This is a genomic window from Bradyrhizobium sp. WSM2793, assembly GCF_000379585.1.
GTDB lineage: Bacteria > Pseudomonadota > Alphaproteobacteria > Rhizobiales > Xanthobacteraceae > Bradyrhizobium.
Genome location: NZ_KB902781.1, coordinates 112,758 through 167,902, shown reverse-complemented (window position 1 = coordinate 167,902; position 55,145 = coordinate 112,758). Strand labels below are relative to the sequence as shown.

The following is a 55,145-nucleotide window of genomic DNA, read 5'->3' as shown; positions in this document are numbered from 1 at the left end:
GAGCGACTGCAGCAGTACCGCGCGAAACAGCACAAGCACCGGATAGCCTGGACGACCGGGGCTCCCTTCATCCCGCAAATGACCGATCAGCTTCTCGAACCGGTACCACTTGACCAGGCCAGCCAACCGATCCAGCGCCGCATTGGCGCCGGCGCCCTTCGGCATCAGCGCTTCCACAAAGCTCGGCTGTCCTGTCCGCTTCACCGCCATCGATACCTCCAAGGCTTTGCCCTAGGGAATCACAACTGGCGAATTACGCAACAGGCCCACAAGGGGAGAAGGGAAGAGGGGCTCACTGCAAAATCAGATCGCGCTCTCGCCTTCATGCTGGAAGCCGAGATAGCTCGCCGCGACACGCTCGTTCGCGGCGATGTCGCTGGCCTTGCCCGAGAGCACGAACTCGCCGAGCTCCATCACATAGGCCTGGTCCGCGATCTTCAGCGCGGCCTGGGCGTTCTGCTCGACCAGCAGCACAGAGACGCCGCTGGCGCGGAGTTCGGTGACGATGCGGAAGATGTCGGCGACGATGATCGGCGCGAGGCCGAGGCTCGGCTCGTCCAGCATGAGGAGCTTCGGCTCGCCCATCAGCGCGCGGCCCATCGCGAGCATCTGCTGCTCGCCGCCGGAGAGCGTGCCGGCGAACTGCTTGCGCCGCTCCTTCAGCCGCGGAAACAGCGTGTAGACGCGCTCCATCGAGGCCTTCGCCTTGCTCCTCTCGATGCGGAAGGCGCCTAGCTCGAGATTGTCCTCGACATTCATGGTCACGAACAATTCGCGGTGCTCCGGCACGAGGCCAAGCCCCATCGCGACGCGGTCCTCGATGTCGAGCCGGGCGAGATCCTGGCCGGCAAAGGTGACGCGGCCTTTCAGCGGCAGGATGCCCATGATGGCGGACAGCAGCGTGGTCTTGCCGGCGCCGTTGGCGCCGACGATGGTGACGATCTCATTCGCGCCGACCTCGAGCGAGACCGAGCGCACCGCCTCGACCTTGCCATAGGCGACATGGGCGTCGGTGACGGACAACAGCGCGCTCATGCCGCCACTCCGAGATAGGCCTTGATCACTTCGGGATTGGTCTTGATCGTGGCGGGGGTGCCCTCGGCGATCTTGGTGCCGAAATCGAGCACCACGATGCGGTCGGCGAGGTTCATGACGAAGCCCATGTCGTGCTCGACCAGGAGGACGCTCATGCCGCCATCGCGCAAGTCACGCAGCAGCTTGGCGAGCTGCTGCTTCTCCATGTGGCGCAGGCCGGCGGCCGGTTCGTCGAGCAGCAGCAGCATCGGGTCGACGCAGAGCGCGCGGGCGATCTCGACGATGCGCTGCTGGCCGAGCGAAAGGCTGCCTGCGAGCTGATGCATCTGGTCGGCAAGGCCGACACGCTCGATCTGGCGGGCGGCCTCGGCGAGCAATTTGGCCTCGTCGGCGCGGTCGAGCCGCAGCATCGAGGCGATCGGGCCGGAATGGCCGCGCAGATGCGCGCCGATCGCGACGTTCTCCAGCACGGTCATGTCAGGGACCAGCTTCACATGCTGGAAGGTCCTGCTGATGCCGAGCTTGACGATCTCCTGCGGCGGCGCCTTGTCGACTTTCTTGCCGAGCACCGAGACCGAGCCTGACGTGGCCGACAGCACGCCGGTGATCAGGTTGAAGGTCGTGCTCTTGCCGGCGCCGTTCGGGCCGATCAGCGCGACGATCTCACGGGCCTGCACGTCGAAGGAGACGTTGTTGACCGCGACCACGCCGCCGAACTGTTTTCGCGCCTTGTCGACCTGGAGCAGGATGCTGGAGTGGCCGGGCGCGCGGGGACGCTGCTCGAGCTTCAAGGAAGTGTCGGGCTTCTTGCCACCGGTGCGCTCGGGCAGGAAGGACATCAGCCAGGGCCAGAGGCCGCCGGGCGCGAGCTGCAACAGCGCCACCAGCATGATGCCGAACACGATGGTCTCGACCTGTCCGGAGCCGGGCAGGATCAGCGGCAGATAGCTCTGCAGCACCTCTTTCAGCACCACGACGATCGCCGCGCCGAGCACGCCGCCCCAGACGTAGCCGGCGCCGCCGACCACCGCGATGAAGAGATATTCGATGCCGGCCTGTGCGCCGAACGGCGTCGGGTTCACCGCGCGCTGGAGATGGGCGTAGAGCCACCCCGAGAGGCCCGCGAGCACGGCGGCATGGATGAACACCAGCAGCTTGGCGCGCGGCGTGTGCACGCCGAACGCCTCGGCGGCAACATGGCCGCGCCGGAGCGCACGGATGGCGCGGCCGGTGCGGGAATCCAGCAGGTTCATGGTGAGCAGGGCCGAGAGGATCACGGCGACCCAGATCGCGTAATAGATCGAGCCGGGCGAGAGCATCTTGAACGTGCCGATCGACAGCGGCGGGATCGCCGAGATGCCGTCGTTACGGCCGAGGAACTCCAGCTTGCTGAAGAGATAGAACAGCCCCAGCCCCCAGGCGAGCGTGCCGAGCGGCAGATAATGGCCGGACAGGCGGACGGTGATCAGCCCGAGCAGCACTGCCAGCGATCCGCTGACCAATAGCGACAGCGGCAGCGTCAGCCAGGGCGACAGGCCGTAGGCCGTCGACAGCACTGCGGTGGTATAGGCGCCGAAGCCGACGAAGGCTGCCTGTCCGAACGAGGTCAGGCCGCCGACGCCGGTCAGCAGCACGAGGCCCATCGCGACGAGGGCGGCGAGGCCGATATTGTCGAGCAGCACGATCCAGAACGGAGGCATGCCGGGGACGAACGGGATCACGGCCATGACGGCTGCGAAGACGATGATGGGAAGGCGGCTCTGCATCTTAGCCTCAGTCCTTCTCTTCTTCGACAGCGGGCGCGGCGAGCGAGCGCAGCAGCAGCACGGGGATCAGCAGCATGAAAACGATCACCTCCTTGTAGTTGGAGGCATAGAAGGACGAGAACGCCTCGACGAGGCCGACGACCAGCGCCGCGGCGGCGGTGAGGGGATAGCTGACGAGGCCGCCGATGATCGCGGCGACGAAGCCCTTCAGGCCGATCAGGAAGCCGCTGTCATAGTAGAGCGTCGTGATCGGCACGATCATGATGCCCGACAGCGCGCCGATGACGGATGCCAGCAGAAAGGCGATCTGCCCCGACAGCGTGGTGCGGATGCCGACGAGTCGCGCCCCTAGCCGGTTCACGGCGGTCGCGCGCAGCGCCTTGCCGTAGAGGGTCAGGCCGAAGAACAGCCAGAGGGCGACGATGAAGGCGATGGTGATGCCGTAGACGGTGAGGCTCTGGCCGGTGAAGCGCAGCGAGCCCGCGGTGAACGCGCCGGACAGCACGGCAGGTCCGCGCTGGCCTTCGGCGCCGAAGAACAGCAGGCCGAGGCCCTGCAGTGCCAGATGGACGCCCACGGATGCGATCAGCAGCACCAGCACGGAGGTGTGTGCCAGCGGCTGGAATGCGACGCGGTAGAGATAGAGGCCGATCATCGCCACGATCACCAGCGACAGCGCGATTGAAACTGCGACCGGCGGCTTCTGCGCGGCGAAGTACACCGTCAGCGCCAGCACGATGGCCGGCAGCACGATATTGGTGAGGGCGCTGCGCACGATCAGGCGGCCGTGCAGCGCCTTGCGCGCGACGAACAGGTCGAAGGCGAAGGCGCCAATGCCGAGCGCCAGCGCGAGCTTGGCCGTGCCCGGCATCTGGCCCGCGGCCAGCGAGGCATAGGTCAACGCGCCGTAGGTGACGAATTCGCCCTGGGGAATGAGAATGACGCGGGTGACGGCGAACACCAGCACCAGCGCCAGGCCGAGCAGCGCATAGATCGCGCCATTGGTGATGCCGTCCTGCACCAGGAACAGCATGATGGTGGTATTCAAGACCGGACGCTCCCCCTTAAGATTACGGACCGGTCCCCTCGATCGCGGTGGACGGTCCGCTCACAGCCATTGAAAAACGCATGCGATATTTGATATGGTCCATAACAATTATCAAATATAACATCAAGGGCGGGAACGATCCCTCCCGAATTTAGCGGGATTACGAGCACGAGGCGATGACCGTTTCCAAAGCCGCTGAAAAGTCCGCTGAAAAGCCTGCCGACACGGCCAAGGGCCGCAAGGACGCGGCCGAGGTGCAAGGTCAGGGGGCTAGCGAAGCGCTCCAGCTCGGCGAGCTCTCGGAACAGCTCGGCTATGTGCTGAAGCGGGCGCAGCTCAAGGTGTTCGAGAACTTCCTGCGCTGCATGGCCTCGCTCCAGCTCACGCCGGCGCAGTTTTCCGTGCTGCTGCTGGTCGAGAAGAATCCGGGCCGTAACCAGACCGAGATCGCCTCCACCCTCGGCATCCTCAGGCCGAACTTCGTGGCCATGCTCGACAATCTCGAGAGCCGCGACCTTTGCGCGCGGATTCGCTCCACCAACGACCGCCGCTCGCACATCCTGGTGCTGACCGACAAGGGCAAGGCGGTGCTGGCCCGCGCCAAGAAGCTGGTCGCCACCAAGCACGAGGCCCGGCTGAACGAGCTGCTCGGGCAGGCCAATCGCGAAGCCCTGATCGCGATGCTCGCGAAGGTCGCGAGCGAGTTCTGAACTCGGCTGTCATCGCCCGGCTTGACCGGGCGATCCAGTATTCCAGAGACGGCACGGCTGGAATCGAGAAGCCGCGGCGTACTGGATTCCCCGCTTTCGCGGGGAATGACACCGTTGCTGGGGCAGGCGCCTCAATCCACCAAAATCACCCTGATGTCGTTCACGTTGGTCAGCGTCGGGCCCGGCAGCAGCAGGTCGCCGGTCGCCTCGAAGAACGTCGTGGCGTCGTTGTTGTCCAGGTACGCTTGCGGCTGAAGCCCCTGCGCCTTCATCTTTGCGAACGTCGTCGCGTCGATCAGCGCGCCGGCGGGGTCGGTGGGGTTGCCGGCGCCGCCGTCGGCGCCGTCGGTGTCGCCGGCCAGCGCCGAGATGTCAGGCGCGTCCTTGAGCAGGGCGGCAAGCGCCAGCGCGTATTCCTGGTTCGGCCCGCCGCGCCCATTGCCGCGCACGGTCACCGTGAGCTCGCCGCCGGAGAGAATCGCGAGGCGCTTGCCTTGCGCGCGCGCTTGCAGCGCCAGCCTGGCGTGAGCGGCCGCGACCTCGCGTGCCTCGCCTTCGAGATCGGCGCCGAGGTCGATGGTCTCGTAACCGGATTCGCGCGCGAGCTTCACCGCGGCGTCGAGCGACTGCTTGGGCCGCGCGATCAATTCGAAATGCGCGCGCGCGAAGGCGGCATCGCCGGGCTTGCAGCTTTCGTTGGCGGGATCGTCGAGCGCGCGGCGCACGGCATCGTCGATGTCGAGCTTGTATTTCGCGACGATGGCGCGCGCATCGGCCAGCGTGGTCGGATCAGGCACGGTCGGACCGGAGGCGATCGCGGAAGGATCGTCATGCGGCACGTCCGAGATCGCGAGCGTCACGATCTTGGCGGCATTCTTGCCGGCGCGTGCGAGACGGCCGCCCTTGATCCGCGACAGGTGTTTGCGCACGACGTTCATCTCGCCGATCGGCGCGCCCGAGCGCAGCAGCGCCTTGTTGACCGCCTGCTTCTGCGCAAAGCTGATACCGTCGCTGGGCGCGATCCAGTTCGCCGAGCCGCCGCCGGTGAGCAGCACCAGGAGCAGATCGTCCGGCCCGGCCTCGCCTGCGAGCGCGAGCGTGTCGGCCGCGCCCTTGAGGCCAGCCTCATCCGGCACGGGATGCCCGGCCTCGACCACGCGGATGCGGCGCGTCGGCACGCCGTAGCCGTGGCGCGTGGTGGCGATGCCGACGAGCCGCTCCGGCGCCAGCTTGAGCGTATCGAGATAATGCCGTTCGGCCGCTGCGGCCATGGCGCCGGCGCCCTTGCCGGCGGCGAGGCAGATCACGCGTCCTTTCGGCGCGGGCCCCAGGTGCGGCGCCAGCACCACATTGGGATGGGCGGCGGCAACGGCGGCGTCGTACAGCGCGCGGAGCAGGGGACGGCGGTCGGTCATGACGATGGCCTTCGGCAGACGGAACAAACTGGCGGCACACGCCGCCGTTCCCCCTGCCTAGCGCATCGGCGGCCAAAGCGTAAGCCGGCTGTGTCATCATTCGAATATGCAATCGCGTGATCATAATCGCCGCGTAGCAAAAAGCCCTCCGCGATGATTTCGCGGAGGGCCCTTTTGAACATTGCGATCCGGCTAGAGGCTAGCCGCCGGCGTCAGCGCTGATGACGTCGCCGAACAGATCCCACTTCTCGCCCTTGAACTTCATGAGCTGAAGCGAGCTGATCGGTGCGAAGTCGTTCGCGCCGGTGTTGATCTTGATGCCGGGCAGCAGCACCTCGGTGCGGAAGTCCTTCAGGCTCGCCGCCTGCTTCATGACGTTCTCGCGCGTGAGATTGTCGCCGCACTTCTTCAGCACTTCCACCAGCGTCTGCGCCACGCCGTAACCGACGATGGTGCCGCCGTCGAGCTTGTCACCTTCAGGGAAGTATTTCGTCATGAACTCCAGGAAAGCCTTCATGCCGGCGTCGTCCTTCCACTGAGGATCCGACACGTCCTTCAGGTAGGCGGCCGAAATGATGTCCTGCGAGTTCTCGAAGCCGGCGGGCTTGATCACGCTGCCGACCGAGGCCGAGACGTTGTTGAGGAAGTGGGTCGGCTTCCAGCCGATTTCGGAGATCTTCTTGATCGCCTGTGCCGCGAACTTCGGTGTGGTGATGTTGATGAAGACGTCGGCGCCGGTCGCCTTCATCTTCACGATGTGATTGTCGATCGTCGGCTCGGAGGTCTCGTAGCTTTCCTCCAGCACGATCATGGTCGCGGCCTTGGCGCCGAGCCCGTCTTTCAGGCCCTTCAGGTAGTCCTTGCCGTAATCGTCGTTCTGGTAGAGCACGCCGATCTTGGCATTCGGCATCTCCTTCAGGATGTATTTCGCGTAGATCTGCGTCTCGCTCTGGTAATTTGGCTGCCAGCCCATGGTCCAGGGGAAGTTCTGCGGATCGTTCCATTTGGTGGCGCCGGTTGCGACGAACAGCTGCGGCACCTTCTTTGAGTTCATGTATTTCTGAATGGCCGAGTTCGGCGGCGTGCCGAGTGAATTGAAGATCAGCAGAACCTCGTCGCTCTCGACCAGCTTGCGTGCCTGCTCCACCGTCTTCGGCGGCGAATAGGCGTCGTCGTAGGAGACGAAATTGATCTTGCGGCCGTTGATGCCGCCCTCTTCGTTGATCTTCTTGAAATAGGCGGCTTCGGTCCGCCCGATGATGCCGTAGGCGGAGGCCGGTCCGCTGTAGGGCATGATGTTGCCGATCTTGATCTCGGTGTCGGTCGCGCCGGTATCGTATTTCTTCTGGGCCGATGCAGTGGAGGCCGAGGCCGCAATGAGCGCAAGCGCCAGTGATGCGGCTGCAAGCTTGCCGGTGACAGCGGGCATTCCTATCTCCCTATTTTCTTGATGTGTGTGCGCCCCTTTTCTTGTCTCGATTTTTTTGGCGACGCTGCCGCAATTCAATACGATTTGGCTCGTGCCTTCAACAGAAAGCCCCCGGGACGGCGTCGCAGGGGCTGCGTCTTTAGTAGTCAGGGCCCGCCGGCCCTCGTGTGCGACTGCGAGAAGGTCCGGCTGTCTTGGGTTGTTTAACCAATCCGTGAACGATTTTGGGTTGCGCCGCTTCAGTGGCCCATCTCGCTGGAGATGATGTCGCCGAACAGCTCCCATTTCCGGCCCTTGAAGCGCATCATCTGCAGCTGCTCGATCGGCGCGAAATTGTCCGGCGCGGTGTTGATCCTGATGCCGGGCAGCAGCGTGTCGGGCTCGAAATCCTTCAAGGAGGCTGCCTGCCTCATGACGTTCTCGCGGGTGAGGTCGTCGCCGCACATCTGCAGCACTTTGACCATGGTCTGCGCGGCGGCATAGCCGAATACGACGCCGGCATCGAGCTTGTTGGCCTTGGGATCATATTGCGCGAGGAAGTTATAGAATTTCTTCATGCCATCGTCGGCACTCCACTGCGGGTCCGAGCCGTCCTTGGTGTAGCTCGCCGACAGCAGGCCTTGCGAGATCTCCAGGCCCGCCGGCTCGATCACGCCGCCGACGGAGGCCGAGACATTGGAGACGATGTGGACCGGATGCCAGTTGATCTCCGCCGCCTTCTTGATCGCCTGCGCGGCGAATTTCGGCGTGGTGATGCTGATGAAAACGTCGGCGCCCGAAGCCTTCAGCTTCACGACGTGCTCGTCGATGGCGGGCTCCGACGTGTCGTAGGCCTCTTCCAGCACGATCATCGAGGCCTTGGGCCCGAGGCCATCTTTTAGCCCCTTCAGATAGTCCTTGCCGAAATCGTCGTTCTGGTAGAGCACGCCGATCTTTCCGTCCGGCTTCTCTTTCATGATGTATTTGGCGTAGATGCGCGCCTCGCTCGCGTAGCTCGGCTGCCAGCCCATGGTCCAGGGATATTGCCTGGGATCGTTCCACTTCGAGGCGCCGCTCGCCACGAACAATTGCGGCACCTTCTTCTCGTTCATGTATTTGCGGATGGCGCCGTTGGTGGACGTGCCGAGCGATCCGAAGATCAGCAGCACCCCGTCGCTCTCGACCAGCTTGCGCGCCTGCTCCACCGTCTTCGGCGGTGAATAGGCGTCATCATAGGAGATGAACTTGATCTTGCGCCCGTTGATGCCGCCCTCGGCATTGACCTTGCGGAAATAGGCTTCTTCGGCCTTGCCGATCGCGGCGTAGGCCGAGGCCGGGCCGCTATAGGGCATGATGTTGCCTATTCTGATCTCGGTATCGGATGCGCCGCTGTCGTGCTTCTTCTGCGCCAGTGCCGGGCTGCTCATCGCAGTGCACAAAGCGAGCGCGGTCCAGAGGGCCGCAACCTGAAAACGAACGGCGGACATTGTTCTCCTGCCCCGAGTTGGATCGGCGCCGCATTGAACAAGATTGGCGCCTGCCGTCAACAAAAAGCCCCCGCGATCGCTCGCGGGGGCTTCTCGAGGGTCGGACTATTGCGTCAGCGTGTCACTCGGAGGCGACGTCGCCGCTGATGATCTCGCCGAACAGTTCCCACTTCTCACCCTTGAAGCGCTGCATCTGCAGCTGCGCAATGGGGGCGAAGTCGGTAGCGCCGGTGTTGATCTTGACGCCGGGCAGGAGCGTATCCGGCGCAAAATCCTTCAGCGAAGCCGCCTGCTTCATGAGATTGGCGCGGGTGAGATCGTCACCGCACATCTCCAGGACCTTGGCCAGGGTCGAGGCCGCGCCGTAGCCATAGACCATGCTGGTGTCGGACTTGTCGGCCCCCGGCATGTACTTGTCGACGAACTCGTTCCACTTTTTCATGCCGGGGTCGTTGGCCCACTGCGGATCGGTGGAGTCCTTTGCATAGGCCGCCGACAGCACGCCCTGTGCATTCTCGAAGCCGGCGGGCTTCATCACGCTACCGACCGAGATCGAGACGTTGGTGAGGATCTGGAGCGGCTTCCAGCTGAGCTCGGCCGTCTTCTTGATGGTCTGGGCCGCGAATTTGGGCGTCGCATAGATCAGCAGCACGTCGGGATTGGCGGCCTTGATCTTGACGATATGGCCGTCGATCGACGGCTCGGACACCTCATAGCTCTCTTCCATGATGATCATGGACGCGCCCTTGGCGCCGAGACCGTCCTTGGTGCCCTTGAGGTAGTCTTTGCCGAAATCGTCGTTCTGATAGAGGATCGCGACCTTGGCGTCGGGCTTCTCCTTCATCAGCCATTTCGCGTAGATCTGGGCTTCGCTCTGGTAGGACGGCTGCCAGCCGATGGTCCAGGGGAAGTTCTTCGGATCGTTCCACTTGGTGGCGCCGGTGGCGACGAACAGCTGCGGGATCTTTTTGGCGTTGAGGTACTTCTGGATCGCGCTGTTCGAGGGCGTGCCGAGCGGATTGAACACGGCCAGCACCTCGTCGCTCTCGACCAGCTTGCGGACCTGCTCGACTGCCTTCGGCGGTGAATAGCCGTCGTCATAGGTGACGAAGTTGATCTTGCGGCCGTTGATGCCGCCCTTGTCGTTGATCATCTTGAAATAGGCTTCTTCGGTCTTGCCGATGATGCCATAGGCCGACGCCGGACCGCTGTACGGCATGATGTTGCCGATCTTGATCTCGGTATCGGACGCGCCGGTGTCGTATTTCTTTTGGGCCAGTGCAGCGCCGGAGGTGAGGGCAATGGCCGCCGTTGCCGTGACCAGCGCGGCGGCTCGCAGTGTTCTTCCAAAATACAATTCGATCTCCTTCTTTAGTCCAACAGTCTTCAGTTTTTCTTGAGTTTGCCGGCGAATTGCTGGCCCAGGATCGCGATCTGCCTGGCGCCGTGCGGCACGAGGTAGATGACGAGGAACAGGAGCACGCCGAACACGGCGCCGGAGAGGCCTTTTGAGATGCTCTCCGCCATGTTCGGCACGAAGATGATGAAGGCCGCGCCGACGAACGAGCCGGGCAGCCAGCCGACGCCGCCGACGACCATGCCGAGGAACAGCGAGATCGCGAGCGTGATGGTGTAGCTGTCGGGCGCGACGAACTGCACGGCGATGGCGCCAAGCGAGCCGGCAACGCCGGTGATGCCGGCCGACACCCCGAACGCCAGCGTCTTGTACAGCGCGACGTTGACGCCCATCGAGGAGGCCGCGATCTCGTTGTCGCGGATCGCCATGAAGGCGCGGCCGGAGCGGGAGCGCAACAGGTTCACCGAGAAGATGTAGATCGCGATCGTGACGATGAGCGTGAAGTAGTACAGCCACGTGTCCTGCGACATCGGCAGGCCGAACGGCGCGTCCGGCTTGGTGACGACGAGGCCCTGCACACCGCCGGTCCAGTGTTCCAGGAAGTTCAGCTTCAGCAGCTGTGGCATCGCGGTCGCGAGTGCGAAGGTCGCGAGCGCGAGATAGACGCCCGAGAGCCGCAGCGCCGGTTTGCCGAACAAGTACCCGAAGCCGAAGCAGACCACGGCGGAGATCGGAATGGTCAGCGCGTAGTTGATGTTGGCGTGCTCCATCAGCACCGCCGACGTATAGGCGCCGACGGCGTAGAAGGCGCTCTGGCCGAGCGAGAACTGGCCGGAGCCGCCGGTCAGGATGTTCAGCGCCAGCACGGCGAGCCCGTAGATCAGGAGCATCGTCATCTGGAAGATGACGAAGTTCTTGACGAACATCGGCACGATCAAAAGCGCCGCGAGCACCACCAGCGAGGTGCCGGTGCCCAAGGTCATGGCCCGCTTCGGAACCGCCTCGACCGCCTGGTGGCCTTCTGCAACGACTTCTTCTGCAGCGCTCATGATCAAACTCGCTTGACGATGTGCCGGCCGAACAGGCCAGCGGGTTTGACGACCAGGACGGAGATGATCAGCGCAAGCGCGATCGGGAGTTTCAGCTCGTTGCCGACGCCGGGGATGTAGGTGCCGGCGAGGTTCTCGAAGACGCCGACCAGGAAGCCGCCGACCACGGCGCCGAACGGGCTGGAGAGGCCGCCGAGCACCGCCGCGGCAAAGCCGTAGATCAGCACGCCGCCCATCATGTTCGGCTCGAGGAACACGACCGGTGCGATCAGCATGCCGGCGATCGAGCCGATCGCGGTCGCCATGCCCCAGCCGAGCGCAATCATCCAACTGGTGTTGATGCCGACGAGGCGGGCCGATTCAGGCACGGAGGCGGCCGCGCGCATGGCAAGACCGATCCGCGTGTACTGGAAGAAGAAATAGAGGCCGAGCAGCAGCAGCACGGTGACGCCGATCATGCCGGCCTGGTGGGTCGAGATCAGCTGGCTGCCGAGGAACGGCGCGGAGCCGAACGGGGTCGGGTATTGCTTGATGGTGAAGTCCCAGATCAGGCCGGCCGAGGAGTTGATGATCGCGAACAGCGCGATGAAGCCGGCGACGTTGGTCAGAACCGGCGCCTTTGTCAGCGGCTTGAACAGGATCCGCTCGATCGCGATGCCGGCGACGAAGGAGAAGGCCAGCGTGATCACGAAGGCGGCCCAATAAGGCACGCCCCACTGCATCAGCTGCCACGAGATGAAGGTCGAGAACATCGCCATCTCGCCCTGCGCGAAGTTGAGATGGTCGATGGCCTGGTAGATCATGACCACGGCGAGCGCCATGCAGGCGTAAATCGCGCCCGTGGCAATGCCGGCCAGGACCTGGTTGGTGAACAGCTCCATTGTCCCGGCTCCCTCAGTAACCCAGATAGGATTTGCGGATTTCTTCGTTGTTCGCGATGTCCTTGGCGTTGCCCGACATCACGATGCGGCCGGTCTCGATCACATAGGCTTGGTCGGCGAGCTCCAGCGCGAGCTGGGCGTTCTGCTCGACCACCAGGATCGACACCTTGTCCTCGCGGTTGATCTTGCCAAGGATGCCGAACAGGTCGCGCACCACCAGCGGCGCGAGGCCGAAGGAGGGCTCGTCCAGCAGCATCAGCCGCGGCCGCAGCATCAGGGCGCGGGCGACCGCGAGCATCTGCTGCTCGCCGCCGGAGAGCGTGCCGGCCTGCTGGGTGTGGCGCTGTTTCAGCACCGGGAAATGCGCATACATGCGCTCGATGTCGGAGACGATGCCGGCGCTGTCCTTGCGGGTGATGGCCCCGAGCTGGAGATTCTCCTCCACCGTCATGGTGGTGAAGGTGCCGCGGCCCTGCGGCACATGGGCGATGCCGAACCGCACGATGCTCTCGGTGGAGCGGTTGTTCAACGGCTTGCCGTCGAACTCGATGCCGCCGGTGGAGCGCACCATGTTGCAGATGGCGCGCAGCGTGGTGGTCTTGCCGGCGCCGTTGGCCCCGAGCAGCGTCACCAGCGAGCCCTCGTTGAGCGAGAAGGACAGGCCATGGAGCGCCTGGACCTGGCCGTAATAGGCGCGCAGGTCCTTGACGTTGAGCAATGTCGTCATTGGTCCTTGCTCCCGAGATAGGCCTTGATGACGTCGGGGTCCGCCTGCACCTGGGCCGGCGTGCCCTCCGCGAGCTTCTTGCCGAAATTCAGCGCGACGACGTGGTCGGCGATCGACATCACGAGTCCCATGTGATGCTCGACCAGCAGCACGGTCATGTGGCGCTCGTCGCGGATCTTGCGGATGAGATCGCCGAGCACGTAGACCTCTTCGTGGTTGAGGCCACCGGCGGGCTCGTCGAGCAGCAGGATCTTGGGATCGGCAGCCAGTGCCCGGGCCAGCTCGACGCGCTTCTGCGTGCCGAAGGGCAGGCCGGAGACCACGGTGTGGGCGACGTCCTCGAGGTCGAGATAGGCGAGGATCTCGTGCACCTTCTTGTTGACGCTGGTTTCGCTGCGGCGAACCCATGCAAGCTTCAGGGAGTCGCTGATGATGTCGCTGGAGGTCCTCGAATGCGCGCCGACGCGGACGTTGTCCATCACCGAGAGGTTCGGAAACAGCGCCACGTTCTGGAAGGTGCGGCCGATGCCGATCTCGGCGATCCGGTGCGGCGGCCGCGTCAGGATGCTCGCACCCTCCATCAGGATGTCGCCGGATGACGGCTGGTAGAGCCGGGACAGGCAGTTGAAGAGCGTGGTCTTGCCGGCGCCGTTGGGGCCGATCAAGCCGAGGATCTGGCCCTTGTGCATGTCGAAGGACACGCCGTTGAGCGCGATGATGCCGCCGAACACGACGCTGACGTCGCGAACCGCGAGCAGGGGCGATGTCCCCTGCGCGAGCTGTGCCTGCGTCATCTCGTCTCGCTCACGGCATTCAGTGAGCGAAGGAGCGATGTGAACCGCTCCCGATGATGACAAAGGCTATCTGAATCCCTCGGCCACACGCGCAACTTTTCCTCCTGATTTCAGCTTTTTGCTGACGTCTTTTTTGGAATGCGGCATTAGACCCCCGAGCGCCGCTTCGATGTTCCTTACCATCGCTAAGAGACGCGGTCCAATGTCGTTGATCAAACGCTCTTCCGTGAAGCGGAATGCGGGCGCGCCGCAATTGAATGCGTAGGGACCGGTTCCGTCGTTGAGCCTGAGTGCGACGCCGGCGGCGCCGATGTCGTCGTGCCAGTCGCCCACGGAGATCGCAAAACCATATTTCGCGACGGTTTCGCCGGAACGTTCCAGCCCGTCGCGCATCTTGGGCCAGCGGCTGCCGTAATGTTCGCGCAAGAGGCGGGACAGGTCTGCGCGGTCCGCGTCGTCGAGCGCCCAGAAATAGGCGCGGCCCATCGCGCTGGTTGCAATCGGCACGCGAGAGCCGACGTCAAGTTGAACCCCGACAGTCTCGCTGCCGCGACTTTGCCCGAAATAGATCATGCTGTGACGGTCGCGGCCGCCGACGGCGACGGCACCGCCCGTCGCGCGCATCACTTCCTCGCGGAACGGCTCGGACAAATGCCGAACGCCGAGATTGGCGAGCGCGGCGTAGCCGAGCGACATCGCCGCGGGTGTGAGCTGATACTTCTCGAAGCGGGGAACCGGCGCAAGATAGCCCAGCTTGGTCAAGGTGTAGGTCAGCCGCGACACGGTCGGCTTCGGCAGATTGGTGCGAGCCGCAATCTCCTGATTGCCGAGAAGGCCGTCATTGGGGTGGAATGCGCGCAATACGTCCAGTCCGCGGGAAAGCGCGACGACGAAATTCCGATCGGTCGCAGTCTTCTTTCCTGTACGCTTCATCCCTGATCTGCTTCTTGCGCGGAGTCGTTGACAAGCCACGTGCTTCAAAATAACCCTGCCGTCAAGATGCGGAATTAAATTCCGCAGCGCGAAATCGAACAAAAGTAAATCCCCACCAAGGAGGGAACACCGTGAGCGAAGTGGTCAAGCTTGAGCGTCATGACGAAGTCGGGATCGTCACGGTCGACAGCCCTCCGGTCAACGCGCTGAGTGCCGCGGTCCGCGGCGGCATCCTGGACTGCATCAAGGCTGCGATTGCCGATCCCGCCATCAAGGGCATCGTGCTGACCTGTGCCGGCCGCACCTTCATTGCCGGTGCCGACATCACCGAATTCGGCAAGCCGCCGAAGGCGCCCGCCCTCAACGACGTGCTGTCCGAGATCGAGAATTCGCCCAAGCCCGTGGTTGCCGCGATCCACGGTACCGCGCTCGGCGGCGGCCTCGAGGTCGCGCTCGCCTGTCATTTCCGCGTCGCGGTGAAAGAGGCCAGGCTCGGCCTGCCCGAGGTGAAGCTCGGTCTTCTGCCCGGCGCCGGCGGCACCCAGCGCCTGCCGCGCGCGGTCGGTCCCGAGCTCGCGGTCAAGATGATCGTCGGCGGTGATCCCATTGGTGCGGCGGAAGCGCTCAAGAACGGCCTGATCGAGGAAATCATCGAGGGGCCGGCATCGGGCGGCGAAGCCTTCGTGCGAAAGCTGCTGGCCGAGAAGCGTCCGCTGCGGCGCCTGCGCGACGACGATTCCAAGATCGCGGCGGCCAAGGCAGACCGCTCGATCTTCACCAATGCGGTCGCCGCCATGACCAAGAAGTCGCGCGGCCTGGAGGCGCCGTTCGCCGCCGCCGACGCCGTGGGCTACGCCATTGACCTACCCTTCGACGAAGGCCTGAAGAAGGAACGCGAGGGTTTTCTGAAGCTCGTCGCCAGCGATCAGTCCAAGGCGCAGCGTTATGCGTTCTTCGCCGAGCGCGAAGCCGCCAAGATCGCGGGCGTTCCTGACGGCACCAAATCGCGTCCCGTGAACCGTGTCGCCATCCTCGGCGCCGGCACCATGGGCGGCGGCATCGCGATGTCCTTTGCCAATGCCGGCGTTCCCGTCACCCTGATCGAGACCGGTGAGGAGCAGCTCAAGCGCGGCATGGGCATCATGCAGAAGAACTGGGAAGCGACCGCGGCGCGCGGCGGCATCCCGGCCGACGCGCCCGCCAAGCGCATGGCGCTGATCAACGGCGTCGTCGGCATCGAGAATGTCGGCGATGCCGACCTCGTCATCGAAGCCGTGTTCGAGACCATGGCGGTGAAAAAGGAAGTGTTCGGCAAGCTCGACCAATACGCCAAGCCCGGCGCCGTGCTCGCCTCCAACACCTCGTATCTCAACATCGACGAGATCGCGAAGTCGACCAAGCGTCCCCAGGACGTGCTCGGCATGCACTTCTTCTCGCCGGCCAACGTCATGAAGCTGTGCGAGATCGTGCGCGCCGACAAGACCGCGCCGGACGCGCTGGTGACTGCGGTGACTATCGCGCGAAAAATCGCGAAGGTGCCGGCCGTGGTCGGCGTCTGCGACGGCTTCGTCGGCAACCGCATGCTCGCCCAGCGCGGCAAGCAGTCCGAGAAGCTGCTGTTCGAAGGCGCGCTGCCGCAGCAGGTCGACGCCGTGGTGACGAAGTTCGGCATGCCGATGGGGCCGTTTGCGATGGGCGACCTCGCCGGCCTCGACATCGGCTGGCGCTCGCGGAAAGACCGCGGCATCAAGTCGGAGATCGCGGACGCGCTGTGCGAGGCCGGCCGCTTCGGCCAGAAGACCGGCAAGGGCTACTACAAGTACGAAGCCGGCAGCCGCTCGGCGCTGCCCGATCCGGAGGTCGAGAAGCTGATCGACGAGACGCTCGCCCGTCTCGGCCGCAAGAAGCGCGTCGTCAGCGACGACGAGATCCTCGAGCGCATGATGTATCCGATGATCAACGAGGGCGCGAAGATCCTCGAAGAGGGCATCGCGGCGCGTCCCTCCGACATCGACGTGGTCTGGCTCTATGGCTATGGCTGGCCGATCTATCGCGGCGGCCCGATGTTCTGGGCCGACAGCGTCGGTCTCAAGCACATCGCCGATCGCCTGGCCTTCTACGCCAAGGAGACCAACGACCCGAGCCTCGAGCCCGCACCGCTGCTGAAGAAGCTCGCGGCCGAAGGCAAGACGTTTGCGTCGCTGGCGGCGGCGTCAAAGGCGGCGTGATCGGATTGGGTGCTGCTGCGATGTCGCGCTCCGGGCAAAGCTCTCTCCGTTCCCTCCCCCCTTGTGGGGGAGGGGCAGGGAGGGGGGTGGCCCCGGGCGAGATCGGAATTTGTGGCTACCCCCTTTCCCAACCCTTCCCCACAAGGGGGAAGGGAGCCCGTCCGCCGGTGCCCACCTCACACGACCCGGCGACTACCGTTTTGCAGAGTATCGATCGCCAATGACCCATCCCGGCGAACAGTTCTATCCCGAGGGCGTGCGGTGGGACGACACCATCGTCCAGGGCACGCTGCCTGACCTGCTGTCGAAAGCTGCCGCCGATTACGGCCCGCGCACCGCTCTGGAATTTCGAGATCGCCCGATCACATACACGCAGCTCGCAGCTCAGGCCGAGCGTGCGGCGGCGGCGTTTCTGCGCGCCGGCTACGGCAAGGGAACGTCCATCGCGCTGTTTCTGGGCAACTCGCCGGACCATCCCGTCAATTTCTTCGGCGCGCTGAAGGCAGGCGCCCGCCTCGCGCATCTGTCGCCGCTCGACGGCGAGATCGCGCTGACGCACAAGATCTCGGACTCCGGCTCGCGCCTGCTGGTCACCTCGAACCTTGCGGCGCTGCTGCCGACCGCGCTGAAGTTTTTGGAGAAGGGGCTGATCGACCGTCTCGTCGTCTGCGAGGACGATCATTGGGGCAAGATCGGCACGCCGCAGGCGGCGATCCCGGATGATCCCCGCATCGTCACCTTCAAGGCCTTCACTGAGGGCGCGACCGCGCCGGCGGCGTGGCCTGTCGTAACGGCCGACGACGTCGCGCTGCTGCAATATACCGGCGGCACCACCGGTCTGCCCAAGGGTGCGATGCTCACCCACGGCAATCTCACCTCGGCGGTGTCGATCTACGACGTCTGGGGCAAGCCGGCGCGCGCCGCGCGCGACGAGACGATCGAGCGCGTCATCTGCGTGCTGCCGCTGTTCCACATCTACGCGCTGACCGTGGTGCTGCTGTCCTCGCTCAGCCGCGGCAATCTGGTCTCGCTGCATCAGCGCTTCGACGTCGAAGCCGTCATGCGCGACATCGAGGTCAAGCGCGCGACGTATTTTCCGGGCGTGCCGACGATGTGGATCGCGATCGCCGCGCTGCCGGATCTGGACAAGCGCGACTTCTCCTCGCTCGCCACCATCGGCTCCGGCGGCGCGCCGCTGCCGGTGGAGGTCGCGAGCTTCTTCGAGCGCAAGGTCGGCAAGAAGCTGCGCAGCGGCTGGGGCATGACCGAGACCTGCTCGCCCGGCACCGGACATCCGCCGACGGGGCCGGACAAGCCCGGCTCGATCGGCCTGATGCTGCCCGGCATCGAGCTCGACGTCGTCGCTCTCGATGATCCCAAGCGCGTGCTTGCGCCGGGCGAAGTCGGGGAAATCCGCATCAAGGGCCCGAACGTCACCAGGGGCTACTGGAACAAGCCGGAGGGATCCACGGACGCCTTCGTCGACGGCCGCTTCCTCACCGGCGACATCGGCTATGTCGACACCGACGGCTATTTCTTCCTGGTCGACCGCAAGAAGGACATGATCATCTCCGGCGGCTTCAACGTTTATCCGCAGATGATCGAGCAGGCGATCTACACCATTCCTGGCGTGCACGAGGTGGTCGTGCTCGGCATCCCAGACCAGTATCGCGGCGAGGCCGCCAAAGCTTTCATCAAGCTGAAGCCGGACACAAAGCCGTTCACGCTCGACGAGCTGCGCGCGCAGCTCGCCGGCAAGCTCGGCAAGCACGAATTGCCGGCCGAGGTCGAGTTCGTCGACGATCTGCCGCGTACGCCGGTCGGAAAATTGTCGCGCCACGAATTGCGCCAGCAGCAGAAACCGTCACAATCCACTAAAACCGCATCAGGAGCTCGTTCTTGACCGACGCCGTCATCGTTTCCACCGCCCGAACCCCGATCGGCAAGGCCTATCGCGGCGCGCTCAATGCCACCGAGGGCGCAACCCTGCTCGGCCACGCCATCGGCGAAGCCGTCGCGCGTGCCAAGGTCGATCCGAAGGAGATCGAGGACGTCGTGATGGGCGCGGCGCTGCAGCAGGGCGCGACCGGCGGCAACATCGCGCGCAAGGCGCTGCTGCGCGCCGGCCTTCCCGTCACCGTCGCCGGCACCACGATCGACCGGCAATGCGCCTCCGGCCTGCAGGCGATCGCGCTCGCCGCGCGCTCGGTGATCTTCGACGGCGTCGAGATCGCGGTCGGCGGCGGCGGCGAGTCGATCAGCCTCGTGCAGAACGACAAGATGAACGGCTTCCACGCCCAGGACCCGGCGCTGCTCAAGATCAAGGGCGAGGTCTACATGCCCATGATCGACACCGCGGAGATCGTCGCCAAACGCTACGGCATTTCGCGGGAGCAGCAGGACGAGTATTCGCTGGAGAGCCAGCGCCGCACTGCGGCCGCCCAGCAGGGCGGCAAGTTCAAGGAGGAGATCGCGCCGATCACGACGCAGATGGCGGTCACCGACAAGGCGACCGGCGCCGTGTCGATGAAGGACGTCACGCTGTCGCAGGACGAAGGTCCGCGCCCCGAGACCACGATCGAAGGCCTCGCCGGCCTCAAGCCCGTGCGCGGTGAGGGCTTTTCGATCACCGCCGGTAATGCCAGTCAGCTCTCCGACGGCGCCAGCGCCTCCGTCATCATGAGCGACAAGGAAGCCTCGAAGCGCGGCCTCAAGCCGCTCGGCATCTTCCGCGGCTTCGTCTCCGCCGGCTGCGAGCCGGACGAGATGGGCATCGGCCCGGTTTTCGCCGTGCCGCGCCTGCTTAAGCGCCATGGCCTCACCGTCGACGACATCGGTCTCTGGGAGCTGAACGAAGCCTTCGCGGTGCAGGTGCTGTATTGCCGCGACAAGCTCGGCATCGACCCTGACAAGATCAACGTCGACGGCGGCGCGATCGCGGTCGGCCATCCCTACGGCATGTCCGGCGCGCGCCTCACCGGCCACGCTTTGATCGAAGGCCGCCGCCGCAAGGCGAAATATGCGGTGGTCACCATGTGCGTCGGCGGCGGCATGGGCGCGGCTGGCTTGTTCGAGGTTTTGCAGTAATTCACAGGAGGATCCGATGGATCTCGCATTCACGAAAGAAGAGCAGGCGTTTCGCGAGGAAGTGCGGCAGTTCTTCCGCGACAACGTGCCGCCGGATACGCGGCGCAAGATGGTCGAGGGGCGTCACCTCAGCAAGGACGAGATGGTGACGTGGTGGCGCATCCTCAACAAGAAGGGCTGGGGCGTCAGCCACTGGCCCAAGCAATATGGCGGCACCGGCTGGACCAGCGTGCAGCACTACATCTTCAACGAGGAGCTGCAGTCCTATCCGGCGCCGCAGCCGCTCGCCTTCGGCGTCAGCATGGTCGGCCCCGTCATCTACACCTTCGGCAACGAGGAGCAGAAGAAGCAATATCTGCCGCGCATTGCCAATGTCGATGATTGGTGGTGCCAGGGCTTCTCCGAGCCGGGCTCCGGCTCCGACCTTGCCTCGCTCAAGACCAAGGCTGAGCGCAAGGGCGACAAGTGGATCATCAACGGCCAGAAGACCTGGACCACGCTCGCCCAGCACGCCGACATGATCTTCTGCCTCTGCCGCACCGATCCCGGCGCCAAGAAGCAGATGGGCATCTCCTTCATCGTGTTCTCGATGAAGTCGAAAGGCGTCACGGTGCGCCCGATCCAGACCATCGACGGCGGCGTCGAGGTCAACGAGGTGTTCTTCGACGACGTCGAAGTTCCCTACGAGAATTTGATCGGCGAGGAGAACAAGGGCTGGGACTACGCAAAATTCCTGCTCGGCAATGAGCGCACCGGCATCGCCCGCGTCGGCGTCTCCAAGGAGCGGCTGCGCCGCATCCGCGATCTCGCCGGCAAGGTCGAATCCGGCGGCAAGCCGATCATCCAGGACGCCGCGTTCCGCGAGAAGCTCGCGGCTTGCGAGATCGAGCTGAAGGCGCTGGAACTCACTCAGCTCCGCGTCGTCGCCGACGAAGGCAAGCACGGCAAGGGCAAGCCCAATCCGGCCTCCTCGGTGCTGAAGATCAAGGGCTCCGAGATCCAGCAGACCACCACCGAGCTGCTGATGGAAGTGATCGGCCCCTTCGCCGCGCCCTACGACGTGCATGGCGACGACGGCTCGAACGAAGCCATGGACTGGACCGCCCAGATCGCGCCGAGCTACTTCAACAACCGCAAGGTCTCGATCTACGGCGGCTCCAACGAGATCCAGCGCAACATCATCGCCAAGGCGGTGCTGGGGCTGTGAGTCAACAATGACGGTGTCGTCCCCCGCGAAGGCGGGGGACCCAGTACGCCGCGGCGGTCGTGAGTACGGCAGGCGGCTGCGTTTACTGGATCCCCGCCTTCGCGGGGATGACGTCTGAGGGTGAGGCGACGGCAGGGCAATTCCCGCCGATTTGGAGAGAAACATGGATTTTGACCTGAACGAGGAGCAGCGGCTTCTCAAGGAAAGCATCGACGGCCTGCTGACCGATTCCTACGATTTCGAGCAGCGCAAGAAGTACATGAAGGAGAAGGGCGGCTGGAGCAAAACCGTCTGGCTCAAGCTTGCCGAGCAGGGCCTGCTCGGCCTGCCGTTCAGCGAGGCCGACGGCGGCTTCGGCGGCGGCGGCGTCGAGACCATGATCGTGATGGAGGCGCTCGGCAAGGCGCTGGTGCTCGAGCCGTATCTGGCAACGGTCGTGATCGGCGGCGGCTTCCTGCGCCATGCCGGCACCGACGCGCAGAAGGCCGCGCACGTGCCCGGGATCATCGACGGCAGCAAGACGCTGGCGTTCGCCCAGCTCGAGAAGAACTCGCGTTACGATCTCTTCGACGTCTCGACCACGGCGAAGAAGAAGGGCGACGGCTGGGTCATCGACGGCGAAAAATTCGTCGTGCTCAACGGCGAGAATGCCGACACCTTGATTGTCACCGCGCGCACCAAGGGCGAGCGCCGCGACAGAAACGGCATCGGCGTGTTCCTGGTGCCGGCGAGTGCCAAGGGCGTGACCAGGAAGTCCTACCCGACCCAGGACGGCCTGCACGCCGCCGACATCACGCTCACCGGTGTCGAAATCGGCCCCGATGCCGTGCTCGGCAATCCCGAGGATTCGCTGGCGCTGATCGAGCGTGTCGTCGATGAAGCTCGCGTCGCGCTCTGCGCCGAGGCGGTCGGCCTGATGGACGAATCGCTCAAGACCACGGTCGAGTACATCAAGACCCGAAAGCAGTTCGGCGTCGCGATCGGCTCATTCCAGTCGCTGCAGCACCGGGCGTCCGACATGTTCGTGGCGGCCGAGCAGGCGCGCTCGATGTCGATGTTCGCGACCATGGCGAACGATTTCGAGAACGCCAACGAGCGCTCCAACGCCATCGCCGCGGCCAAGGTGCAGATCGGCAAGTCGCTGAAATTCGTCGGACAGCAGGCCATCCAGCTCCACGGCGGCATCGGCATGACCATGGAGGCGAAGATCGGCCACTACTTCAAGCGCCTCACCATGATCGAGAACTCGTTCGGCGACACCGATTACCACCAGCGCCGCGTCGCCGATGGTGGCGGGTTGATCTGAGGCCAAGCAACGACTGTCATCCCCCGCGAAAGCGGGGATCCAGTACGCCGCGGCTTCTCGATTCAAGCCGCGCCGCCTCTGGAATACTGGATCGCCCNGCCAAGCCGGACGATGACACCGAGCAAGTTCAATCAACGGAGGCAACAACAATGAAGAACACCCCGTTCGATCTCACCGGCAAGGTCGCCGTGGTCACCGGCTCCAGCCGCGGCATCGGCCGCTCTTCCGCCGAACTGCTGGCGAAACTCGGCGCCAAGGTCGTGGTTTCCTCACGCAAAGCCGACGCCTGCCGAGAGGTCGTCGACGGCATCATCGCTTCCGGCGGCGATGCCACCGTCATCCCCTGCAACATCGCGCGCAAGGCCGAGGTCGAGGCGCTGATCGCGGGCGCGACCAGGCATTACGGCAAGATCGACATCCTCGTCTGCAATGCCGCAGTGAATCCCTATTACGGCCCGCTGCTCGACATCACCGACGAGGCCTTCGACAAAATCATGGGGAGCAACGTCAAGAGCAACATCTGGCTCTCCGCGCTCGCGATTCCGCAAATGGCCGAGCGTGGCAACGGCTCCGTCGTCATCATCTCCTCGATCGGGGGCTTGCGTGGTTCCACCGTGATCGGCGCCTACGGTATCTCGAAAGCGGCCGATTTCGCGCTTTGCCGCTCGCTCGCCGGCGAGTGGGGCCCGAAAGGCGTCCGCGTCAACTGCATCGCGCCCGGCCTCGTCAAAACCGATTTCGCCCGCGCGCTGTGGGAAGACGAAGCCATGCTGAAGCGCCGCACCGCCACCACGCCGCTGCGCCGCATCGGCGAACCCGACGAAATCGCCGGCGCAGTGGCGTATCTGGCTTCCGATGCCTCGAGCTTCATGACCGGCCAGACCATCGTCATCGACGGCGGCGTGACCACGGCTGCGGTGTAGCCGGTCCACCACTTGCAATTGTAACGCGGGCGCGTTTCCCTTACCCTCCCCTGGAGGGTCCGGGACGAGCGTAGCTCGCCCGTGGTCGCTCGCGCAAACGCGCGAGCGGGGTGGGGTGAAGCCACGCAAATGGTCTCAACATCGATCCGACGCGCCGCCGCGAAGAAGTTGAGAGCGAACAGCACGCCGCACGAACGGATCCTGTGGCGCGCCCTCAAGGAGCTTCCGATGGACGGCTCGCACTTCCGCCGGCAAGCGCCAATTGGTCCGTACGTGGTCGATTTCTTCTGCCCGGCCAAGCGGCTCATCATCGAGCTCGACGGCGGGCATCACAATGAAGACGATACGGCTGCCCGCGATCTCGCGCGTCAAGGTTGGCTCGAGAACGAAGGCTATCGAGTCATCCGATTCTGGAATTCTGAGATCGGGAGCGACCTGACGGCAGTGCTCGAGCGCATCTATGTCGAGCTGTATGGATCGCGCGAGGCGGAAGCCGCCCCCTTGAAGCACCGCAGAACCTAGCTTGCAGTTCGCTGTCGTCTTACCCTCCCCTGGAGGGGGAGGGTCGCTACGCATGCAGCGAAGCGGAATGCGTAGCGGGGTGGGGTGACAGACTGTCCGCGAATTCGGTGCTTGCGGATGGGGGCGAGAGCTCTTTCTAGAAGGAAGGAGAGACCGCCTTCGTGGCTTCACCCCACCCCGCCCGCGCGCTGCGCGGTCGACCCTCCCCCTCCAGGGGAGGGTAAGGGAGACCCGCCTTGACCTCTTGCCGGCAATCCCGTTTTCTTTGGCGCGACACAATGATCCCCTCCGGGATAACGCCAGGGTAAGCCGCCATGTCTTTCGTCCTCGCCATCGACCAGGGCACCACCTCCTCGCGCGCCATCGTGTTTCGCGGCGACATATCCATCGCGGCGAAGGCGCAGCAGGAGTTTCCGCAGCATTTTCCGGCCTCGGGCTGGGTCGAGCACGAGCCTGAGGACATCTGGACCTCGACCGTGATGGTCTGCCGCGAGGCGATCGAGCAGGCCGGCATCACCGCGAAGGACGTCGCCGCGATCGGCATCACCAACCAGCGCGAGACCACCGTGGTGTGGGACCGCGCGACGGGTCAGGCCGTGCACCGCGCCATCGTCTGGCAGGACCGCCGCACCGCCGACATCTGCGCCAAGCTCAAGGCCGACGGCCGCGAGCCCGTGATCTCGCAAAAGACCGGGCTGATCATCGATCCCTATTTCTCCGGCACCAAGGTCGCCTGGATCCTCGACCACGTCCCCGGCGCCCGGGCGCGCGCCGCGCGCGGCGAACTGATGTTCGGCACGGTCGATTGCTATCTGCTCTGGCGCCTCACCGGCGGCAAGGTGCACGCCACCGACGCCACCAACGCCTCACGCACGCTGCTGTTCAACATCCACACCGGCCAATGGGACGACGAACTGCTGGAGATCATCGGCGTGCCGCGCTCGATGCTGCCCGAGGTGAAGGATTCCTCCGCCCGTTTCGGCGAAAGCACGCCCGATCTGTTCGGCGGTGCGATTGCGATCTCAGGCATCGCCGGCGACCAGCAGGCCGCCACCATCGGCCAGGCCTGCTTCCGCCCGGGCATGATGAAGTCGACCTACGGCACCGGCTGCTTTGCGCTGCTCAACACCGGCACCACGCCTGTTGTCTCGAAGAACAAGCTGCTCACCACCGTCGCCTATCAGCTCGATGGCAAACGCACTTACGCGCTCGAAGGCTCGATCTTCGTCGCCGGCTCAGCCGTGCAATGGCTGCGCGACGGCCTCGGCATCATCAAGCACGCCGCCGAGACCGGCCCGCTCGCGGATCAGTCCGACTCCATGCAGAGCGTCTATCTCGTTCCGGCTTTCGTCGGCATGGGCGCGCCCTATTGGAATCCGCGCGTTCGCGGCGCCCTGTTCGGCCTCACCCGCAACACCGGCCCCGCCGAGCTTGCCCATGCCGCGCTCGAAAGCGTCTGCTACCAGACTTTTGACCTCTGGGCCGCGATGCGCGCCGACTGGCCAAGCTCGGAAACCGCCAGCGTCGTGCTCCGCGTCGACGGCGGCATGACCGCCTCCGACTGGACCATGCAGCGCCTCGCGGATTTGCTGGACGCGCCCGTCGATCGCCCCGTGATCCAGGAGACGACAGCGCTGGGCGCCGCCTACCTCGCCGGCCTCCAGGCCGGCGTCTATCCCGAGCCGACCAAATTCGCCGACAACTGGCGCCTCGAGCACCGCTTCAAGCCGAACATGAGCCAGGCGACGCGTGAGCGGAAGCTCGCGGGCTGGGCGAGGGCGGTGAAGGGCGTGCTGGCGAGCGATGAGGGGGAGGGCTGATACGCCACCATCCAAATCGTCGTCCCTGCCTAGTGCGCAATTGCGCACGGGCGCAGGGACCCATACCGCGAGGTCTGTCGATGGCAGGCGGAGCCAATCCCGAACGATCGATCGTCGCCAAACCACTTCCTGTGGTTATCGCGACGAGCGCAAGCGCTCGCGCGGAGGTCCCGGATCCAGCGCGCACTTAAGGCGCGCTTGTCCGGGACGACGATGAAGTGTTGAGCGTAAGCTCTGCAGTCTCGCGCTTTGAAGCCAGGTAACAAAGAATGATCCTCCCCGACGGCTATTCCGATGTGCCTGCTGGCAAGATCGCCGCCGTCGTCACCCATCTGGAGATGACCGCGCCGCCCGCGCGCCGCGACGATCCCACCGGCGTCTGGACCCTGCGCAAGGTCGACGCCCCCACGCTTCCTTGGTACCGCGACCTCTTCCGCCGCGTCGGCGAGGACTGGTTATGGTTCTCGCGCGCCCGCATGACCGACACCGAGCTTGCCGCAATCATCCACGCGCCTGATATCGAGATCTACGCACTGGTCGCGCACGGCCGCGACGAAGGCCTGCTCGAGCTCGACTTCCGCGAGCCCGGCCAGTGCGAGCTGGTCTATTTCGGCGTCACCGCACCCCTGATCGGCACTGGCGCCGCGCGCTTCCTGATGAACCGCGCGCTGGAGCGCGCCTGGTCGCGGGACGTCCGCCGCGTCTGGGTGCACACCTGCACGCTCGATCATCCATCCGCCGTCGCGTTCTACCAGCGCTCCGGCTTCCGCCCATTCCGGCGCCAGATCGAGATCGCCGACGATCCACGCCTTGACGGCACGGCACCGCGGACGGCGGCGAAGCATGTGCCGGTCATTGAATGATGCGCGAGCGAGCGTAACCCAGATGAGCGGCTGGCTCGCCGCCGGTCGGAGGCGAACGCAATCAGGGGAGCGTCACCGCATCTCGCTTTGCTCGTGTCGGCTAGGATCGTCCGCTGCCACACGCTTCGTCGTCATCCTGAGGTGCGCGCTCTTGCGCGCCTCGAAGGATGGGCCGCAAGCGCCCGTGGCCCATCCTTCGAGGCTCCCCTCGCGCTGCTCGCGCATCGCAAGGCTCGCGCCTCAGGATGACGGCTGAACTTGTGGCAGCACTTGTAGCCCGGATGGAGCGCAGCGCAATCCGGGACGGCGTCCCCGTATTCCGCTGCACTCCATGCAGCTACTCCTCAAAACAACCTCTGTTCTGCCCGAGCCAGCGAAAACCCCCGCTGCATCGCGTTGAAACACGTCAAACCCGTCTGCTCCGACCGGCATGTGAATCCTCCGCGCTGCCACGCCTCGCCATAGGCCAGCACCGGCAGCGAGGCGTCCATCACGGTGTCACCGGCGCAGATGCGCCCTGCGGCTCCCTTCGCGCTCATCTCGAAGGCGTGGCCATAGTCGAGCTCGCAATCGGCGGGACGGTGCGGGCGGCTCTCGATGTTCATGAGGTCGCAGCGGAGCACGCCCTGACCATTGTCGGTGAAGAATTGGCAGGCGATGTTCTTCGACGGCGTCAAGAAGCCGATCGGGCGGTCCTGCGCGTAGGCGACACCGGCCATCGGCAGCAGGATCGATATCAGGATCAGTGCACGCGGCCTTGTCATGTCATTCCCGCTCAACTGTCGAAATTCACCGCATTGGTGTTGGCGCCGCAGAGCAGAACCGCGACGCGTTCACCGGTCGCGGGACGATAGCGGCCGGAGAGCACCGCGGCAAATGCCGCTGCGCCGCCGGGCTCGGCGACGAGACGCAAGCGCGACCACAGGGCGGCCTGGGCCTGCCGGATCGCATCGTCGCTGACCAGGACGACGCGCTCGACATGGGCGCGCGCGACCGGAAACATCAACTCGCCGACGCGCCGCGGCGCAAGGCTGTCGGCGGCGATACCGCCGGCCGGCGCATCGACCGGAGCGCCCGCCGCGAACGCGGCGTGCAGGGTCGGCGATTGCTCCGGCTCGACCGCGACGATGCGCGTCCGGCCGGCGTACCACGCCGCAATGCCGCCGATCAGTCCGCCGCCGCCGACCGCCACCAGCAGCGTGTCGATGCCCGGCGCATCCTGCTCCAGCTCCAGTCCGACGCTGCCCTGGCCGAGCAGGGTTTCGGCCTGGTCGTAGGCATGGACGGCCAGCGCGCCGGTCTGCGCGACGTGCGCCTCGCTCGCGGCGAGCGCATCGGCGTAGCGGCTGCCCGCGATCACGAGCTTGGCGCCATAACCCCTGATCCGCTCGGCCTTCGCCGGTGAGGTGATGTCGGGCACGAAGATCGTGGCGGGGATGCCGAGCCGCTGCGCCGCATAGGCGACGGCCGCGCCGTGGTTGCCGCCGGATGCGGCGACGACACCGGCCTGCGGCACCTGCCGCAGCAACAGATTGGCGAAGGCGCCGCGCGCCTTGAACGATCCCGAATGCTGCAGCATCTCGAGCTTGAACGTGAGGGGCGCCGCGGGCAGGCCGAAATCGGCGAGATCGGCCCGAAGAAGGGGCGTGCGCCTGATATGCGGACGGATGACCGCTTCGGTCGCCGCGATCCGCTCCCGTGTGATGTCCATTGTCGCTGTCATGATGCCGTCCAGAATAGCGCATCGGAGAGTTGACATCAATTAGGTAATTAGCAAAATGGCTAAATGAAGTTTGCCGTCGCCCTGCGCGCGCTCGCCAACGAACGTCGCCTGCAGATCCTGGAATGGCTGCGGGATCCCCGGAAGCATTTTCGCGAGCAGGCCGATGGCGACCTGGTCGAGGACGGCGTCTGCGGATTGCTGATCGCCGAAAAGCTCGGCGTCAGCGCGCCGACGGTGAGCGAGCACATGCGGGTGCTGACCGCCGCCAAGCTGGTGCGCGCCAAACGCATCAAGCAGTGGACGATGTACAAGCGCAACGAGACCGCGATTGCCGCCATCAAGCGCTCGATCCAGGACGGCCTCTGAGCGCGCAGCGCCATCGCCGGCGACGTTGCAGCCGGTGCAATGCTCCATTTCCGAGATATTTCTTGCGCCGCGCCGATCAGGTCGTGGAGACTGGACGGCCCCGCCGTGTCCAACCGCTTGGAAGAGCAAGAACCATGTTCCTGATCGGCCAATATGATTCCCCCTTCGTCCGCCGCGTCGCGATTGCGCTGCGGCTTTACGGGCTCGCTTTCGAGCACCGGCCGTGGTCGACCTTCGGCGATGCCGACCAGATCGCGCCCTATAATCCGCTGCGGCGGGTGCCGACCCTGGTGCTCGACGACGGCGAGGCGCTGATCGAGAGCACGGTCATTTTGGATTATCTCGACGAACTTGTCGGGCCAGAGAAGGCGATGCTGCCGCGCAGCGGCACTGAGCGGCGGAAGCATTTGCGCATCTGCGCGCTCGCTTCCGGTCTCGGCGACAAGGCGGTGAGCCTGCTCTATGAGCGCGTGCTGCGGAAGGAGCAGCTCGCGCTGTGGGTCGAGCGTTGCCAGGCGCAGATTGGCGACGTGCTGAAAGTGCTGGAGGCCGAGCGCGCCAAGGTGACGACGCCGTACTGGCTGGGCGGCCGCATCGGCCACGCCGACATCGCGGTGGCCTGCGTCGTCCGCTTCACCCGCGAGGCGCATCCGCAGCTGTTCGACGCGTCGCGTTACCCGGCGCTGGCTGCGCATGCCGAGCGCTGCGAAGCTATCGCGCCGTTCAGGGAGATCGTGCAGCCGCTGTCCCCGCCGAAGGGATGATGCGCACTTACCCTCCCCTGGAGGGGGAGGGTCGATCGCGCGAAGCGCGAGCGGGGTGGGGTGATCTCTCAACACGGGCGCTGTTGAATGCGGAGGGACCGTCACCCCACCTCGGTCCGCATTCCGCTACGCTGCGTGCGCACCGATCCTCTCCCTCCAGGGGAGGATGGGGATCGCGGCTGGGGCTTGGGTTTCCTAGATCATGAGCCGGAAAAGTGCGAAGCGGTCTTTCGAAAAGATCACACTTAAGCAGCAAGCCAAAGTGAGATGACGATTCATCGCGCTTTAGTCCGTCATCCAGAGTTCGCGCTTTGGCGCCCCCCGGAATGACGGGGGCGACTACTTCCGCCGCGTCACGCCGTTCGTCCGCAGATACTCGTCCAGTTCAAACCCCAAATCCTCGGCACGATGGAAGTACGCCTCCGCGGCATCCGGGTCCTTCGCCATCCCTTCGCCGCGCGTCGCCATCACGCCGAGCGCTGCGGCGGCGCGGCCGACGCCGAGATCGGCGGCGCGCTTGTACCAGCGGATGGACTCGCCGAGATCCTTCTCGATGCCGGGCAATTGCCCGGTGGCATGGAGCGCGCCGAGATTGGCGGAGGCGCGCGGCTGGTCGCGTTGTCCGGCCTGCTTCAGGTAGAACACTGCCTTGTCGCGGTCACCGATGCCTTGCATCGCATAGACGAACAGCTCGAAATAGGCATCGGCGTTGCCGCGCTTGGCCGCTTCGAGATGCAATGCAAGGCTCTTGGCTACGTCCTTCGGTTGTCCGCGACCGTTGTAGGCCATCAGCCCTAGCAGGTAGCGCACGGCGCCATCGGGGTCGTCGCCTGCAAGCGCCTTCTGCGCGTAAGCATAGGCGTCGTCATATTTCCTGAACGTCCAATAGAGATTATAGGCGGTGAGATAGGCGCCGTAATCCGAGCCGAGTTCGGCCGCGCGTTTGTAGGCAGCGATCGCGGCGTCGCGATCGCGCGGCACGCCCCAGCCGTTCCAGAGGCAGCGGCCATAGTCGACCCAGGCGTTGGCGTGCCCGCCGAGCGCGACCTCATGCAGCGCCCTTGCCAGCGTGGCGCGACTCTCGACCGGTGCCTCGCCTGCCTCGATCGCCTTGAACAGGGCTACCGCGGCCAAATAGAGCTGGTCATCGCGCGACGGCGAGCGGGGTTGGGCGAGGAGCTTTGTGACGGTTTGCATGGTTCCGCTGGCATCATTTGACTTGGACGGTTGCTGCGCAATCTCGGCCACCGCCGCATCGAGCGGGACTGCATGATGCAAGACGAAGATCCCGCCAATCATCACGAGGCAGGAGCCCAGGATTTTCAGATGATTACGAATGCCGCCCTCCCGCGCGCCGGCCGGATGTTTGTCGTATCCCATCCGGTACACGAGATCGGAGCACGTGGCATCTGACGGAGTGCTGACGCGGCGGGCGATGATGGAATATTACAGGTGTTTTGCCCGACGCTGCAAATGCGGCCTCGGGGGGCCCGAAATCGCTCAATCTTTTCAACCCCATCGCTACTGTGCATGGGGTTGTTTTTCAGATTTTTGGTTTTGTAGCCAGAGCGGGGCCTATCCCGCGCCCGCGCGCTTCTTCTGCCAGACCAGATGCACCGCGCAGGTGCAGCCCGGCGGATGCGAGGCGAGATCCTTCGACGTCTCGTCGTTCGCCGCCGTTGCCGCAAAGGCCTTGTCACTGTCCTCTCGCGACGGGATGTAGTTCAGCACCGGCGCGAGCCAGCGCTCGGCTTCCGCGACGCTCATGCCCTTGCGCGCGGCGTAGTCCTCGACCTGGTCGCGCTCGATCTTGCCGACGCCGAAATAATAGCTCTCGGGGCTGGCGAAATAGAGCCCGGACACGCTGGAGCCTGGCCACATCGCAAAGCTCTCGGTCAGCTTCACGCCGCAGGTCGCTTCCGCATCGAGCAGCTCGAACAGCGTCGCCTTCTCGGTGTGGTCGGGCTGCGCAGGATAGCCCGGCGCGGGGCGGATGCCCTGATACTTCTCGAGGATCAGCTCGTCGTTGGAGAGCGCCTCGTCGGGCGCGTAAGCCCAGAACTCGCGGCGCACGCGCGCATGCATGCGCTCGGCGAAGGCTTCGGCGAGCCGATCGGCCAGCGCCTTGCACAGGATCGAGGAGTAATCGTCGTTGGCCATCTTGAAGCGATCGGCGACCGCGTCCTCGCCGATGCCGGCCGTGACGACGAAGCCGCCGACATAGTCGGGCACGCCCGCAGGCGCGACGAAGTCGGCGAGCGCCGCGTTGAAGCGGCCTTCGCGCTTCTCGAGCTGTTGACGCAGCGTGTGCAGCGTCGCGATCTTCTTCGTGCGGCTCTCATCGGCATAGACCGCGATGTCGTCGCCTTCGGCGTTCGCCGGCCAGAAGCCGATCGTCGCGCGCGCCCGGAACCATTTTTCCTTGACGATGGTGTCGAGCATCTTGCGCGCGTCATCGTAGAGCGAGCGCGCGACCTCGCCGACCTTGGCGTCGTCGAGGATGGCGGGGAAGCGCCCCGCGAGCTCCCAGGTCTGGAAGAACGGCGTCCAGTCGATGCAATCGACCAGCTCGGCGAGGTCGTAGTCGTCAAAGCTGCGGATGCCGAGGAAGGTCGGCTTCACCGGCTTGTTCTTGGCGAAGTCCACCGGCACGCGATTGGCGCGGGCGGCTTCCAGCTTCAGCCGCTTCTTGTCGGCCTGCGCGCGCAGATGCGCGTCCGAGATCTTGGCGTATTCGGCACGTACCTCGGCGGCATAGGCGTCGCGCTTCTCGGGCGAGAGCAGCGAGGACGCAACGCTGACGGCGCGGCTGGCGTCGTTGACATGCACGACGGGGCCGGCGCGATAGCTCGGGTCGATCTTGACGGCGGTATGCACGCGGCTCGTGGTGGCGCCGCCGATCAGCAGCGGCAGCTTGAGGCCCTCGCGCTGCAGTTCGCCGGCGAAGAACGCCATCTCGTCGAGCGAGGGCGTGATCAGGCCGGAGAGACCGACGATGTCGGCCTTCTCCGCCTTCACCGTCTCGACGATCTTGGCGGCGGGCACCATCACGCCGAGATCGATGACCTCGAAATTGTTGCACTGGAGCACGATGCCGACGATGTTCTTGCCAATGTCGTGGACGTCGCCCTTGACGGTTGCGAGCACGATCTTGCCGGCGGACGATGAGCCCTCCGTGCCGACGCCGTTGGCGAGGTTGCGCGCCTTCTCTTCTTCCATGAACGGCATCAGCCAGGCCACTGCCTGCTTCATGACGCGGGCGGATTTCACCACCTGTGGCAGGAACATCTTGCCGTCGCCGAAGAGGTCGCCGACCACGTTCATGCCGGCCATCAGCGGGCCCTCGATCACGTCGAGCGGACGCGAGGACTGCTTGCGCGCCTCTTCGGTGTCCTGCTCGATGAACTCGGTGATTCCATGCACCAGCGAATGCGACAGCCGTTTCTCCACCGGCCATTCGCGCCAGGCGAGATCGGCCTCCTTGGTCTGGGTCTTGTTGCCGCGGAACTTCTCGGCCAGCGCCAGCAGGCGCTCGGACGCGCCCGGATCGCGGTTGAGGACGACGTCCTCGCACACCTGCCGCAGCTCAGGATCGATGTCGTCATAGACGATCATCTGGCCGGCATTGACGATGCCCATGTCCATGCCCGCCTTGATGGCGTGATACAGGAACACCGAGTGCATGGCCTCGCGCACCGGCTCGTTGCCGCGGAACGAGAACGACAGATTGGAGACGCCGCCCGAGATGTGCGCGCCAGGCAGGTTCCGGCGGATCCAGCGCGTCGCCTCGATGAAGTCGACGCCGTAATTGTTGTGCTCCTCAATGCCGGTCGCGATCGCGAAGACGTTGGGATCGAAGATGATGTCTTCAGGCGGGAAGCCGACCTTGTTCACCAGGATGTCGTAGGCGCGCTTGCAGATCTCGGTCTTGCGCGCGAACGTATCGGCCTGGCCGACCTCGTCGAACGCCATCACGACGACAGCCGCGCCATGACGGCGGGCGATCTTGGCCTCGTGAATGAACTTCTCCTCGCCTTCCTTCATTGAGATCGAGTTGACGACCGGCTTGCCCTGCACGCACTTCAGGCCGGCTTCGATCACCGAGAACTTGGAGGAGTCTACCATCACGGGGACGCGGGCGATGTCGGGCTCGGCGGCGACGAGGTTGAGGAAGGTCACCATCGCGGCTTCAGAGTCGAGCAGGCCCTCGTCCATGTTGACGTCGATAACTACCGCGCCGTTCTCGACCTGGTCGCGCGCGACCTGCAGCGCCGCCGTGTAGTCGCCAGCGGTGATCAGCTTGCGGAAACGGGCAGAGCCCGTGACGTTGGTGCGCTCGCCGACGTTCACGAACGGGATTGCGTCGGTCAGGATGAAGGGCTCGAGGCCGGAGAGCCGCAGGCGCGGTTCGATCTCCGGCACGATGCGCGGCTTGTGCGGGGCGACCGCAGCGGCGATCGCCGCGATATGGTCCGGCGTGGTGCCGCAGCAGCCGCCGACGATGTTGACGAGGCCGTCGCGCGCGAACTCGCCGACGAGGCGCGCCATGTATTCCGGCGTCTCGTCATACTGGCCGAACTCGTTGGGCAGGCCGGCGTTTGGATAGGCACACACCAGCGTGTCGGCGACACGACCGATATCGGCGATATGCGCGCGCAGATCTTCTGCGCCGAGCGCGCAGTTGAAGCCGATGGTGACGGGGTTTGCGTGCCGCACCGAATGCCAGAACGCTTCCGGCATCTGGCCCGAGAGCAGGCGTCCGGATTTGTCGGTGATGGTGCCCGACACCATCACGGGCATGTCGATGCCGCGTTCTTCGGTGATCTCGGCGATCGCATAGAGCGCCGCCTTGGCGTTCAGCGTGTCGAAGATGGTCTCGACCAGCAGCAGGTCGACGCCGCCGTCGAGCATGCCACGGATCTGCTCGCCATAGGATTTGCGCAAATCGTCGAAGGTGACGGCGCGGTAGCCGGGGTTGGACACGTCGGGGGAGATCGAGGCGGTGCGGTTGGTCGGACCGATGGCGCCCGCGACGAAACGCGGCTTGCCGTCCTCCGCCTCGACGCGCCGCGCGGCATTGCCGGCGAGGCGGGCGCCTTCGCGCGCCATCTCGTAGACGATGTCGATGAGGTCATAATCGGCCTGCGCGATCGAGGTCGTGGAGAAGGTATTGGTCGCGACGATGTCGGCTCCCGCGCGCAAATACGCCGCGTGAATGTCCTCGATCGCCTGCGGCTGGGTCAGGATCAACAAATCGTTGTTGCCGCGCAGGTCGCGATGAAAGTCCTTGAAGCGCTCGCCGCGGAAGGCGGTCTCGTCGAACTGCAGGTTCTGAATCATCGTGCCCATGGCGCCGTCGAGCACGAGAATTCGCTCGCGCGCGGCGTTGAGCAGGGCAGTTCGCTTGGCGGAAACGGGTACGGTCATTTTCTCTTACGCAGCCTTCTGAGCGCTCTTGGCACGGATGCCGAGCAAATGGCTGATCGCGAACACGAGATCGGCGCGGTTCATGGTGTAGAAATGGAAGGTGTCGACGCCGTGCTTGGCGAGCTTCTGGACCTGGCCGGCCGCGACGGTTGCGGCCACCAGCTTGCGGGTCTCGGCGTCGTCATCGAGGCCTTCGAATTTCGCGGCGAACCAGTCCGGCACGGTGGTGCCGGCGCGGGTGACGAAGGCTCTCGCCTGCTTGAAATTGTGCATGGGCATGATGCCCGGCACGATCGGGATGTCGATGCCGCGCGCCCGCACGCGGTCGAGATAGCGGAAATAGAGGTCGTTGTCGAAGAACACCTGGGTGATCGCGCGCGTCGCGCCGGCATCGACCTTGGCCTGCAGCGTGTCGATGTCGTCATCGAAGTCGCGCGCTTCAGGATGCTTCTCGGGATAGGCCGAGACCGACACTTCGATGTCGCCGTGCCGCTTCTTGATGCCGGCGATGAGCTCGGGGGAGCTCTGATAGCCGTCGGGATGACTGGCATAGGGCGTGCCGATGCCGCCGGCGGGATCACCGCGCAAGGCGACGATGTGGCGGACACCGACCTCGTGATAGCGATCGACGATCTCGTCGATCTCGCCGCGCGAGGCGCCGACGCAGGTCAGATGCGCCGCCGGCAGCAGCGTGGTCTCCTTCAGGATGCGGGCGATGGTCGAATGGGTGCGCTCGCGGGTCGAGCCGCCGGCGCCATAGGTCACCGAGACGAATTTCGGGTCGAGCGGGGCGAGCCGGTTGATGGTCTCCCAGAGATTGCGCTCCATATCTTCCGTCTTGGGCGGAAAGAACTCGAAGGAGATCGCTGGCCGCTTCAGGTGCCCGTCTTGCCCGTCGGCTCGGGCAGGAATCGTCAGATCGGTCATGGCACCACTCGCTCCAGATGTGCCGCCAGATCCTAGCGGCCGACGGTCAGGTCTAGCTTGGGAAAGCCTATGATAGGGCAAAGGCGGTTTGATCGACAGCCCATCAATGATGGGAAATGGCCCACTTCTACCAGCAATGGCGGAATTATTGAATGTCTACCGGTTTGAGTGGGATACCGGTATCCTCATAATAATTCGACCATTTCAAAGAGTTATAGAGGTTTTGATGGTTGTCTGAGGCAGATAGCGTAGGTGGGCAGAATGGAATCAATGTTGGTAGGGTTGCCTTTAGCCCACCATCTCGGTTCGGTCCGGCGCGCGGGCTCGCGGCCTGCACACGTCAGATCTGCGCAGCCGCCCCATTGTCGCTGCGCGGCCCTCCACTAGGTTAGCGCGCCATGATCCCGCTCTCCGTCCTCGATCTCTCCGTCGTCACCACAGGCACCAAGCCCGCCGCGGCGCTGCGCAACAGCATCGACCTGGCGCGCCATGTCGATGGCCTCGGCTATGTCCGGTACTGGCTCGCCGAGCACCACAACCTCGCCTCGGTCGCGAGCCCAGCGCCCGACGTCATGATCGGCCAGATCGCGGCGGTGACGAAGCACATCCGCGTCGGCTCCGGCGGGGTGATGCTGCCCAACCACGCCCCGCTGGTCGTCGCCGAGCGATTCAAGATGCTGGAGGCGCTGTTTCCCGGCCGTATCGACCTCGGCCTTGGCCGGGCGCCCGGCACCGATGGCGCCACCGCCTATGCGCTCCGGAGCCGGCTCGACCGCCGCGAGGGCGACGATTTCCTGGAGCGGCTGCACGAACTGATTCTGTGGGAGACCCGGGAATTTCCCGCAGGGCATCCCTACAACAACGTCGTCGCCATGCCCGACGACACCAAACTGCCGCCGGTCTGGCTGCTCGGCTCCAGCGATTATTCCTCGGAGCTCGCCGCACAGGTCGGCATGGGCTTCGCCTTCGCGCATCATTTTGCGTCCCACGATGCGGTCGATGCGATGGTGCATTATCGCAACCGCTTCCAGCCCTCGGCCTGGCGTGCGACGCCCCACGCGATCCTCGCGATCGCCGTCATCGCCGCCGATACCGACGAGGAGGCCGAACGGCTCGCCAGCTCGTTCGACCTCAACCGGCTGCGCCGCGACCGTGGTCAATATCTGCCGCTGCCGAGCGTCGAGGAGGCGGTGGCCTATCCTTACTCCGACTCCGAGCGCACCTCGATCCTCCGCAATCGCTCCCGCCTGTTCGTCGGCAGCCCCGCGACGGTGCAGAAGAAACTGCAGCCGCTGATCGACGCGAGCAAGCCGGACGAGTTGATGGTGATCACGGCGGTGTACGATCACGAGGCGCGGAAGAAGTCGTATTCGCTGCTCGCGGAGGCGTTCGGGTTGGTGAAGCCGGCGGCCGTATAGGAGCTGCCGTGCCCCGGACGCAGCGCAACGCTCTTCAGCGATGCGCTGCAGAGCCGGGGCCCATCGCAGCCCCGGGTCGCGTGGCTGGGTCCCGGCCCGCGCTTTGCGCGTCCGGGACACGAGATCAATCCTGCTGCGCCTCGTTGAACGTGGCGCGGAAGGGGTGGCCGGGATACACACCGACGATGCGGAATTCGCGCGAGAAGAATTTCAGCTCCTCGATCGCGAAGGCGAGGCCCTTGTCATCGGGGTGGCCGTCGACGTCGGCGTAGAACTGCGTGGCGAAGAAATTGCCGTCGACCATGTAGCTCTCGAGCTTGGTCATGTTGACGCCGTTGGTGGCAAAGCCGCCGAGCGCCTTGTAGAGCGCGGCCGGCAAATTGCGCACCCGGAACACAAAAGTCGTGACCAGCGGGCCGGAGCCTTGCGCGGCCCATTTCGGCTCGCGCGCCAGCACCACGAAACGCGTGGTGTTGTGCGCCTCGTCCTCGATGTCCTCGGCGAGGATGTCGAGGCCGTAGATCTTGGCGGCAAGGCGGGAGGCGATCGCGGCGACCGTCTTGTCCTTGCGCTCGGAGATGTCACGAGCACTGCCGGCGGTGTCGGCATGCACGATGGGCTTGATGCCGAGCTTGCGGATGATGCGCCGGCACTGGCCGAGCGCATGCACATGGCTCTCGACGCTCTTGATGTCGTCGAGCTTGGTGCCCTTCACCGCCATCAACTGATGCCGGACGGGCAAAAACCATTCACCGACGATGAAGAGGCCGGAGGCCGGCAAGAGATGATGTATGTCGGCGACGCGGCCGGCGACCGAATTCTCGATCGGGATCATGCCGAGATCGGCCTCGCCGGAGGAGATCGCCGACAGCGCGTCTTCGAAGGTGGCGCAGGGCATCGGCTCGGCGTCGGGATAGGCCTCGACGATGGCGATGTGGGAATTGGCCCCGGGCTCGCCCTGGAATGCGATCTTCATCTTGCTCATGTCTTAAAAATGCTCCTGGGTCGGCCTTGTAACAGCGGCTCAGGATTTGGAAAGGATGCTGCGGGCGGTTTCCAGGTCCGCAGGCGTGTCGACCCCGCGGGGTACGGTGTCGACGATGGTGAAGTCGATGCGCATTCCCGCCTCGAGCGCCCGGAGCTGTTCGAGCTTCTCCTGCAATTCCAGCGGCGAGGGTGGCAGCGAAACGTAACGCTCCAGCGCCGCGCGGCGATAGGCGTAGAGGCCGATATGGTGGTAACGCGGTCCGTCGCCGGTCGGCGCGGTCGCGCGAGTGAAATAAAGTGCACGCATGCGCCTGCCGCCGAGCGAGGTTCCGATCGCCTTCACGACGCTCGGGGCGAGGTCCTCCTCCTCGGTGTGGATCTGCGAGGCCAGTGTCGCGATGTCCACGGCCGGGTCTTGCAGGGGCGGCAGCACCTCGCGGATGTTGCCGATCGTGATCGTCGGGAAATCCCCCTGCAGATTGACCACGATCTCCGCCTTGCCGTCCGGATCGAGCTTCTGCATGGCCTCGTGGATACGGTCGGAGCCGGAGGGGTGTGTCGGGCTGGTCATCACGGCCTCGCCGCCATGGGCCGTCACGACCGCAGCGATCTCGGGCGTGTCGGTCGCGACCGCGACCCGGCCTATACCTGCGGCCTCGGCGCGGCGCAGCACGTGCACGATCATCGGCAATCCCGCGATGTCGGCGAGTGGCTTGCCGGGCAGGCGGGTGGCGGCCATGCGGGCCGGGATCAGCACCAGGATGCGAGGATCGATCATTGGGTCTAGAGATCTGAGGTCAAGAGCCTGAAAACGGGGCGTTTTCCGCGCCGAGAAATGGAGCGGGGACGGCCGAAAGCCGGGTCGCTTATACGGGTTGCCAGACCCCGGGCAAACCGATATCTCAATGGCAAAACTCGGGGAAACGATAAGGAACGTTTGATTCTCCCGAGGCTCGTCCTGGCGGCCGCCCGGCCGCTCGATCCTTCTTGCGGTGTGGGGCCTGGCCGGAAATGGACTCTTTCGAACTCAATAAAATCATGGGTGCCGTGCTTGGTACCTGTCTCTTTCTCTTGGTGACCAGCTTTACCGCCCAGGCTCTTTTCTCGCCCAAGATGCCGGAAAAGCCGGGCTTCGAGATCGCCGTGAAGGAAGACGCCGGCCACGGCAAGGAAGGCGGCGCTGCCGCCGCGGCCTCCGAGCCGATCGAAAAGTTGCTCCAGACCGCCTCCGTCGAAAAGGGCGCGGCGGCCGCCAAGAAGTGCGGTGCCTGCCACACTTTCGAGAAGGGTGGCCCGAATCGCGTCGGTCCGAACCTCTATGGCGTCGTCGGCGAGAAGAGGGGTGAGGGCCGTGGCGGCTTCAATTTCTCCGCTGCCATGAAGGGCAAGGGCGGGACCTGGACGTTCGACGACCTCAACAAGTTCATCGCCAATCCGAAGGGCTTCGTCCCGGGCACTGCGATGGGCTTCGCCGGTATTGCCAAGGATTCCGAGCGCGCCGACGTCATTGCCTATCTGAATTCGCTGTCAGAGCATCCTCAGCCGCTGCCGACCGCGTCGAAGTAAGGCCTCAAGAACCCGATCTTGGAATAAGCGGCCAGGCTGAAAAGCCTGGCCGTTCCTTATCCGGCCTCGCGGTGAGTTTATCGGGGCGTTTGGCCGCATCCGACGGGCCGTCCGGCCTTCCAAGATGAGGAAAAAGCAACATATTCGGTCGAAACCTCGCCTATATTGGGAACTTAAAGGAGTAGCCTCCTTCAAGACAGGAATGTTGATTTGGCCATTACCCGACGTGATCTCCTGCTCACCGGCACTGCGGCCGCAGCGCTCCCCGCCCTCGGTTCCGTAGCGGGCCTTTCCGTCGTCGGCAGTGCCGAGGCGCAATCGGCGAATGAGCTTCCCTGGCGCCATGCCTTGTCGCTGTTCGGAAGGGTCAAGTACCCCGCCGACTTCAAGCGCTTCGACTACGTCAATCCGGAAGCGCCCAAGGGCGGCGTCGCGCGCCAGATCGCGGTCGGCACCTTTGACAACCTCAACATCGTGGTATCGGGTGTGAAGGGCCAGGTCGCCGGTGCCGTCGCTTTCATCTATGAATCGCTCCTCACGCAGTCGCTCGACGAGGTCTCGACCGAGTACGGTGCGCTGGCCGAAGCCGTCAGCCACCCCGACGATTTCTCCTTCGTCACCTACCGCTTGCGGCCCCAGGCCAAATGGCACGACGGCAAGCCGGTCACCGCCGATGACGTGATCTTCTCGCTCGAGTCCTTCAAGAAGCACCATCCGATGTACTCGGCCTATTACAGCCATGTGGTGAAGGCCGAGAAGGTCAGCGAGCGCGAGGTGAAGTTCGTGTTCGACGCGCCGGGAAATCGCGAGCTGCCGCAGATCGTCGGGCAGCTCATCGTCCTGCCGAAGCATTGGTGGGAGGGGACTGACGCGCAGGGGCGCAAGCGGGACGTGTCCGCCACCACGCTCGAGGTGCCGCTCGGCTCCGGTCCCTACAAGATCAAGGATTTCGTCGCCGGACGGTCGATCGCTATGGAGCGCGTCAAGGATTATTGGGGCCGCGATTTGCCAGCCAATGTCGGCCGCAACAATTTCGACGAGCTGCGCTACGAATATTTCCGCGATGCTACCGTCGCGATCGAGGCCTTCAAGGCCGACCAGGTCGACTGGCGTACCGAGAACAGTGCGAAGAACTGGGCGACCGCCTACGACTTCCCGGCCGTGAGTGAGAAGCGCGTGATCCTCGAGGAATTCGCCAATCGCAGCTCAGGTGTGATGCAGGCTTTCGTGCCGAACCTGCGCCGCGGCAAGTTCAGCGATCCCCGCGTGCGGCGTGCACTTAACTACGCGTTCGACTTCGAGGAGATGAACAAGCAGATCTTCTACGGCCAGTACAAGCGCATCAGCAGCTATTTCGACGGCATCGACGAGCTCATGGCAACCGGCTTGCCGCAGGGCAAGGAGCTCGAGATCCTCGAGACCGTCCGCACCCAGGTGCCGCCCGAAGTCTTCACCACGGCCTACACCAATCCGGTCGGCGGCAGTCCGGAAGCCGTGCGCGACAATCTGCGCGAGGCGCTGCGCCTGTTCAAGGAGGCCGGCTACGAGGTGCGCGACCGCAAGCTGACCGACGTCAAGACCGGCGCGCAGTTCACGCTCGAACTGCTGAACTCGGATCCGAGCTTCGAGCGGATCACGCTGTTCTACAAGCCGTCCCTGGAGCGGCTCGGCATTGCCGTCAACGTGCGGACGGTCGACCCGACCCAGTACGAGAACAGGACGCGCGAGTGGGATTTCGACATCGTCACAAACTCGTGGGGCGAGTCGCAGTCGCCAGGCAACGAGCAGCGCGAGTTCTGGTCGACCAAGACGGCTGACATCGCCGGCTCGCGCAACATTGCGGGCATCAAGAATCCCGCAATCGACAAGCTGATCGAGCGGGTCATCTACGCTACCGATCGCGACGATCTCGTCGCGGCCACCAAGGCACTCGACCGCGTGCTGCTGTGGAATCATTACGTCGTGCCGCAATGGACTTATAACAAGGTGCGTACGGCACGCTGGGATCGCTTCGGCCGGCCGACGGAAATGCCCAAATACGGCCAATCCGGCTTCCCGTTCATCTGGTGGTACGACGCAGAGAAGGCGGCGCGGATCGCAAAGAAGTCGTGAAGGACATTCCCCGCATGACGCAGATGTCACGCCGCCACGTGCTGGCCCTCGGTGTCGGCAGCACCCTCGGGATGTCGCTGGGCGCGCAGCCGTGGCGCGGAGCGCATGCATCGGAAGCGGGGATCGAGGCTCACGGTATCTCGGCGTTCGGCGATCTCAAATATCCCGCCGACTTCCACCATTTCGACTACGTCAACGTCGATGCGCCGAAGGGCGGGACGTTCTCGCTCATTCCGTCGGTGCGCGCCTACAACCAATCCTACCAGACCTTCAACTCGCTCAACGCCTTCATCCTGAAGGGCGACGGCGCGCAAGGCATGGACATGACCTTCGCGCCGCTGATGGTGCGTGCGAACGACGAGCCTGATGCGATGTACGGGCTTGCCGCCAAATCCGTGCAGATATCGCCGGACAAGCTGGTCTACCGCTTCACGATGCGGCCGGAGGCGAAATTCCACGACGGCACCAAGCTCACCGCGCATGATGCGGCGTTTTCGCTGATGACGCTGAAGACCAAGGGACATCCCCTGATCCTCGTGCAGCTGCGCGACATGGTCAGCGCGGAGGCGGTCGACGATGCAACGCTCGTCGTCACCTTTGCCAAGGGGCGGGCGCGCGACGTGCCGCTCTATGCCGCCAGCCTGCCGATCTTCTCGAAGGCCTACTACGCATCTCGCCCGTTCGATGAATCGTCGCTGGAGACCCCGCTGGGCTCCGGTCCGTACAAGGTCGGCAAGTTCGAGGTCAATCGGTATATCGAGTATGAGCGGGTGAAGGACTGGTGGGCTGCCGATCTGCCGCCCTGCCGCGGTACCTATAATTTCGATGTCGTGCGCTATGAGTTCTATCGCGACCGCGACGTCGCTTTCGAAGGGTTTACCGGCAAGAACTATCTCTACCGGGAAGAGTTCACCTCACGCATCTGGGCGACGCGATACGACTTCGCGGCCGTGAAGGATGGCCGCGTCAAGCTCGAGATCGTGCCCGACGACACGCCATCCGGCGCGCAGGGCTGGTTCATCAATACCCGGCGCGAGAAATTCAGGGATCCCCGCGTACGTGAGGCCCTGATCGACGCTTTCGACTTCGAATGGACCAACAAGACCATCATGTACGGCGCCTATGCCCGTACGGTGTCACCGTTCCAGAACTCCGATCTCATGGCTAGCAATGGCCCTCCGTCGCCGGAAGAGCTGAAGCTGCTCGAGCCATTCCGCGGTCAGGTTCCCGACGAGGTGTTCGCTGCGTCCTTCGCGCCGCCGGTTTCCGACGGATCGGGGCAGGATCGAGCTCTCTTGCGCAAGTCGCAGCAGCTGCTCAACGAAGCCGGCTTTCCGATCAAGGACGGCAAGCGAATGCTGCCGAGCGGAGAGGTGTTCAAGATTGAATTCCTGGCGGAGGAGCCCTCGCTCCAGCCGCATCACGCGCCGTATATCAAGAACTTGGGGACGCTCGGCATAGAGGCGAGCCTCCGCCTCGTTGATGCCGTGCAATATCGCTCGCGCGTGGAGGATTTCGACTTTGACATGACGATCCAGCGTTTCAGCATGTCGGCGACGCCGGGCGATGCCATGCGCGCGTTCTTCTCGTCGCAGGTCGCGAACACCAAGGGCTCGTACAATCTCGCGGGCGTCGCCAGTCCGGCCATCGACGCCATGATCGAGAAGATCATGGCGGCCGACAGCCGCGAGGAATTGACCATCGCCTGCCGCGCCTTCGATCGCCTGTTCCGCACTGGCCGCTATTGGGTGCCGCAATGGTACAACAAGACGCACCGGCTGGCTTATTGGGATCAGTTCGGTCACCCGCAAAAGCTGCCGCGTTATGCCAATGGCGTCGGCGCGCCCGACATCTGGTGGCATGAACCCGCCAAGGCGGCCAAGCTCGAGCAGGCGAAGTAGCCATGAGTGCCTATATCGCCCGCCGCATCCTCCTGATGATTCCGACGCTGCTCGGAATCCTCTTCGTGTCCTTCGTTGTCGTGCAGTTCGCGCCGGGCGGCCCGGTCGAACGCGTGATCGCGCAGCTCTCCGGGGCTGACACCGGCGGCACTTCGCGGATTTCGGGCGGCAGCGATTTTGCGCAGCGCGCGCCCGGGCAAGTCGGGGCCGGTGGCGACGCCATCAACTCGAAATATCGCGGCGCGCAGGGCCTTGATCCTGACTTCATCAAGAAGCTCGAGGTGCAGTTCGGCTTCGACAAGCCGGCACCGGAACGCTTCGCCCTGATGGTCTGGAATTTCGCCCGATTCGATTTCGGCAAGAGCTATTTCCGCGACGTCAGCGTTCTGCAACTCATCAAGGAGAAGCTGCCGGTTTCGATCTCACTCGGCCTGTGGCTGACGCTGATCACCTATCTGATCTCGATCCCGCTCGGCATCCGCAAGGCGGTGAAGGACGGCACGCGCTTCGACACTTGGACATCGACCGTTCTCGTGCTGGGCTATGCCATTCCCGGCTTTCTGTTCGCAATCCTCCTCATCATCCTGTTTGCTGGCGGTTCCTTTTTCAACTGGTTCCCGCTGCGCGGACTGACCTCCGACGGCTGGTCGCAGTTTCCCTGGTACTGGAAGATCGTCGATTATTTCTGGCATCTGACGCTGCCGTTGATCGCCATGGGGCTCGGTGCCTTCACCACCATGACGTTCCTGACGAAGAATTCGTTCCTGGACGAGATCCGCAAGCAATACGTCATGACTGCGCGCGCCAAGGGCTGCGGCGAGGGCCGGGTGCTTTACGGCCACGTCTTCCGCAATGCGATGCTGATCGTGATCGCGGGCTTCCCCGGGACCTTCATCCACGCGTTCTTTTCGGGCTCGCTTCTGATCGAGACCATCTTCTCGCTCGACGGGCTGGGGCTGCTCAGCTTCGAGAGCGTGCTCAATCGCGACTATCCCGTGGTGTTCGGCACGCTCTACATCTTTTCGCTGGTCGGCCTCGTGATCAATTTGATCTCCGACCTCACCTACATGTGGATCGACCCACGGATCGATTTCGAGGCGCGGGAGGTCTGATGACGGTTACCGCGCCGACGCCGATCGAGACCACGACCCAGTCCCCGCTGGGCGAGGTCGTCCCGATCACGCGCAAGCCCTTCGCGCCTTCGCCGCTCAACAGGCGGCGGTGGCAGAACTTCAAGGCGAACCGCCGTGGCTACTGGTCGTTCTGGATCTTCATCGCCCTGTTCGTGGTCTCGCTGTTCGCGGAGTTGATCGCCAATGATCGGCCTTTCCTGATCAAGTTCGACGGCCGGCTCTATTGGCCCGCATTCGTGACCTATTCGGAAACCACCTTCGGCGGCGACTTCGAAACCGCTGCCGATTATCGCGATCCCTATTTACAGAAGCTGATCAAGGACAAGGGCGGCAGCATCGTCTGGCCTCTGATCCGTTATTCTTACGACACCCACAATCTGGACCTGCCGACGCCTGCGCCGTCACCGCCGACATGGATGCTAACGGAAGCGCAATGCAAGCCGGTGGTGGAGAAGAAGGGGCTGAAGAGTTGCCGCGACCTCGAATATAACTGGCTCGGGACGGACGATCAGGGGCGCGACGTGGTCGCGCGGCTGATCTATGGCTTCCGCATCTCGGTGCTGTTCGGCCTTTGCCTCACGATCGTCTCGTCCGTTATCGGCATCGCGGCGGGTGCGGTGCAGGGATATTTCGGCGGCCGGGTCGATCTCATCTTCCAGCGCTTTATCGAGATCTGGACGGCGATTCCCTCGCTCTATCTTCTGCTGATCCTGTCGTCGGTGCTCGTGCCCGGCTTCTTCGTGCTGCTTGGCATCCTCCTGCTATTCTCCTGGGTCTCGCTGGTGGGTCTGGTGCGGGCCGAGTTCCTGCGCGGGCGCAACTTCGAATACATCCAGGCGGCGCGGGCGCTCGGCGTCTCCAATCCCGTCATCATGTTCCGCCACCTGCTGCCGAACGCGATGGTCGCGACCATGACGTTTCTGCCCTTCATCGTGTCGAGCTCGGTGATGACGCTGACGGCGCTGGACTTCCTTGGCTTCGGCCTGCCGCCGGGATCGCCTTCGCTCGGCGAATTGCTGTCGCAGGCCAAGGCCAATGTGCAGGCCCCCTGGCTCGGCTTCTCCGGCTTCTTCTCGGTCGCGAGCATGCTGTCGCTCCTGATCTTCATCGGCGAAGCGGTGCGCGACGCCTTCGATCCGCGCAAGACGTTCAGGTAAGGCCATGGATGCGATCAACCAGCCCCTGCTCAGCGTGCGCGACCTGTCGGTGGCTTTCCACCAGGGCGGCACCACCACGCTCGCGGTCGACAAGGTCTCGTTCCAGATCAAGCGCGGCGAATGCCTGGCTTTGGTCGGCGAATCCGGCTCCGGCAAGTCCGTCAGCGCGCTCTCGATTCTCAAGCTGTTGCCTTATCCGAACGCCTCGCACCCCTCGGGCAGCATACGCTTCAAGGGGCAGGAGCTGATCGACCGATCCGAGCAGGAGATGCGGGAGATTCGCGGCAGCGACATCTCCATCATTTTCCAGGAGCCGATGACCTCGCTCAATCCGCTGCACACGATCGAGGCGCAGATCGGCGAGATCATCCAGCTGCACAATCCGACCAGCAATGCGGAGGCGCGCCGGCGGACGCTGGAATTGCTGACGCAGGTCGGTATTCCCGAGCCGGAGACGCGACTGAAGAGCTATCCGCATCAGCTCTCCGGCGGTCAGCGGCAGCGCGTGATGATCGCGATGGCGCTCGCCAATGAGCCCGATCTGTTGATCGCGGACGAGCCGACCACGGCGCTCGACGTCACCGTGCAGGCGCAGATCCTGGCGCTGCTCGCCGAGATCCGCTCGCGGCTCGGCATGAGCCTGCTCTTCATCACCCACGATCTCGGCATCGTGCGCCGCATCGCCGACACCGTCTGTGTCATGAAGAGCGGCGAGATCGTCGAGCAGGGGCCGGTCGAGCAGGTCTTCAAGAGCCCGAAACATCCCTATACGCGCGACCTGCTCGCGGCGGAACCGAAGCCCGATCCGGCGCCGCCGCAGCCGGGTGCCCCGGTGGTGATGTCCGCCAACGAGTTGAAGGTCTGGTTTCCGATCAAGCGCGGCCTGATGCGCAAGACCGTCGGTCACATCAAGGCGGTCGACGGCGTCAGCATCGCCGTGCGCAAGGGCGAGACGCTCGGTGTGGTCGGCGAGTCAGGCTCGGGCAAGACCACGCTGGGGCTGGCATTGTTGCGGCTGATCTCCTCGAACGGACGCATCGTGTTCCTGGGCAAGGACATCCAGGGCCTGCGCTTCAAGGAGATGCGGCCGTTCCGGCGCGACATGCAGATCGTGTTCCAGGACCCGTTCGGCTCGCTCAGCCCGCGCATGTCGGTCGCCGACATCATCGCCGAAGGTCTCTCCGTGCATCAGCCGGGGCTGTCGCGCGAGGAGCGCGAGGCGCGCGTCGTCAAGGCGCTGGAAGACGTCGGGCTGAAGCCCGATACCCGCTACCGCTATCCCCACGAATTCTCCGGCGGCCAGCGCCAGCGCATCAGCATCGCGCGGGCGGTGGTGCTCGAGCCGGACTTCGTCGTGCTCGACGAGCCGACCAGCGCGCTCGACATGCTGTTCCAGGCACAGATGGTCGATCTGTTGCGTGAGCTCCAGCGCAAGCGCGAACTCACCTACATGTTCATCTCGCACGATCTGCGCGTCGTCGCCTCGCTTGCGAGCCACCTGATCGTGATGCGCGGCGGCAAGGTCGTCGAAGAGGGACAGGCCGCCGAGCTATTCAAGAATCCGAAGACCGATTACACGCGCGCGCTGTTCGCGGCGGCGTTCCGGCTGGAGACAGCGGGCAACGGATCGGTGGCGACGTAGCCCGTCATCCCAGGCGAGCGACATCGCGGCACCCGGAGCGTTTCGCCGGAGCAGGCTGCGCGGGCAGCCCGCCTTGATGTTACGCCGCGCGTTCCTTGTCTGACGCTTTCTCGACCCTGGTCGCAGTGTCTTCCAGGTTCTTGTCGTAATTGGCCTCGAGCCTCTCGATACTATCGGCCCACATCCTCAGCATTGAGACCTGGAAGTGCATCATCGGCTTCAAGGCATTCATGCCAATTGCCGTCGCTGCGGCGATGCGCCGTTGAGGGTCGCGCACGAAACGGTTTGCATTGGTGTCGTCTGCCATGCTGCTCGCTCCTTCGCTCTGGTGGTATGACCTAAGCTATCTATCCTGTTGTGAACCGCTTGCTTCCAAACGCTCGGCCAGAAGTTGATCTGCCGCGCGGCGCGCGCATTGGTCGTCATGCAATTCATCCAGCTTTTTCAAGTAGGCGACCGCGGCTATCTGCAAGAGATCGAAATCGTCCTCGCAGGTGTCGCGAAGATTGGAGATGTAGCTGTAGAGGGCGGAACGCCTGTCGTCGTTCTCGCTGATGCCGCTATGGAGCAGCAAGTAGTTTCGCCAAGCGAACGCACACGCGCCTTCTCTGGCCTGAGAACTCATGGGCACCTCCCAAAGCCAGAGAAAGACTGACGCCGCGTTTCGTTCCGCAAATCTCCTCAGATGTAACGTTGTTCCGTAGCTGCGCCGCTAGGTAAACCATTCTGCCGGTGCTAATGCGCCCGTTCCGTCAGCAAACCGCGTCCGAAACCTGTTCGGATGCCGAGAAAAAAGATCGAGTACGATCCTCTCGATCCATGGCCCTAGAGCCGCTTGATCGCGACGACCTCGCTGCCGGCCTGCCTGATCCGCGCAATCGCAGGCTCGATCGGTTCGATCACCGTCGCCATGTGATACGCGTTGGCGTGAACCATGGTGCTGCCATCGCGGACGATGGCAACGTGGCCCTTCCAGAAGATCAGATCGCCGCGTAGCAAGCTGCTTCGCTCATGCGGCTCCAGTGCGCGGCCGAGACCGGCCAGTTGCATGTCGCTGTCGCGTGGGCAGCCGATTCCCGCCGATGTCAGCGCGACCTGGACGAGGCCGGAGCAATCGATGCCGAAACTGCTCTTGCCGCCCCAGAGATAGGGCGTGCCGACGAAGCGGTCGGCGACCGCAACGAAGTCCGGCTCGCGATGATCGAGCGGGGCGAGATGCGCCTTCGGCAGGTAACTGCCGTCGCGCGTGACGGCGAAGCTGCCGTCCTCGCGCGCCACAGCCAGCCTGGATCCCATCACGAGCGTATCGGCCGGCGGCAGCTTGATCGAGGGGCCGGGGAAGGCGAACGTCCGCAGCGCGCTGACCACATGGGTCGGCGTCGCCGAGGATTTCATGAGCGCTGCATCCGGCAGCCAGCCGACATAGCCGTCGCCATTGAGCTGGCCCCACGCCCAGCCCTCGCTGTTGCGGTCGTAGACCGTGACGCGTTCGCCGCGCAATGCCTCCGTCATCAGCATCGCGCCCGAAGACGGCTGCTCGCGCACCGGCGCGACCGGATCAACCACCTCGAATTCTTCGCCGGCGACGAAGCGATCCGCCTCGACCTTGCCTTCGAGATATTTCGCGGCGAGGTCGCCCCGCGCCGGTGTTAGTCGCGGATCATGCATAGCGCTCGCTCAGCAAAGTGTAGATGGCGCGCGCGGCCTGGCACTCGCCGCCTTCGGGACGGGCCGGCTTTGCCGACGGTGTCCAGCCGTAGATGTCGACATGCAGCCAGCTCTTCGCCTGATCGACGAAGCGTTGCAGGAACAGCGCGCAGGTGATCGAGCCGGCAGAGCCGCCGGATGGTGCGTTGGTGATGGTGGCCGTCTTGGAGTCCAGCCACGCATCGTAAGCCGGCCACAGCGGCATGCGCCACAACGGATCGTTCTCCTGCACCGCACAGCGCGCGACATCGGCGGCAAGGCTCTCATCATTGGTGTAAAAGGGCGGTAAATCCGGTCCCAGCGCGACACGCGCGGCGCCGGTCAGCGTGCCCAGATCGATCAGCAGATCGGGCTTTTCCTCATCGGCCAATGCCAGCGCGTCGGCGAGCACCAGCCGGCCTTCGGCGTCGGTATTGCCGATCTCCACCGTGATGCCCTTGCGCGAGGTGAAGATGTCGAGCGGGCGGAAGGCGTTGCCGGCGACCGCGTTCTCCACCGCTGGAATCAGCACGCGCAGCCGCACCTTCAGCTTCGCATCCATCACCATGCGCGCCAGCGCCAGCACGTTGGCGGCGCCGCCCATGTCCTTCTTCATGATCAGCATGCCGCTCGACGGCTTCAAGTCGAGCCCGCCGGTGTCGAAGCAGACGCCCTTGCCGACAAGCGTCACCTTGGGATGATCAGGATCGCCCCAGCCGATGTCGATCAGCCGCGGCGCGCGGCTGGAGGCCATGCCGACGGCGTGGATCAGCGGAAAGTTCTTCTCCAGATCGTCGCCGACGGTGCACGCGAAGCTTGCGCCGAACTCCGCGGCGAGGTCTTGCGCGGCGGCGGCCAGCTCCGCCGGCCCCATGTCGTTGGACGGCGTGTTGATGAGGTCGCGCGCGAGCATCGCCGCGTCAGCGATCCGCTCGATCTCGGCCGCATCGACGCCATCAGGCGGCACCAGCCGGACGTCGGGCCTGTCAGCCTTGCGGTAGCGCGCGAACCGGTAGCGCCCCATCGCAAAAGCGAGCGCCGCCAGCCGTGCATCGTGGGGTGCATTGGCGAAGCGATAGATACCCGGCGGCAGCAGGCCGGGCAGGGCGCCGGGCCGGAACAGGTCGCGCGATCTTGCCCCCTCGTCCTCGAGGCCGAACAGCACCTGCGCGATTGCGCCATCGGGCGCAGGCAGTGCCAGATAGGCGCCCGGCTTGGCGGCAAAGGCGCATGCCGTGGCGAACGCGCGCTGCGGCGGCGGCAACGCCTCGGCGACCTGGTCCCAGCTCGATTTGGTGACGAAGGTGATCGGGATGGCGGCGGAAGACGTCTCGAAGACAGAGGGCATTGGCGGGTCCGGATCGTCAGATCGAACGGGTTATGCGAACGGATGAGACTTCGCAGAGTTTCGCCGCCGCTGCAATCGGCTTTGCTGTCGCCGTTCAGCGAGCCGCTACTCGCGGCGAGTGGGCCATGCTAGGTTCCAGCAACGGTCGCCAGAGTTGGAGATCAGGCGACCGACGACAAGGCGCGCCGGGAGGAAATGCAATGGAATTTGTGTGGAGCGTGGTCACGTTCATTGGCGAGGCCATCGAGGCGATTTTCGGCTATGTCGAGCACCACCATTGGATCTTCGCGTTCCTCGCCGGCGGCTACGTCTTCTATCTCCACGACCGCTCGGTCCACGCGCGGTTCGATGCGCTCGACAGGCGCGTCGACGAAATCCGCAAACGGCTTGCCATCGAATATTGATCGGGCGAGACGAAAACCGTCGTCGCACGGATCTCGTATCTCGTGTTGAGAGCTGCCGTTCGCGCGAGCGGCCTTCGACCTGCTGCTGCTGGATTCCCAACGCGCAAGCCTGACGACGCTTGCGAGCGGGAATATCGACGAGAGCACGGCCGGGAGGCGGTGTTAACCGGCCGTTAGGGTTAACAGTCTATTGCTGGCGCGTTCGGCTCGATCAATCGACTCGAGAGTCAAAGCGTCATGCGTCTACGGTTCAGTCTTGCTCGGCTTCTTGCGTCCACCTCGCTGGTCGCGGCGGTGGCCATGGGTCTCGGCGGCTGCACGGGCATGTCGAAGCTCTCCGACGTGACGGGCTCGATCGGCGGACCACGGGCAGAGGCGGCTCCCACCGATCCGGCGCGCGCCGTCGAGGTCTATGGCGAGCGCTACCGCGCCAATCCCAAGGATGCCGATGCCGCGCTCGCCTACGGTCAGGCGTTGCGCGCCAACGGTCAGCGCGCCCAGGCCGCCGCCGTGCTCGAGCAGGCGACCATCGCCAATCCCGGCAACAAGGCGCTGCTCGCCCAATACGGCCGCGCCCTCGCCGACAACGGTAATTTCCAGCAAGCCTACGACGTGCTGTCGAAAGCGCATTCGCCTGACAATCCGGATTGGCGCCTGCTTTCGGTGCAGGGCACCGCGCTGGACCAGATGGGCCGTCACGAGGAAGCGCGCTCCTACTACACGAGCGCGCTCAAGATCGCACCGGGTGATCCCGGTGTGCTCTCTAATCTCGGCCTGTCCTACATGTTGTCGAGAGACCTTCCGAAGGCCGAAGAGGCGCTACGGCAGGCCTACGCCTCGCCGCGTGCGAGCATCCGGGTGCGGCAGAATCTCGGTCTTGTCGTCGGTCTGCAGGGTCGCTTCGCCGAAGCCGAGACCATCGTGAAGGCGGATCTGCCACCGGATCAGGCCGCGGCCAACGTCGCCTATCTCAAGGAGATGCTCAGCCGCAGCGACGCTCCCCGTGGCGCACCGAAGCGGACGCCGGTCGCCTCGCTCAGCCAGCCCGATTGATCCGAGCTGATCGTCTCTTCTATCGTCTCATGCTGAAAGCGGCCCGCGAGCCGCGTGCGCGACCCGCGTCTTGCGTCATTGCATCTCGGAGATCTTGATGCCGGTCGGTCCGAGAATGACGACGAACAGCACGGGCAGGAAGAACAGGATCATCGGCACGGTCAGCTTCGGCGGTAGGGCGGCAGCCTTCTTTTCGGCCTCGTTCATGCGCATGTCGCGATTTTCCTGCGCCATGACGCGCAAGGAATGTCCGAGCGGGGTGCCGTAACGCTCCGCCTGCTGAAGCGCGAGACACACCGACTTGACGCCCTCGAGTCCGGTGCGTCGCGCCAAATTCTCGTAAGCGACCTTGCGATCCTGCAGATAGGATAATTCGGCCGTGGTCAGCGTGAACTCCTCCGACAGCGCGATCGACTGTCCCACGATCTCGGTGGCGACTTTCCGAAACGCCATCTCGACGGACATGCCGGATTCGATGCAGATCAGAAGCAGGTCGAGCGCATCGGGAAAGGCGCGCTTGATCGAGAGCTGGCGCTTGGAGATCGCATTCCTGAGGAACAGCATAGGCGCCTGGAGGCCGAGATAGGCGGCGCCGATGCAAATGCCGATCTTGATCGGCATGCCCTGCTGAAGATGCGCGATCAGGAAAACGTAGATGACCGAGCCGATAAAGAGCACCATCGGCGTGACCATGCGGGCAAACAGGAATGTGATGTAGGGCGCCTGACCGCGGTAACCCGCCATGATCAGCTTGTCGCGCGCGGCTTCCTGCGCGAGCCATTTGGTGAGGTTGAAGTCCTCGACGACCTTGGAGACGAGCTGCTTCGGCGTCTGGCGCAGCGTGACCTTTTCATTCTTGTGAAGGCGCTCACGCTCCCGCTGCCGGATGCGCTCGCGCTCGCTCGCCACCGCCTTCATGCGTTTGGAGAGGCCTTCGCCGGCGAACAGCGGCATCACCAGCGTATAGACGGTGGCGCTGGCGGCAATGGCCGCCAGCATCATGGTCATGAAGTGGACGTCATGTAGTTTCGCGACGAGAAACTGGACCATACTGCACCGTCAGAAATCGAAATTGATCATCTTCTTCATCACCATGATGCCGACCGCCATCCAGACGACGCAGCCGACCAGCATGAGCTGGCCGGTGGGATGGGTCCACAGCACCGAGATGTAATGTGGCGTCGTGAGGTAGACGAGGAACATCACGATCGGTGGCAGCGAGCCGATGATGCCGGCCGAGGCCTTGGCTTCCATCGACATCGCCTGGATCTTTTCCCTCATCTTCTTGCGGTCGCGCAGCACCTTGGAAAGGTTGCCGAGCGCTTCGGAGAGGTTGCCGCCGGATTTCTGCTGGATCGAGATGACGATGCCGAAGAAGTTGGCCTCCGGCAACGGCATGCGATCATAGAGCCGCGAGCAGGCCTCGCCGAGCGGCATGCCGATCGCCTGGGTCTCGATGATCGCCAGAAACTCGCTGCGCAGCGGCTCGGGCGCGTCGGCCGCGACGACCTTGATCGATTCGAACAAGGGCAGGCCCGCCTTGATGCCGCGGACGATCACGTCGACCGCATCGGGCAGTGCCGCCAGGAACTTGGCCTCGCGGCGCTTTTTCAGGAAGCCCAGCGCCCAGCGCGGCAGGCCGAAACCGCCGGCAAAGGCGAGGCCGGCAGCACCGATCAGGCCGCCGCCGGCAAACAGAGCGGCTGCGAAGAACGCGCCCGCCACGACGGCGGAGACGATCCAGAATTTCTGCGGCGTCCAATCGAGCCCCGCCTGCGACAGGCGGACGGGGAGCGGAGCGCTCTTCTCCTGCAGGCGTCGCGCCTCGAGATCCTTCAGCGTGGTCTCGACCTGCTCGCGGCGCGAGCGCTGGGTCTTCTCGGCCTGGCGGGCCGTGGGCGCCTCGGCGCGCGAGATCGAAGCGCGGCGGCTTTCGGCCTTTCGTTCCCCGGACAGCAGCGGATAGAGGAAGACCCAGGCGATGCCGCCGACCGCCGCGGTGGCAAGGAATGCGAGGGCGAGGACCTGCATGTTCATGCTGAACGGCTCACGTCTTCGGCGCGACTTCCGCCGCGTCCAGCGCAGCGGCAAGGCGCTTCTCGTCGCCGTAATAGCGGGCGCGTTCCCAGAATTTCGGACGGCCGATGCCGGTCGAGCGGTGCCGGCCGATGATCTTGCCGTTGGCGTCCTCGCCGACCATGTCGTAGAGGAAGATGTCCTGAGTGATGATGGTGTCGCCTTCCATGCCCATCACCTCGGTGATGTGGGTGATGCGGCGCGAGCCGTCGCGCAGGCGCGCAGCCTGGACGATCACGTCGATGGAGGCGCAGATCATCTCGCGGATGGTGCGTGAGGGAAGCGAGAAGCCTCCCATCGTGATCATGGATTCGCAGCGCGACAGGGCTTCGCGCGGGTTGTTGGCGTGCAGCGTGCCCATCGATCCGTCATGGCCGGTGTTCATGGCCTGGAGCAGGTCGAACGCCTCGGGTCCGCGAACCTCGCCGACGATGATGCGCTCGGGGCGCATACGCAGGCAGTTGCGCACCAGCTCGCGCATGGTGATCTGGCCCTCGCCCTCGATGTTGGGCGGTCGAGTTTCCAGCCGCACCACGTGAGGCTGCTGGAGCTGGAGCTCGGCGGCGTCCTCGCAGGTGATGATGCGCTCGTCATGCTCGATATAGTTGGTCAGGCAGTTGAGCAGCGTGGTCTTGCCGGAGCCGGTGCCGCCGGAGATCAGCACGTTGCAGCGGACGCGACCGATGATCTGGAGGATTTCAGCGCCTTCCGGCGAGATGGCGCCGAACTTGACCAGCTGATCGAGCGTCAGCTTGTCCTTCTTGAATTTGCGGATGGTGAGCGTGGGGCCGTCGATCGACAACGGCGGCACGATGGCGTTGACGCGGGAGCCGTCGGCGAGGCGCGCGTCGCAGATCGGCGAGGATTCGTCAACGCGCCGGCCGACCTG

General features: G+C 64.5%; 47 protein-coding genes and 1 pseudogene (1 of these 48 only partly in view). 21 read left to right on the top strand and 27 right to left on the bottom strand.

Annotated features, from left to right (window positions below):
- The 4 genes and pseudogenes from A3AS_RS0117300 to A3AS_RS0117285 form a co-directional block, all read right to left on the bottom strand.
- Positions 1 to 210: pseudogene (locus A3AS_RS0117300) on the bottom strand (IS5/IS1182 family transposase); the annotation flags it as partial.
- A gap of 93 nt (positions 211 to 303) precedes the next feature.
- Positions 304 to 1,035: an ABC transporter ATP-binding protein gene (locus A3AS_RS0117295; protein WP_018318834.1), complete on the bottom strand. Its 732-nt coding sequence runs from the start codon at positions 1,033 to 1,035 to the stop codon at positions 304 to 306.
- Positions 1,032 to 2,801 (bottom strand): ATP-binding cassette domain-containing protein, encoded by a 1,770-nt coding sequence (locus A3AS_RS0117290; RefSeq protein WP_018318833.1) that lies wholly within the window; start codon positions 2,799 to 2,801, stop codon positions 1,032 to 1,034. Before A3AS_RS0117290 ends, A3AS_RS0117295 begins: the two co-directional genes overlap by 4 nt.
- Before the next feature lie 7 nt (positions 2,802 to 2,808).
- Entirely contained in the window at positions 2,809 to 3,849 is a 1,041-nt protein-coding gene (locus A3AS_RS0117285) for a branched-chain amino acid ABC transporter permease (RefSeq protein ID WP_018318832.1), read from the bottom strand.
- Between the two features lie 176 nt (positions 3,850 to 4,025).
- On the opposite strand from A3AS_RS0117285, the gene A3AS_RS0117280 reads away from it, so the two are divergent.
- Positions 4,026 to 4,559 carry a MarR family winged helix-turn-helix transcriptional regulator gene (locus A3AS_RS0117280; protein WP_018318831.1) on the top strand — a complete coding sequence of 178 codons (534 nt, stop codon included), beginning with the start codon at positions 4,026 to 4,028 and terminating at the stop codon, positions 4,557 to 4,559.
- Positions 4,560 to 4,690: 131 nt separating this feature from the next.
- Here A3AS_RS0117280 and A3AS_RS0117275 read toward each other — a convergent pair whose 3' ends face one another.
- The 9 genes from A3AS_RS0117275 to A3AS_RS0117235 form a co-directional block, all read right to left on the bottom strand.
- Positions 4,691 to 5,974: a glycerate kinase gene (locus A3AS_RS0117275; RefSeq protein ID WP_026202078.1), complete on the bottom strand. Its 1,284-nt coding sequence runs from the start codon at positions 5,972 to 5,974 to the stop codon at positions 4,691 to 4,693.
- A 199-nt stretch (positions 5,975 to 6,173) separates the two neighbouring features.
- Positions 6,174 to 7,403, bottom strand: coding sequence for an ABC transporter substrate-binding protein (locus tag A3AS_RS0117270; protein WP_018318829.1), 1,230 nt, complete (start codon positions 7,401 to 7,403; stop codon positions 6,174 to 6,176).
- 239 nt (positions 7,404 to 7,642) lie between these two features.
- On the bottom strand, positions 7,643 to 8,869 hold the full coding sequence (locus tag A3AS_RS0117265) for an ABC transporter substrate-binding protein (protein WP_018318828.1): 1,227 nt from the start codon (positions 8,867 to 8,869) through the stop codon (positions 7,643 to 7,645).
- Positions 8,870 to 8,990: 121 nt separating this feature from the next.
- Positions 8,991 to 10,226, bottom strand: coding sequence for an ABC transporter substrate-binding protein (locus A3AS_RS0117260; RefSeq protein ID WP_018318827.1), 1,236 nt, complete (start codon positions 10,224 to 10,226; stop codon positions 8,991 to 8,993).
- A gap of 29 nt (positions 10,227 to 10,255) precedes the next feature.
- The gene (locus A3AS_RS0117255) at positions 10,256 to 11,275 is read right to left on the bottom strand and encodes a branched-chain amino acid ABC transporter permease (RefSeq protein ID WP_026202077.1); all 1,020 of its coding nucleotides are present in this window, start codon (positions 11,273 to 11,275) and stop codon (positions 10,256 to 10,258) included.
- Between the two features lie 2 nt (positions 11,276 to 11,277).
- Positions 11,278 to 12,156: a branched-chain amino acid ABC transporter permease gene (locus A3AS_RS0117250; protein WP_018318825.1), complete on the bottom strand. Its 879-nt coding sequence runs from the start codon at positions 12,154 to 12,156 to the stop codon at positions 11,278 to 11,280.
- A gap of 13 nt (positions 12,157 to 12,169) precedes the next feature.
- Positions 12,170 to 12,883, bottom strand: coding sequence for an ABC transporter ATP-binding protein (locus A3AS_RS0117245; RefSeq protein ID WP_018318824.1), 714 nt, complete (start codon positions 12,881 to 12,883; stop codon positions 12,170 to 12,172).
- Positions 12,880 to 13,677, bottom strand: a complete 798-nt coding sequence (locus A3AS_RS0117240) for an ABC transporter ATP-binding protein (protein WP_018318823.1) — start codon at positions 13,675 to 13,677, stop codon at positions 12,880 to 12,882. Before A3AS_RS0117240 ends, A3AS_RS0117245 begins: the two co-directional genes overlap by 4 nt.
- A 66-nt stretch (positions 13,678 to 13,743) precedes the next feature.
- Positions 13,744 to 14,610, bottom strand: a complete 867-nt coding sequence (locus tag A3AS_RS0117235) for an IclR family transcriptional regulator (RefSeq protein ID WP_026202076.1) — start codon at positions 14,608 to 14,610, stop codon at positions 13,744 to 13,746.
- A gap of 131 nt (positions 14,611 to 14,741) precedes the next feature.
- On the opposite strand from A3AS_RS0117235, the gene A3AS_RS0117230 reads away from it, so the two are divergent.
- The 9 genes from A3AS_RS0117230 to A3AS_RS0117190 all read left to right on the top strand — a co-directional run bounded on the left by A3AS_RS0117230 (position 14,742) and on the right by A3AS_RS0117190 (position 26,566).
- Positions 14,742 to 16,838 (top strand): 3-hydroxyacyl-CoA dehydrogenase NAD-binding domain-containing protein, encoded by a 2,097-nt coding sequence (locus tag A3AS_RS0117230; protein ID WP_018318821.1) that lies wholly within the window; start codon positions 14,742 to 14,744, stop codon positions 16,836 to 16,838.
- Positions 16,839 to 17,058: 220 nt separating this feature from the next.
- Positions 17,059 to 18,741 carry a dicarboxylate--CoA ligase PimA gene (gene pimA, locus A3AS_RS0117225; RefSeq protein ID WP_018318820.1) on the top strand — a complete coding sequence of 561 codons (1,683 nt, stop codon included), beginning with the start codon at positions 17,059 to 17,061 and terminating at the stop codon, positions 18,739 to 18,741.
- Complete coding sequence (locus A3AS_RS0117220; RefSeq protein ID WP_018318819.1) at positions 18,738 to 19,925, top strand: acetyl-CoA C-acyltransferase; 1,188 nt, start codon at positions 18,738 to 18,740, stop codon at positions 19,923 to 19,925. Before pimA ends, A3AS_RS0117220 begins: the two co-directional genes overlap by 4 nt.
- A 16-nt stretch (positions 19,926 to 19,941) precedes the next feature.
- On the top strand, positions 19,942 to 21,132 hold the full coding sequence (gene pimC / locus A3AS_RS0117215) for a pimeloyl-CoA dehydrogenase large subunit (protein ID WP_018318818.1): 1,191 nt from the start codon (positions 19,942 to 19,944) through the stop codon (positions 21,130 to 21,132).
- Between the two features lie 163 nt (positions 21,133 to 21,295).
- A complete protein-coding gene (gene pimD, locus A3AS_RS0117210; RefSeq protein ID WP_018318817.1) occupies positions 21,296 to 22,438 on the top strand; it encodes a pimeloyl-CoA dehydrogenase small subunit in 1,143 nt (380 codons plus the stop codon).
- A 149-nt stretch (positions 22,439 to 22,587) separates the two neighbouring features.
- Complete coding sequence (locus A3AS_RS0117205; RefSeq protein WP_018318816.1) at positions 22,588 to 23,361, top strand: SDR family NAD(P)-dependent oxidoreductase; 774 nt, start codon at positions 22,588 to 22,590, stop codon at positions 23,359 to 23,361.
- A gap of 129 nt (positions 23,362 to 23,490) precedes the next feature.
- Positions 23,491 to 23,883, top strand: coding sequence for an endonuclease domain-containing protein (locus A3AS_RS0117200; protein WP_018318815.1), 393 nt, complete (start codon positions 23,491 to 23,493; stop codon positions 23,881 to 23,883).
- Positions 23,884 to 24,197: 314 nt separating this feature from the next.
- Positions 24,198 to 25,703 carry a glycerol kinase GlpK gene (glpK, locus tag A3AS_RS0117195; RefSeq protein WP_018318814.1) on the top strand — a complete coding sequence of 502 codons (1,506 nt, stop codon included), beginning with the start codon at positions 24,198 to 24,200 and terminating at the stop codon, positions 25,701 to 25,703.
- Between the two features lie 269 nt (positions 25,704 to 25,972).
- Positions 25,973 to 26,566, top strand: coding sequence for an N-acetyltransferase (locus tag A3AS_RS0117190; RefSeq protein ID WP_018318813.1), 594 nt, complete (start codon positions 25,973 to 25,975; stop codon positions 26,564 to 26,566).
- 344 nt (positions 26,567 to 26,910) lie between these two features.
- On the opposite strand, the gene A3AS_RS0117180 is transcribed toward A3AS_RS0117190, so the two are convergent.
- Together A3AS_RS0117180 and A3AS_RS0117175 are read right to left on the bottom strand one after the other, a co-directional pair.
- Positions 26,911 to 27,330, bottom strand: coding sequence for a DUF6636 domain-containing protein (locus tag A3AS_RS0117180; protein ID WP_018318811.1), 420 nt, complete (start codon positions 27,328 to 27,330; stop codon positions 26,911 to 26,913).
- 11 nt (positions 27,331 to 27,341) lie between these two features.
- Complete coding sequence (locus tag A3AS_RS0117175; RefSeq protein ID WP_018318810.1) at positions 27,342 to 28,325, bottom strand: threonine/serine dehydratase; 984 nt, start codon at positions 28,323 to 28,325, stop codon at positions 27,342 to 27,344.
- Positions 28,326 to 28,352: 27 nt separating this feature from the next.
- On the opposite strand from A3AS_RS0117175, the gene A3AS_RS0117170 reads away from it, so the two are divergent.
- Entirely contained in the window at positions 28,353 to 28,655 is a 303-nt protein-coding gene (locus tag A3AS_RS0117170) for a helix-turn-helix transcriptional regulator (RefSeq protein WP_018318809.1), read from the top strand.
- Positions 28,656 to 28,789: 134 nt separating this feature from the next.
- Positions 28,790 to 29,419 (top strand): glutathione S-transferase family protein, encoded by a 630-nt coding sequence (locus A3AS_RS0117165; protein WP_018318808.1) that lies wholly within the window; start codon positions 28,790 to 28,792, stop codon positions 29,417 to 29,419.
- Positions 29,420 to 29,758: 339 nt separating this feature from the next.
- Here A3AS_RS0117165 and A3AS_RS0117160 read toward each other — a convergent pair whose 3' ends face one another.
- From A3AS_RS0117160 to metF, 3 genes are all read right to left on the bottom strand, one after another.
- Positions 29,759 to 30,799: a tetratricopeptide repeat protein gene (locus tag A3AS_RS0117160; RefSeq protein ID WP_018318807.1), complete on the bottom strand. Its 1,041-nt coding sequence runs from the start codon at positions 30,797 to 30,799 to the stop codon at positions 29,759 to 29,761.
- A gap of 195 nt (positions 30,800 to 30,994) precedes the next feature.
- A complete protein-coding gene (gene metH, locus A3AS_RS0117155; RefSeq protein ID WP_018318806.1) occupies positions 30,995 to 34,846 on the bottom strand; it encodes a methionine synthase in 3,852 nt (1,283 codons plus the stop codon).
- Between the two features lie 6 nt (positions 34,847 to 34,852).
- A complete protein-coding gene (metF, locus tag A3AS_RS0117150) occupies positions 34,853 to 35,773 on the bottom strand; it encodes a methylenetetrahydrofolate reductase [NAD(P)H] (protein ID WP_018318805.1) in 921 nt (306 codons plus the stop codon).
- 398 nt (positions 35,774 to 36,171) lie between these two features.
- Between metF and A3AS_RS0117145 the strand changes: the two genes are divergently transcribed.
- Positions 36,172 to 37,191, top strand: a complete 1,020-nt coding sequence (locus A3AS_RS0117145; RefSeq protein ID WP_018318804.1) for an LLM class flavin-dependent oxidoreductase — start codon at positions 36,172 to 36,174, stop codon at positions 37,189 to 37,191.
- A gap of 124 nt (positions 37,192 to 37,315) precedes the next feature.
- Here A3AS_RS0117145 and A3AS_RS0117140 read toward each other — a convergent pair whose 3' ends face one another.
- Together A3AS_RS0117140 and A3AS_RS0117135 are read right to left on the bottom strand one after the other, a co-directional pair.
- Positions 37,316 to 38,176: a prephenate dehydratase gene (locus tag A3AS_RS0117140; protein ID WP_018318803.1), complete on the bottom strand. Its 861-nt coding sequence runs from the start codon at positions 38,174 to 38,176 to the stop codon at positions 37,316 to 37,318.
- A gap of 39 nt (positions 38,177 to 38,215) precedes the next feature.
- Positions 38,216 to 38,956 (bottom strand): 3-deoxy-manno-octulosonate cytidylyltransferase, encoded by a 741-nt coding sequence (locus A3AS_RS0117135; RefSeq protein ID WP_018318802.1) that lies wholly within the window; start codon positions 38,954 to 38,956, stop codon positions 38,216 to 38,218.
- A gap of 233 nt (positions 38,957 to 39,189) precedes the next feature.
- On the opposite strand from A3AS_RS0117135, the gene A3AS_RS0117130 reads away from it, so the two are divergent.
- From A3AS_RS0117130 to A3AS_RS0117105, 6 genes are all read left to right on the top strand, one after another.
- On the top strand, positions 39,190 to 39,744 hold the full coding sequence (locus A3AS_RS0117130) for a cytochrome c family protein (protein ID WP_018318801.1): 555 nt from the start codon (positions 39,190 to 39,192) through the stop codon (positions 39,742 to 39,744).
- 210 nt (positions 39,745 to 39,954) lie between these two features.
- Positions 39,955 to 41,856 (top strand): extracellular solute-binding protein, encoded by a 1,902-nt coding sequence (locus A3AS_RS0117125; protein ID WP_018318800.1) that lies wholly within the window; start codon positions 39,955 to 39,957, stop codon positions 41,854 to 41,856.
- A gap of 14 nt (positions 41,857 to 41,870) precedes the next feature.
- Positions 41,871 to 43,757: an extracellular solute-binding protein gene (locus A3AS_RS0117120; RefSeq protein ID WP_026202074.1), complete on the top strand. Its 1,887-nt coding sequence runs from the start codon at positions 41,871 to 41,873 to the stop codon at positions 43,755 to 43,757.
- 2 nt (positions 43,758 to 43,759) lie between these two features.
- A complete protein-coding gene (locus tag A3AS_RS0117115; RefSeq protein WP_018318799.1) occupies positions 43,760 to 44,869 on the top strand; it encodes a microcin C ABC transporter permease YejB in 1,110 nt (369 codons plus the stop codon).
- Positions 44,869 to 46,047 carry an ABC transporter permease gene (locus tag A3AS_RS0117110; protein ID WP_026202073.1) on the top strand — a complete coding sequence of 393 codons (1,179 nt, stop codon included), beginning with the start codon at positions 44,869 to 44,871 and terminating at the stop codon, positions 46,045 to 46,047. The genes A3AS_RS0117115 and A3AS_RS0117110 overlap by 1 nt, the downstream gene beginning before the upstream one ends.
- A gap of 4 nt (positions 46,048 to 46,051) precedes the next feature.
- A complete protein-coding gene (locus tag A3AS_RS0117105) occupies positions 46,052 to 47,689 on the top strand; it encodes an ABC transporter ATP-binding protein (RefSeq protein ID WP_018318797.1) in 1,638 nt (545 codons plus the stop codon).
- A gap of 79 nt (positions 47,690 to 47,768) precedes the next feature.
- Here A3AS_RS0117105 and A3AS_RS0117100 read toward each other — a convergent pair whose 3' ends face one another.
- From A3AS_RS0117100 to A3AS_RS0117085, 4 genes are all read right to left on the bottom strand, one after another.
- Positions 47,769 to 47,996, bottom strand: a complete 228-nt coding sequence (locus A3AS_RS0117100; protein WP_026202072.1) for a hypothetical protein — start codon at positions 47,994 to 47,996, stop codon at positions 47,769 to 47,771.
- A gap of 36 nt (positions 47,997 to 48,032) precedes the next feature.
- Positions 48,033 to 48,314, bottom strand: coding sequence for a hypothetical protein (locus A3AS_RS0117095; protein WP_018318795.1), 282 nt, complete (start codon positions 48,312 to 48,314; stop codon positions 48,033 to 48,035).
- 200 nt (positions 48,315 to 48,514) lie between these two features.
- Positions 48,515 to 49,357, bottom strand: a complete 843-nt coding sequence (locus A3AS_RS0117090) for a C40 family peptidase (protein ID WP_018318794.1) — start codon at positions 49,355 to 49,357, stop codon at positions 48,515 to 48,517.
- Positions 49,350 to 50,723 (bottom strand): M17 family metallopeptidase, encoded by a 1,374-nt coding sequence (locus A3AS_RS0117085; RefSeq protein ID WP_018318793.1) that lies wholly within the window; start codon positions 50,721 to 50,723, stop codon positions 49,350 to 49,352. The genes A3AS_RS0117090 and A3AS_RS0117085 overlap by 8 nt, the downstream gene beginning before the upstream one ends.
- Before the next feature lie 200 nt (positions 50,724 to 50,923).
- Between A3AS_RS0117085 and A3AS_RS0117080 the strand changes: the two genes are divergently transcribed.
- Together A3AS_RS0117080 and A3AS_RS0117075 are read left to right on the top strand one after the other, a co-directional pair.
- Entirely contained in the window at positions 50,924 to 51,127 is a 204-nt protein-coding gene (locus tag A3AS_RS0117080; protein ID WP_018318792.1) for a hypothetical protein, read from the top strand.
- A 237-nt stretch (positions 51,128 to 51,364) separates the two neighbouring features.
- Positions 51,365 to 52,180 carry a tetratricopeptide repeat protein gene (locus tag A3AS_RS0117075; protein WP_018318791.1) on the top strand — a complete coding sequence of 272 codons (816 nt, stop codon included), beginning with the start codon at positions 51,365 to 51,367 and terminating at the stop codon, positions 52,178 to 52,180.
- A gap of 75 nt (positions 52,181 to 52,255) precedes the next feature.
- Here A3AS_RS0117075 and A3AS_RS0117070 read toward each other — a convergent pair whose 3' ends face one another.
- The 3 genes in view from A3AS_RS0117070 to A3AS_RS0117060 are tightly spaced (at most 10 nt apart) and all read right to left on the bottom strand, a layout consistent with a single transcriptional unit that may run on beyond the window.
- Positions 52,256 to 53,230, bottom strand: a complete 975-nt coding sequence (locus A3AS_RS0117070) for a type II secretion system F family protein (RefSeq protein WP_018318790.1) — start codon at positions 53,228 to 53,230, stop codon at positions 52,256 to 52,258.
- Positions 53,231 to 53,239: 9 nt separating this feature from the next.
- Positions 53,240 to 54,217 carry a type II secretion system F family protein gene (locus tag A3AS_RS0117065; RefSeq protein WP_018318789.1) on the bottom strand — a complete coding sequence of 326 codons (978 nt, stop codon included), beginning with the start codon at positions 54,215 to 54,217 and terminating at the stop codon, positions 53,240 to 53,242.
- 10 nt (positions 54,218 to 54,227) lie between these two features.
- A protein-coding gene (locus A3AS_RS0117060; RefSeq protein ID WP_018318788.1) for a CpaF family protein crosses the window boundary here: on the bottom strand, positions 54,228 to 55,145 show its 3' portion. Its footprint extends 552 nt past the window's final position; only the last 918 of its 1,470 coding nucleotides appear in the window; its start codon lies beyond the right edge, outside the window; its stop codon occupies positions 54,228 to 54,230.

Coding starts and splice junctions, on each gene's coding strand:
- A3AS_RS0117295 (WP_018318834.1), bottom strand. CDS start 1,035: ATGAGCGCGCTGTTGTCCGTCACCGACGCCCATGTCGCCTATGGCAAG.
- A3AS_RS0117290 (WP_018318833.1), bottom strand. CDS start 2,801: ATGCAGAGCCGCCTTCCCATCATCGTCTTCGCAGCCGTCATGGCCGTG.
- A3AS_RS0117280 (WP_018318831.1), top strand. CDS start 4,026: ATGACCGTTTCCAAAGCCGCTGAAAAGTCCGCTGAAAAGCCTGCCGAC.
- A3AS_RS0117275 (WP_026202078.1), bottom strand. CDS start 5,974: ATGACCGACCGCCGTCCCCTGCTCCGCGCGCTGTACGACGCCGCCGTT.
- A3AS_RS0117270 (WP_018318829.1), bottom strand. CDS start 7,403: ATGCCCGCTGTCACCGGCAAGCTTGCAGCCGCATCACTGGCGCTTGCG.
- A3AS_RS0117265 (WP_018318828.1), bottom strand. CDS start 8,869: ATGTCCGCCGTTCGTTTTCAGGTTGCGGCCCTCTGGACCGCGCTCGCT.
- A3AS_RS0117255 (WP_026202077.1), bottom strand. CDS start 11,275: ATGAGCGCTGCAGAAGAAGTCGTTGCAGAAGGCCACCAGGCGGTCGAG.
- A3AS_RS0117250 (WP_018318825.1), bottom strand. CDS start 12,156: ATGGAGCTGTTCACCAACCAGGTCCTGGCCGGCATTGCCACGGGCGCG.
- A3AS_RS0117245 (WP_018318824.1), bottom strand. CDS start 12,883: ATGACGACATTGCTCAACGTCAAGGACCTGCGCGCCTATTACGGCCAG.
- A3AS_RS0117240 (WP_018318823.1), bottom strand. CDS start 13,677: ATGACGCAGGCACAGCTCGCGCAGGGGACATCGCCCCTGCTCGCGGTT.
- A3AS_RS0117235 (WP_026202076.1), bottom strand. CDS start 14,610: ATGAAGCGTACAGGAAAGAAGACTGCGACCGATCGGAATTTCGTCGTC.
- pimA (WP_018318820.1), top strand. CDS start 17,059: ATGACCCATCCCGGCGAACAGTTCTATCCCGAGGGCGTGCGGTGGGAC.
- pimC (WP_018318818.1), top strand. CDS start 19,942: ATGGATCTCGCATTCACGAAAGAAGAGCAGGCGTTTCGCGAGGAAGTG.
- pimD (WP_018318817.1), top strand. CDS start 21,296: ATGGATTTTGACCTGAACGAGGAGCAGCGGCTTCTCAAGGAAAGCATC.
- A3AS_RS0117205 (WP_018318816.1), top strand. CDS start 22,588: ATGAAGAACACCCCGTTCGATCTCACCGGCAAGGTCGCCGTGGTCACC.
- A3AS_RS0117200 (WP_018318815.1), top strand. CDS start 23,491: ATGGTCTCAACATCGATCCGACGCGCCGCCGCGAAGAAGTTGAGAGCG.
- glpK (WP_018318814.1), top strand. CDS start 24,198: ATGTCTTTCGTCCTCGCCATCGACCAGGGCACCACCTCCTCGCGCGCC.
- A3AS_RS0117190 (WP_018318813.1), top strand. CDS start 25,973: ATGATCCTCCCCGACGGCTATTCCGATGTGCCTGCTGGCAAGATCGCC.
- A3AS_RS0117180 (WP_018318811.1), bottom strand. CDS start 27,330: ATGACAAGGCCGCGTGCACTGATCCTGATATCGATCCTGCTGCCGATG.
- A3AS_RS0117175 (WP_018318810.1), bottom strand. CDS start 28,325: ATGTCAACTCTCCGATGCGCTATTCTGGACGGCATCATGACAGCGACA.
- A3AS_RS0117170 (WP_018318809.1), top strand. CDS start 28,353: ATGAAGTTTGCCGTCGCCCTGCGCGCGCTCGCCAACGAACGTCGCCTG.
- A3AS_RS0117165 (WP_018318808.1), top strand. CDS start 28,790: ATGTTCCTGATCGGCCAATATGATTCCCCCTTCGTCCGCCGCGTCGCG.
- A3AS_RS0117160 (WP_018318807.1), bottom strand. CDS start 30,799: ATGGGATACGACAAACATCCGGCCGGCGCGCGGGAGGGCGGCATTCGT.
- metH (WP_018318806.1), bottom strand. CDS start 34,846: ATGACCGTACCCGTTTCCGCCAAGCGAACTGCCCTGCTCAACGCCGCG.
- metF (WP_018318805.1), bottom strand. CDS start 35,773: ATGACCGATCTGACGATTCCTGCCCGAGCCGACGGGCAAGACGGGCAC.
- A3AS_RS0117145 (WP_018318804.1), top strand. CDS start 36,172: ATGATCCCGCTCTCCGTCCTCGATCTCTCCGTCGTCACCACAGGCACC.
- A3AS_RS0117140 (WP_018318803.1), bottom strand. CDS start 38,176: ATGAGCAAGATGAAGATCGCATTCCAGGGCGAGCCCGGGGCCAATTCC.
- A3AS_RS0117135 (WP_018318802.1), bottom strand. CDS start 38,956: ATGATCGATCCTCGCATCCTGGTGCTGATCCCGGCCCGCATGGCCGCC.
- A3AS_RS0117130 (WP_018318801.1), top strand. CDS start 39,190: ATGGACTCTTTCGAACTCAATAAAATCATGGGTGCCGTGCTTGGTACC.
- A3AS_RS0117120 (WP_026202074.1), top strand. CDS start 41,871: ATGACGCAGATGTCACGCCGCCACGTGCTGGCCCTCGGTGTCGGCAGC.
- A3AS_RS0117115 (WP_018318799.1), top strand. CDS start 43,760: ATGAGTGCCTATATCGCCCGCCGCATCCTCCTGATGATTCCGACGCTG.
- A3AS_RS0117110 (WP_026202073.1), top strand. CDS start 44,869: ATGACGGTTACCGCGCCGACGCCGATCGAGACCACGACCCAGTCCCCG.
- A3AS_RS0117105 (WP_018318797.1), top strand. CDS start 46,052: ATGGATGCGATCAACCAGCCCCTGCTCAGCGTGCGCGACCTGTCGGTG.
- A3AS_RS0117100 (WP_026202072.1), bottom strand. CDS start 47,996: ATGGCAGACGACACCAATGCAAACCGTTTCGTGCGCGACCCTCAACGG.
- A3AS_RS0117095 (WP_018318795.1), bottom strand. CDS start 48,314: ATGAGTTCTCAGGCCAGAGAAGGCGCGTGTGCGTTCGCTTGGCGAAAC.
- A3AS_RS0117090 (WP_018318794.1), bottom strand. CDS start 49,357: ATGCATGATCCGCGACTAACACCGGCGCGGGGCGACCTCGCCGCGAAA.
- A3AS_RS0117085 (WP_018318793.1), bottom strand. CDS start 50,723: ATGCCCTCTGTCTTCGAGACGTCTTCCGCCGCCATCCCGATCACCTTC.
- A3AS_RS0117080 (WP_018318792.1), top strand. CDS start 50,924: ATGGAATTTGTGTGGAGCGTGGTCACGTTCATTGGCGAGGCCATCGAG.
- A3AS_RS0117075 (WP_018318791.1), top strand. CDS start 51,365: ATGCGTCTACGGTTCAGTCTTGCTCGGCTTCTTGCGTCCACCTCGCTG.
- A3AS_RS0117070 (WP_018318790.1), bottom strand. CDS start 53,230: ATGGTCCAGTTTCTCGTCGCGAAACTACATGACGTCCACTTCATGACC.
- A3AS_RS0117065 (WP_018318789.1), bottom strand. CDS start 54,217: ATGAACATGCAGGTCCTCGCCCTCGCATTCCTTGCCACCGCGGCGGTC.